Genomic DNA, 57,671 nt, shown 5'->3' with positions numbered 1-57,671 from the left:
TCCATCTATTTTTGGTTAGCCATGATAAAGCAATTAGCTTGCCAGCATGATCAAGAAAAAGTAAGGGTGTATTAATAATTGTTATTTGTAATGCTTTTGACGTAAAAATTTTTAATTGTAACGGGGGGGTTATTTATTTAGAATGAAACTGGACTTTAAAAATAATGTTGTTAACAAGTTGTTTCTTATCGATATTTTAAAATATCGAATAGCTAGGAGGTAGTTAGTTATGGCACATGACAATACAGTTCATTCGCACCAACATCAAACGGATATGCCTAAAGGTGAAACGATGATTTCACATGAGGTTCAGTTAAATCAAATTGGCGACTGGTTAAGAAAAGGGTGGCAAGATATAGCCCATGCGCCACTGGGTTCTCTTTTTTATGGCTTGTTGTCGATGCTTCTTATTATGCTAACGATGGCTTTTTTTGAAGGTTCCCCGCCTTTGATGCTAATTGCCGGCGCGGTTTTTATCTTTATTATGCCTTTTTTGGCGATGGGGTTATATTTCATTGCCTATCGTTTGGAAAAAGGGTTATCTCCTAGTGTGATTCGATCACTTTTCGCATGGCGAGGAAATGGTTCTAATATTGCCTTATTTGCTTTGACGTTGGGAGGGATTTTAAGTTTCTGGCTGATGATGGCGATTGTAATCGCTGGTGGAGCAAGGGCAGAGGCACTATTGATTGTTGATACCAGTGAAGGCGTTCTGGGGTTTTTGACTTCTGAGGCTGGCTTGGTGTTTTTAGGTGGTTTTTTCTTACAAGGCGTCGTTGTTTTGGCGTTAGTATTCACGATCAGCGTGGTTACGATGCCTTTAATGTTGCGTGATGAAAAAGTGTCCTTTATTCCTGCAATGATTATGAGTTATAAAGTTACGATGGAAAATAAAGCAGTGATGGCTGTATGGGCAATTGTGTTGGCTGTACTAGCATCGGTTGGGATTGCGACGATGGGGCTTGGCTTAGTAGTAATTATGCCGTTATTGGCTTATGCAAGCTGGCATGCTTTTAATGACTTAGTTGATATTCGACAAGAATCCTAATCAGTTTTCCTACGCTAAACCGTAAAAAAGCCCTTTTCAGTAAAGGGCTTTTTTATGCCTGTCATCATCAAAATGACCATTTGCGCCAATAAATTTTAAATGCTGCCAGCGTGAGTAGGGTCAGGCTGATCGCTTGTATCCAGATAGGAAGCGTCTCATGGTTCGCCTGCATATTATTGGCGAGATTCCATTGCCATTGCGTTAATAAAGCATCGAAAATCAATCCTGCTGCTAAGGCAGAAACAATCGTGCCGATGAGGTATAGCAACATGGTTCTTCGTCCTAGCAACTCAGCAATAATTCCCAAGGTGCCGATGTTGGTCGCTGGGCCAGATAATAGGAAAACCAAAGCTGTGCCTGGAGAGATACCCGCCAAAATTAACCCAACGGCAATAGGTGTAGAAGCGGTGGCGCAAACATACATTGGAATGCCGATTAATAACATGACAATCATTGCCAGTAGCCCTGAACCCCATTGAGTTAAAAAATCTGTCGGAATATAGGTTTGTACGATGGCGGCAAAAACTAACCCGACGGTTAGCCAGCCGACGATGTCTGCTAGCATGTCATCGAAGGCATAGCGAATGCCTTGCCAGGAACGTTTGAGCCAGTTCCTTTGAGGGATTACAGATTTTCCTCCACAGCAGCTTGTGGTCGTTTCTTCAGGGGGTGAATCACAACAAGAGGTGTTCGTTTGGCAGCAACTGGTCGAGACTTCTATTGGTTGTTCTTGAGATATGGAAGACCCTTCTTTGCCAAAAAGTAACACTAATAAGCCGGTGAAAAACGCTGAAAAAAGCGCACTAATCGTTCTAACGATTGCCATGACGGGGCCCATTAATGCATAGGTGACACTGATGGAGTCAACGCCCGTTTCAGGCGTGGAAATTAAAAAAGACACCGTAGCCGATTTAGAGGCACCTGCTTTTCTTAACCCAACAGCAGCAGGCACAACGCCACAAGAGCACAAAGGTAAAGGCGCGCCAAATAATGTGGCTTTGGTAATGGCGCCTAAACTATTGGCCTGTAAATGTTTATTGAGAAAATCGATGGGCAGTAATGTTTTGATGAGCCCGCCCAACACTAACCCCAGCACTAACCATGGTGCCGACTCTAGTGCTAGAGATAGAAAGTTCTGGAATAGGATCATTGGCTTCTCTCAAGTGAAATCTTTTAGCAAGCCTACCCAATTTGCTGTCAAAACTCAATTACATTGATTATTTAAACCGTGGGTATCACTTGTTATTTAGGAGAGAATGGTTTATTTTGGCGCTCCGATTTAAAACGGTTTTTAATCACACAGAGAGTTTATGTCCGATTCGAAAGATGCCAATGCCTTATCCCTTTTACAAACCGTTTTTGGGTATGATGCTTTTCGTTCTCATCAAGCCGAAATTATTGATGATTTGGTTGCCGGGTCAGATTGCTTTGTGCTGATGCCAACGGGCGGCGGAAAATCGCTCTGCTATCAGATTCCGGCTTTGATTCGCCCGGGAACCGCCATTGTGGTGTCTCCGTTAATTGCGTTGATGCAGGATCAAGTCAGTGCCTTGAAAGCCAATGGGGTGAAAGCGGCTTACTATAATTCCACGTTAGATTATGAATCGGCCGATCAAGTCTTGATGCAACTGCACACGGGGCAATTAGATTTATTATATGTGTCTCCAGAGCGCTTACTGAACCAAACGTTTTTTCAACAGTTACAACAGTTGCCGATTGCATTATTTGCGATTGATGAGGCACATTGTATTTCACAATGGGGGCATGACTTCCGACCCGAATACAGCAAAATTGGGCAACTGCGAGACTATTTTCCACAGGTACCTTTTATTGCCTTAACGGCGACGGCCGATGCCGCGACCCGTCAGGACATTTTACAACGCTTGAATTTGCATCAACCTCATGTGCATGTCAGCAGCTTTGATCGCCCAAATATTCGGTACACCGTGTTTGAAAAACGTCAGCCGATGAAGCAGTTGCTCAGTTTTTTGGACGCTCGGCCAGGCCATCAAGAAAGTGGTATTGTGTATTGTCTCAGCCGAAAGCGCGTCGAAGAGGTGGCATTGCAGTTGCAAGATAGGGGCTATCGTGCGAAAGCGTACCATGCAGGCTTGCCCGGTGACATTCGACAGACCGTGCATCAGCAGTTTATTCGAGATGAAGTCGATATTGTGGTGGCCACCGTGGCCTTCGGCATGGGGATTGATAAACCGAATGTGCGGTTCGTGGTGCATTATGATTTGCCGAAAAATATCGAAGGCTATTATCAGGAAACCGGGCGAGCCGGTCGTGATGGATTGGAATCGGAAGCGTTATTATTATATGGCGCACAAGATATTGTTACGGCACGTCATTTTGTCGAAAACAACCCGAATGAAGAGCAGCGGCGCATTGAAAACTTTAAACTAAGTTGTATGGTCGATTTTGCCGAAGCGCAATCTTGTCGCCGCAGTGTATTATTGAATTACTTTGATGAAAGAACCGATAATGCGTGCGGGAACTGCGATATTTGTTTGAATCCGCCACGGTTTTTCGATGCCACGGTTGCGGCGCAAAAAGCGCTGTCTTGCGTCTATCGGCTCGATCAAGGGTTCGGGGTGCGTCATGTTATTGATGTTTTGCGAGGGATGGAACATGAACGCATTCGCCAGTTGAATCACCAAAGCTTGAGCACCTATGGCATTGGCAAAGAATATTCGGCCGTGGAATGGGACAGTATTATTCGCCAGTTGATTCATTTAGGGTACTTGGTGCAGGACATTCAACATTATTCCGTGCTCAAACTGACCGAAAAAGCGGGTGACATTCTCAAGGGAAAAGTGGCGCTGCAATTGGCCTTGCCTCGTAACAAGGTGGGCAAATCGACTCGTGGCGGTCAGAAAAATAAAGCCGACTTAACGGCAGATGAACTGGAACGCTTTGAAACCTTACGCCGTTTGAGGAAAGACATTGCTGACAGCGAAGAGCGCCCGGCTTATCAAGTATTTGGCGATGCCGCTTTGATTGAGATGGCAAAAAAATGCCCTCAAAATGATTCAGAGCTGTTGGCGATCAACGGAGTAGGCGAAAGCAAATTGGCAAGATATGGCTTTGAATTCCTCAACCAACTGCGTCAGTTTGATTAATTATGGCCAGGCCTGGTCATTTTTATGAGATGATTTTAATAATTAGGTCAATATAAAGAAAAGAATCGATGCATATTTGGGTGGATGCGGACGCTTGTCCGGTCGTGATTAAAGAAATTTTATTTAAAGCTGCACAACGGGCCAAAGTCCAAATGACGTTGGTGGCCAATCATACGATGCGGATTCCAAAATCGTCTTATATTGATTTTTTACAGGTCACACAAGGCTTTGATATAGCGGATAATGAAATTGTGAAACGTCTGTCGGATAACGATCTGGTCATTACGGCCGACATTCCTCTGGCCGCAGAAGCGATTGAAAAGGGTGCCATTGCTCTCAACCCTCGTGGTGAACTCTATACCACGGAAAATATTCGTGCACGTCTCAATATGCGAGATTTTATGGACTCGTTACGCTCCAGCGGTGTCGATACCGGTGGCCCTCCACCACTGAATCAAAAAGATCGTCAAGCCTTTGCCAATAACTTGGATCGGCTGTTAACACGCTATGCGCGCCAGCGCTGATGCCCGTCGCAACTCTGGTTACTGATTTAACAAGCCTTGCTTAAACCTTTCTTCAGGTTTCCATACTCTTCTCAAGGTTACTCAATCGTTCTGAAATTCTTTATCCCTATAATTTGAATGGAAATTAAAGCCCATTTAATAGGGTTAAAAATAAAATTTTAGGACTGAGGACAAACTAAGTGAACTATTCAAAAATAGGGTTAGCCATTTTGGCGGTAATGTACGCTTCGGTCTCTTTTTCAGAGACCTCTTTAGACGCCATTACGGTCACAGCGACCAAAGAAGAACGTAAAGCGTTGGATGTGTCCCAAAGCGTGGACGTTGCCGACCGGCAAGCCATTGAAGATAAAAATGCCCGCAACATTAACGATGTGATTAAAACCATGCCTGGGGTGATTGCGGTGAGTAAGAACGGTGGTTACGATTCTCGTTTGATCATTCGAGGAGCTGGGTTGAAAGCGCGTTATGGTGTGCGTGAGATCATGGTGATGAGAGATGGGGTTCCAATGACGGACCCAGACAGCTTTACACGGTTCGATTTTATTGACATCGATGATATGGAGTCAGTAGAAGTCTTTAAAGGTCCCGGTTCCATTGAAGCCGCGAATGCCAGCGGAGGGGTTATTTCGGTCCGATCTATTTCTGTATTTGATGATTCGAAAGACTATTTTAAAGTGGGTGCCGGTTCTGAAACCAGCCGTAATGCGGCGATTCATAAAACCTGGCAGGCTGGCGATGATGACAATTTTTCCGTTCAGATGTCTCGTCGGCAAACAGATAATAACTGGCGCGAACATAATCAGTTTGACACCACGCAGTTTTCGGTGAAGCAAGGACACTTTTTTGCTGATGACAGCACCTTAGAAACGGAAATCAGTTACCAAGAATCCAATATGCAATTACCGAGCTCCTTGAATGAAGATGGGTTTGCCTATTATAAGGACACTGGAGAAACCTTAAATGATAAAGATAATACCGGGTCGGTTTGGTCGCAAAGCGCTCGCGACAGTAAGACATTGTTCTTCAACACCCGTTATAAAACCGATTTAGGCAATGGACTTAAGTTTAATCCCCAATTTTATGTAAATAAGTGGGAACATTTTCACCCGGTCACCGGTTTTATCAATGATTCAAAAAACAACTATGTGCTTGGAACGGATTTAATGTTCAGTCGTCAACACTTAGCATTTGGCAAGCCCTCAAGCCAAGTGTTCGGGGTGACGATGCGAGCCGATATTCGAGATAACAGTAAAAAGTATAAATATCAGGATATCACGAAAATTCCATCAGGGCGGATTACCCTTGTGTCGTCAGATGCAAAAGGTGACTTAGCACAGGTTGAGGATGCGAGTAGCCAATTGAGTGGGGCTTATTTCCAGCAAACGGTTTCTTTAACGCCAGACTGGACGGTGGAAGCCGGGCTGCGCTATGACCACTTGAATATGGATATTTCGGGTCAACAATATTATGCCTTCGATTATGCTTCAGGTGGCTATAAATCCGGTGATGGGGCTTATTCCTATAAAGCCAGTTATGACCTGTTTGCGCCTAAAGTGTCTGCCAATTATGCCTTAAATCAACAAAGTCGCCTTTATGGAACAGTCAGTGGTGCGCAACAGGCACCGACAGACAGTGAAGTCAGTGTCAATTACGCTTATGGTCAAGCTGAAAATCTTAAAGCCTCAACGGCACTTCAATATGAACTGGGGTATAAGCTGAATGCGACTCGACTGGCAACGACGGTTGCGGTGTATCAGATTGACTTAACCGATGAAATTGTCGGCGTGAAAGATGGTTGGACAACCTATTATGTCAATGCTGGAAAAACCCAAAAGCGGGGTGCGGAAGTGAGTGCTTCCTATCGCTTGACGCCTTCAGTAACCGTTGGAGGGAGTGCAGCCTGGCAGAATTATGAATATTTAGAGTATGCCGATAGTGGTAATGATTATTCTGGTAATAACGTGCGTTTTATTCCAGAACAACAATATAACGCTTTTGTCGGGTACCAATCGAATGGTTGGCAAGCGCGAATGGAAGCCTTAGGGTTTGGGAGTTATTACATTGATGATGCCAATACCGAGAAATATGATGGGTATCATATGGTGTCGAACATGATGCTGGGGTATGAGATGAAAAAGCATAAGTTGCAGTTAAACGTAAACAATGTCTTTGATATGCGTTATGCCGAAGAAGTCTCGAAAGATACGCGTGGAACTTATGCCTACACGCCTGGTGCCCCCAGAAACATTCAGCTAAATTATCGTTATCAGCTCTAAGAAAAAGGTCATGCAAATAAATAACTTATTAAATTGGCCTGTTTTGGGCACGATTTTCCGTTCTCCATTGTTATTGAACACTTTGCGTGTCGCGGTACTCGCTTTGTTTGCCAGTGCGGTTTATTTTGGCATCACGTATCCGACGGAGACGGAAAACCCCTATACAATTGCCATCTTTTGGTCTCTTTTTTGGCCGTTCTTTTTAGTGGTGTCCATGGTGACGTTTGGACCGCTTTTCTGTGCGGTTTGTCCGCATAGCTTTATTGGAAAGTACCTTAATAAAATCGGTCCGCAGAAGTTGATGCCGAATTGGCTACGGCATCGTGGTTGGGGACTTGGGCTGTTAGTGTTGAGCTACTGGGTGCCGGTCTATGTCTTTCCGGATTTCTTAAAAGTGCCTTATGTCAGTGCGATGTATTTTCTCGTGTTGACAGTCATCGCTTTATTAGGGTTTTATTTGTATCGTAATATGGACTATTGTCGCTACGGTTGTCCAATCGGGTCGGTAATTAAGTCTTATGGCAAGGTCAGTTTTGCCCGCTTGGAAACCCAGTCGTCCGACTGTCAAACGTGTCGAAGTTTTGATTGCGTGAAAGCCTGTCAGTGGAATCTTCGCCCTTATTTATTTGAAAAAAAGAATAATATGCAGGATTGCACCTTGTGTATGGATTGCGCGCAAGCGTGTGATTCGGTGCAGTGGAAGGTATCTTCTTTTGCCAAACAAGTGATTCAACCTGTGAAACAGTTGGATCGTATGACCATTTGGGTCTTTATTACGCTTTTGGCGGTCATTACGATGGCGATGCGGTTCCATCATGCATTAGGCCACAGCCCGATTAAAGAAAGCCTGCCTTGGTTCCAAGTGGGTAATTGGTTGGAAACGGTGATGCCCGTCATTCCGATGATGGATTGGGTCGGGTTAGTTGCGCTGTTGATGGCTGTGGGAATGACCTTTAGCTTAACGTTAGGTGGCATGTGGTTGACCAGCCGATTCACGCAAATTGATTTTTGGAAAGTGTTTGAAACGGCTGGATTAGCTTTTGGGTCCTTGATGTTGATTGGTGCGCTCAGTCATATAGGCAGCTTTTTCTTTATTCATTATGCGCCAGATTTAGGCAATGCTTATTATTGGTTAATCAATTCAGAGTCAGTGATGAAACCTTTAGCAAGTCATCGAGATGGCTGGATACATTTGTTTAACTTGTTCAATTTCTTGGCAGTGATTGTGAGCAGTGTGATTTTGTATCGGAAGCTGAAAAAACTCAACCTGTCTGGCTCTCGATACGGGGTGGCTTACCTTTCATCGGGTTTGATTATTTGGGTGTATTTAGGGTTGGTTGTTTTAACGCTCTGGGCCAGAGCGCAGTAACCATTAGAGTCACTCTTTATTTAAAAAAAGGCGCTATCAGGCGCCTTTTTTATTTTAAGATAGAGCAAGACCGATTGAGTAAAGGTGTGTTCGGGGAGGCTGATTTTATGATGGATGAAAAAACGATACAGTGTCCTTATTGTTGGGAATTCATTACAGTTTTGGTGGATACGAGTGTTTCGCAACAGGATTATATTGAAGATTGTAGTGTGTGTTGCCACCCGATCCATTTTCATGTCATAGTGAACGAAGATGAAACTATTGAGATAGATGCATTAAGCGAGGATGAAGTCTGATGACTTTGAATTTAGCAGATTTAAGGCAGCGTTATTTAAAAGATGGGTTGGATGAAAGCAATACCGATGACAACCCGTTCGTGCAGTTTGAAAAGTGGTTTCATCAGGCACAGAAGTCAGAGTTGTTAGAGCCAAATGCGATGGTGCTGTCTACCGTGAATGAGGATAGCCAGCCCTCGACTCGAACCGTTCTGCTCAAACAGTTCAGTGATGATGGATTTGTTTTCTTTACCAATTACCGAAGTCAGAAAGCAAAAGACATTCAATACAATCCTAAGGTGGCCTTACACTTTAACTGGTTGGAACTGGAGCGTCAGGTCAAAATTCAGGGGGTCGCGACAAAAATTTCATTAAAAGACTCCATGCGTTATTTTGCTTCCCGGCCGAAAGGGAGTCAGATCGGTGCCTGGGTAAGTCATCAAAGCCAAATCATTTCATCAAAACAGTTATTGCTATCGCAATTCGAAAAGATGAAACAGAAGTTTCAATCCGGAGAGATTCCTTTTCCAGATTTCTGGGGAGGGTATCTCGTGGTGCCCCACCAAATTGAATTTTGGCAAGGCGGGGATAATCGTCTGCATGACCGTATTTGTTATACCTTGGAAGAAAACCAATGGGTCAAACAACGCCTGGCGCCTTAAGAGGGGGTGGTTTTTTGACAAGATTGGATTTGAATCCATTGGTCTTGCTTAATGCCGAGCTGTTTTGCGGCCTTAAAATATAAATCACATTGCTTTTGGCTTGGGTGTTTTTGTCGTGACAGAATCCAGGCATAGTCTTTTGAGGGGCCGACAATCAATGCCATTTGGTAGTCCGAGTCCAGTTTGGCAATATGGTAACCGCCATAGAAAGGGCCGAAAAAAGAGACTTTCAAGCTGCCTACGTTTTCGGAATCGAGAAAATACGCTTTGCCGATAGCTTCTTTCCATTTATTTTTGTCACTATTCCAACCGCGATTAATGACTTTAACACCGCCGTCATCCCGACGAGAATAGGTTGCTGTCACTTCGGTTAACCCTGCTTCGAAAGAATGGTCCAGTCGGGCAATTTCATACCAGCGTCCTAAGTAAGACTCGAGTTCAAACGGGCTGACGGGGGTGATTCCTTCAGGTACTTGGGTGCATCCATTGAGTAGAAAAAGACCTAACACCCCTGTCGTTTTTGTCAACCAATCACGAAACCGCATGACCCACTCCAAATTTGAACTTAATTGAGACGTGTTAACAACATACCGTGCCCAAGAAAGGGATGCAAGTGTTAAAGTTTTCCAGCCGCCTTTAGCGCTTTGATGGCGTAAATGTCATAACGTGTATTCGGGCTTTGAATGGCAGCATTCGGTTGAATTCCCCCTAGAGTGGGCGCATTTTTAGGGCGCTTGACCACAACCCGTTTTTGCGCAATATGGAGTGCCGCATCGAGAAGGGTTTCACTGTCCATGTCAGGGCCAACCAAGTGTTGCAAGGCTTGCATTTCTTTTTTGGTGGCAGCGGTTTTTTTCTTTTCCGGGTACATAGGATCAAGATAGATAACATCGCAGGCGGGTTTTTGAGTTGTTAAATATTGGGCGGCATCTTCATTGATTAAGCTGAGCCGATTGACTATTTTATGAATTTCTTCCGGAGTCTCATTTTGTTGGGCACGTTTTAACGCATCCTGTAACAATGCGGCAATAATCGGCGAACGTTCAATCATGGTGACCTCGCACCCCAAGCTGGCAAAGACAAAGGCATCTCCTCCCATGCCTGCGGTGGCATCAACAATTTTAGGCTGTTCTGCGGCGAGCACGGCACGTGCTAGCGGTTGGCCTTTTCCACCACCGAATTGACGACGATGATTTTTCTTGCCGGTGACAAAGTCGATAGATACCGGACCGGTATTGGGTGGAAATAACGCCAGTTTATAGTTCGTTTCATCGATGTCATCGCCTGATTTTTTAACGTCTTGCCACCATCCCAGTTTCATTAATGGGGTGTTCTTTTCGATATCTGATGAAGAAATTAAAGGCAAGTTTAATTGCTGTGCTAAAGCGTGCGCTTTGTCCGGCAAAAGCTGGTCGTCAATCATGATGGGAAAAAAAGAGGTCTGCATCTGCTTATTATAAGAGGTTTTCATCGAAAGCAGGGAACTTGTTGACGGGGGGGATTGGATTAGACAAGGTGTGCTTGCCTAATCCGTTTTGCAGCAAGAAGATTACAAATCTTCACCGAAACCGAAGTTTTCGGTGACATAGTCGATGTCTTTATCGCCTCGGCCGGATAGGTTGATCAAAATGGTACTGCCTGGGTTTTCCTGTCCATGTTTCATTGCCCATGCAACCGCATGAGAGCTTTCAAGCGCAGGAATGATGCCTTCTTTGCTGGAGAGTTTGTAGAAGGCATCTAATGTTTCTTGGTCGGTCACGCCGTGATAATTCACTTTACCTTCCATTTTAAGGTGAGAATGTTCCGGGCCGACGCCTGGATAGTCTAAACCTGAGGCAATGGAATGAACGGGGGCGGGGTTTCCTTCCTCATCCGAAAGTAACATACACTTGAAACCGTGAATCATCCCAGGTTTACCATAGGTCATGGTGGCAGAGTGTTCGCCGAGTTTGGTGCCTTTTCCAAGCGGTTCAACACCGTTTAACGTTACGTTGTCATCGTCGATAAAGCCGGCAAACATGCCCATGGCATTGGAACCGCCTCCAACACAAGCGCCGACTTGATCGGGTAGCTCGCCAACCATTTCTAAAAACTGTTCGCGAGATTCATGTCCGACAACGGATTGGAAGTTACGTACCATCATTGGGAAGGGGTGTGGGCCAACGACCGATCCAATCGCGAATAACGCCGAGTCAGCTTGAGGCACATAAGACTGGAATGCTGAATCGACCGCTTCTTTTAGACTGCGGCCGCCAAACGAAACAGGGACAACATTCGCACCGAGTAATTTCATGCGAGTGACGTTTGGGGCTTCCTTCGCAATATCGATTTCACCCATATGGATTTCACATTCCATACCAAAGTATGCTGCTGCAGTGGCTAAAGCCACCCCGTGTTGTCCAGCACCTGTTTCGGCAATAAGTTTGGTTTTGCCCATATGTTTCGCCAAAAGCGCTTCTGCCATGCAGTGGTTTAGTTTGTGTGCGCCGGAATGGTTTAAGTCTTCACGTTTCATGTAAATATGCGCACCCACTTCTCGACTGAGGTTGTGAGCATAATAAACCGGCGTTGGACGGCCTTGGTAATGCTTGCGGATATACTTTAATTCATTCAAAAAATCGGCAGAACGTCCTAACGTTAAATAAGCTTGGTTGATTTCTTTGAAATGCGGTTCCAGTTCCGGGGGTAAAAACGCACCCCCAAATTCACCAAAATACCCTTCTTGATTGGGGAAGTTTTTAAGATAGGACATGCTTGCTCCTGTTTTTTTATTGTTCTAAGTGTGAAAATTAAATTAATTTGTAAAGCATACACTTTGCTTAAAACGATGCAAAGTATTTGCTTGTAAAAAGCCGCATTACTGAGGTGGGGTTGATTGTTGTTTTTGTTGTTGCTGATATTTTTTAATCACTTTTTGAGCGATTTGTTGTCCCCAGAGTTGACCCGCTACCATCGACTCTTTAGAGATCTGAGGCTGAACACGAATGAGTTTTTGTCCAACAGGACTTTGGTAAAAGGCATTGATGGCTTGCACATCCTGCTCGGTTAAATATTTTTGATAAATCGGAATAATCAGTTCATTGATCTGTTCGGCATTAATTTCTTTAAAGAAATCTTCCCAAAAACGATCAGGTGCTTCCGGCACGAGTTTTTTGAGCATTGGAATAATTTGTACAGCCATTTGCTTCGCCATGTTTTCGGCCCCAGTGGTTTGCATCAGCGTTTGAATGCTTTCTTTTGATGCGGGTTGAGGCGGTTCTGCGTTTGCATAGAGTGGCATGATGCTTAATAGAAATCCGATTGAAGCATGAGCGAGTTTGGAATAGGTCATAGGATTATCCTTATTAAATCTAGACAAAAGTTTAGCGGAAGCCAAGGCGGGATGACAACTTTTATCCCCCGTGCTCGTTTTAGTTTTTTCAGAAAGGACAGTAGATTCATACTCTAAGAGCGTTACAATAATAGTCTTCACATTGTTTGCAAAGTCTCTTTGTATCCTTGTTTTATTAATGCTTATGTTTTCTAAGGACTCTTCTTTTTTCTATGTTCGTTAAAGTTGCCGTGCCAGGTCCTTTTTTATCGCCTTTGGACTATCGAATTCACACTGAAGAAACTGACCGTCCGCTCGCAACATTGGCGTTGGATTTGGAGCCTGAAGAGCAGACAGCGTCTAAAGAGTCCTTTCTTCCTGTGGTGGGAGGGCGTGTCAAAGTCCCGTTTCGCAATAAATCTGTGATTGGGATTGTGATGGCATTGAGTGACGAAGTCGAAGTGGCGTCAGAAAAATTAAAAGCGCTGGAAACGGTCATTGATGAAACGCCTATTTTTTCAGAACAGGAAATGGCGTTATTACAATGGGCAAGCCATTACTACCATGAACCGATTGGCAATGTCGTGCAAACGGCTCTTCCCAAACGCTTGAAAGAAGGCGAAATGGTTGAAGTTGACGGTGTGCCTGCTTGGCAATTGACTGAAGCTGGGCAAGATGCGGCAAACAAGATATCGTCTCGGGCAACGCAACAGAAAGCGTTATGGCATGTACTGCAAGAACAAGATGAAGCGGTGACAGCGGAAAATTTAAATCGTTCCTTGAGTCAGTGGCGTCTGCCGATGAAACGATTTCAAGAGCAGGGCTGGGTAAATGAAACCGAAAAAAGCTGTTTACATGCGATGCCAGTGCGTGAAAAAACCGCCAGGCCTGGGCATATTTTAAATGCCGAACAGCAGATGGCAGTGGATGCGGTTTTAGCAACGTCCGGTTTTGAGGCGTTTTTATTGGAGGGTGTGACCGGCAGTGGCAAGACAGAAGTGTATCTTGGCATGATTGAGTCGGTCATTGCTCAAGGGAAGCAGGTGTTGGTGTTGGTACCCGAAATTGGGTTAACACCACAAACGGTCAAGCGGTTTGAAGCTTATTTGCAAGCACCCGTTGCGGTGATGCATTCTGGCCTCAACGATAAAGAACGTCATTGTGCCTGGTCGTTAGTGAAAACACATCAAGTGACTGTTTTGTTGGGAACACGTTCTGCCATTTTTACCCCTTTTGCGAATCTGGGGTTGTGCATTATGGATGAAGAACATGATTTGTCTTTTAAGCAGCAAGATGGCTTTCGATATTCCGCACGAGATTGTTTAGTTCGTCGAGCGCAATTGGAGAATGTTCCGGTGGTATTGGGTTCGGCAACCCCCTCTTTGGAAGCATTACATAATGCGTTGAGTGGGCGTTATCAGCATTTGCACCTGAAACAACGGGCAGGAGATGCCAAAATGCCGGAAGTGCAGTTGCTGGATGTTCGTGGGCAGGTTGAGGAAGAGGGGGTGTCACAGCCTTTGAAACAACAAGTTCAATCCCATTTGGAAGCGGGTGGACAGGTGTTACTTTTTTTGAATCGACGCGGCTTTGCACCGGTATTGATGTGTCATGACTGTGGCTGGCAGGCGGCCTGTCCGAGTTGCGATGCCAATATGACATTTCACCAGCAGGTGAATGAGTTACGCTGTCATCATTGCGGGTATCAAGCGAAAGCACCGCATGATTGTCCAAGCTGTGGCTCTGTTTCTTTTGTAAAGATAGGGCAAGGGACAGAGCGGTTGGAAGCGGTAGTGCGAGAGTGGTTTCCGGCGTATAAAGTGCTACGAGTAGATCGAGATACCACGCGCAATAAAGGCCAAATGATGGCGTTAACCGAACAAGCAAGTCAAGGGCAGGCAGATATTCTCATCGGCACTCAAATGCTGGCAAAAGGGCATCACTTTCCAAAAGTGACGTTGGTTGGGTTACTTGATATTGATCAAGGATTGTTCAGTTGTGACTTTCGTGCTGCCGAACGTATGGCACAATTAGTGGTTCAAGTCTCGGGTCGAGCCGGACGCGGCGAACGATCGGGACAGGTTGTGATTCAAACCCATCACCCAGAACATCCTTTGCTGAAAGTACTGGTACAGCAAGGGTATGAGGCTTTTGCGAAAGAGGCATTGAAAGAGCGCGATCAAGCGGATTTACCGCCTTTTCAGTATCAGGTATTACTCCGTGCCGAAGCGGTGGATGCGAATGCAGGCTGGACCTTTTTAAATGACGTTAAAAGTGCATTGAACTTTGCTAAAATGTCGATGTTGCGTTCGTATTTATCGGTAAGTGAACCCGACGATGTCAAGGCAGAAGCGTTACAGGGGTTAGAAGTTTTTGGCCCGGTAAGTGCTCCCATGCTTCGGCGTCAGGGCCGGTATCGTTATCAGCTGTTGATACAAGGTGTGCATCGTGGTTTTTTGCATCAATGGTTGGCTCAGGTTGAGACACACCTTTACACGTCAAATCAAGCTAAAAAAGTCCGTTGGTCGTTAGATGTTGATCCACAGGAAATGAGTTGAATTCCGCTAAAAAGTGGACTAGGAGAAAGCATGTCGTTGTTGATTAAACTGTTCAAAGCATTAAATGCAAATCAGTACCCCGGTCAAATTGCCCTGTCGTTTGTACTGGGAATGATTCTTGGGCTAACGCCGCTATTGTTCCCCCACAACCTGTTAACTTTGGCATTGCTCTTTATTTTAAGAGTCAATCTTTCAGCCGTCATCGTGTCGACGCTTTTCTTTAGTGGGTTAGCTTATTTATTGGATCCGGTCTTCAATCAAGTCGGTCTGTGGGTGTTGCAGCTGGAAAGCTTACAACCAGTGCTCACAGAGATGTATAACAATGCCTTCTGGCGTATTTTGCATTTCAATAATTCGATTGTGATGGGCAGTGTGTTGACGGCTTATCTTTTAAGTTTACCAGCTTTTTTCGTATTCTTAATGTTGGTCAAAGCTTACCGTGTAAGATTCTTAATATGGGTGAACAAATTTAAAATCGTTCGCGTTTTGAAAGGAGCCAAAGGCGCTAACTTCTTATCGGAGGTGATGAAATGAGTACCGAAAATCAAACAAAAGATTCAATTAAATCTCCGAAAGGCTGGATCAGATGGTCAGGCTTGGGCGTTTTTTTGGCCGTCATCGCTGGCATTGTCGCGCTTGGATATTTCAGTTTCACATTGGTTTTGAAGAATCAATTAGAGCATTATGCCTCTCAAGCCTGGGGCGCCAAAATCGAAATCGGAAGTTTAGATTTAGGATTGATGCCTTTGGAACTTGGCGTTCAGAATTTACAAATTACCGACCCTGATAAACCGATGGAAAATATTTTGGTGATTAAGCGCATTGGTGCGTCATTGAATTTTTATCATCTAGTCGTTGGCCGTACGGTGGTTGAGGATGTTTTTTTTAATGATTTGGCATTACATCAACCGCGAAAAACCTCTGGCGCTTTACCTAAAAAAGTAAAGAAAAAGGAAACAGGAAAGGCGGAGAATAAAGCCACCTCGAAAGGGATTGATTTGCCAAATATGGCGCTGCCGAATCCTGATGAGATTTTAAAACGTGAATCATTGCAGACCGTGGAAACCGCGAATGCCATTGAGCGTCAGTTAAAAGACGTCGACCAGGCCTGGGCAAAATTACAAGATAATTTGCCGGATGATAAAGCCCTGAAAGCTTATCAGAAACGATTGAGCGAGCTAACGCAGGGCGAGGTTAGCGATTATAAAAATTTTGCAGCGAAAAAAGAGGCTTTTGAACAGTTAAAATCTGAACTGGAAACCAAAAAACAATCAATCGAAAAAGCCAGTGATCTACTTAAAACGCAATTACCAAAGATTCAACAACAAGTCGTGGCGTTGAAATCGATGCCAAGCAAAGACTTTAATCGTCTGATGGATAAATATGCGATGAATCAAACTGGCTTGTCGAATGTAACGTATTTATTGTTTGGGCCACAGATTCAATCTTGGACCAATACCGGACTCAAGTGGTATCGCAAAGCGGAACCTTTTATTGCCAAGTTAAAAGAAATGCAAGCCGAAAGAGCTGCTGAAGAAGCTAAAGAGAAAGCGCTTGCACCCGTTCGGGCGTTAGGGACTGACGTGGCTTTTAAAGAATATGACCCTCAGCCCGATTTCATTGTGAAGCGGGTGAATGTGTCGGGTGATATGCAATGGGGGCGTATTGAAGGGAAAGCCTCCCAGGTGACATTTGATCATCCATCTTCTAGGTTGCCGATTCTGTTTAACATTAAGGCAATGCCTAAAGGTCAAACAACCGCATTGACAATCAATGGGCAAAGTAATTTTGTAAAACCGGATGCGCCCATCAATCAAGCAGATTTTTCATGGCAGGCTTATCAAGTCAAACAGTGGGATATTTTAAAAGACGATACATTACCGGTGACGATGAACCAAGCTGTGGTTGATGTGGCGGGTAACGTGTCTTTGGTCGGACTGGACAAGGTGGATGCGCTGATAAATTTAAACTATCAGAAAGTGGCTATGACCGTGTCTGGCTCAAAGTCTAAAGAGGTCAAGCGGTATATTGCGCCTATTTTTAAGGAAGTGAATCAATTTAACGTGAAGGCCGATATAGAGGGCAGCGTTACGGCACCGAATATTGGCGCAAAATCAAACTTAGATCAGTTGTTATCAAAAGCTTTTAATAAAGCGTTGAATAAAGAAGTTGCACAAGTAAAAACGCAATTGAGACAAGAGTTGAATGCACGACTTGAACAGGAATTAGGCCCGATTAACCAACAATTAAAAGGCTTATTAGGTGAGCAATTAGCACTCGAAAAAGACAGTCAGAATATTGAAAAAATGTTGAGTGCGAAACTCGAAGATCAAGTCAAAAAAGAAGCGGAAAAGGCCGTAGGTCAAGAGCTGAAAAAACTTTTTAAATTTTAACTACAGGTCTATCAACCAAGGATCGGTTTGTTAGAAAAATGATAATTAAATAATTTTCTTTAAAAAAGAAAGTTGCACTACAGGAAAAAAGGCACGTTGATGAGAAATAATTCTCCGGTTACACAAAAAGAGTATGACATCCCCAGTAATTACATCCTTGTTTCAGAAACCGATTTACAAGGCAATATTATTTTTGCAAACCAGGAGTTTATTGAAGTCAGCGGCTTTACTTGGGAGGAATTAAAAGGACAACCGCACAATCTTATTCGTCACCCAGACGTGCCTGAAAAAGTCTTTGAAGACTTGTGGTGTACTTTAAAGAAAGGTCGCCCGTGGCACCAATTGGTAAAAAATCGTTGTAAAAATGGTGACCATTATTGGGTTGAGGCGAATATTGCACCGGTTTTCCAGAATGGCAAGATTGTTGGTTATAAGTCGATTCGAAACCCGATCAGTCAAAAAGAAGTGGCCGCAGCAGAAAATGCTTATGGCTTAATTCGTAAAGGCAAGCGTTTGATTAAAAATGGTGTGGTGATGGCACCTTTCTCTCAAAAACTCGCACGCCTGAGTCCTTTACCGCAAAAAAGTATTTTAGGTAAAACGATTATTCCGTTGATTGTGATGGCAATCATCTTGAGTGCAGCGTTGCAGATATATTTACAGAATGTTGCCGATAATCTTTACTCTGGTGCGGTCAAGGATCGCCAAGAACTGCTGCTTAAAAATCTTGATTCGGAAATTGCAAGTCAAAGCCAAATTGCATTGACGAATGCGGTTGGGATTGCTGGGAACTCAGCGGTGATTTATGGGTTGTACGACCATCAGGATACTGTGCTGTGGCAGATCGTTAAAGTTAACTATGAACAGTATGTCAAGCGCGCCAATATGCCGGGCATAGGGCTCGCTATTTTTGATGCGAACTTAAAAAAAGTAGCCAACAGTGGGGTTAATGTGGATGTCGAATCCATTCCGGCAGAGACTCAAACCAAAGTTCATTTTCAAAAAGAGGGAGGCTATGTTCAAGCCCAGGTTCCCGTTCCTTATGGCGATAAAATAATTGGGTTAGTGGTGGTGAGTCTGCCGTTAACACAGGTTGCTAACTTAGAAAAAGAATCCAAACATGGCTACGCTGCTTTAACCTTTGAAAAAGGGCAGTTTGAATTGACAGAAAGTTTTAAAACATCCCCGATCAAGCAATTGTTAAAAGATACGAATAAACAGCGTTTGACCAGCCAAGGTTATACGGTTGTGGACAATACATTATTGGTGTTGGGAAAAATTAAACATGGTGACCAATTGGTCGGTGCGCATTTGATCTCAGAGCCGATGGTCATTCTGGATAAGCTATTAAGTGACACTTACTTTATGATTTATGTGTCGCAAATTGCCATGACGGGCGGCTTTATTCTTTTGTTGATTCAAGTGTACTGGCGTATGCGTAGTTTTGTATTAAAACCATTGCAATCATTGACGCAAAAGCTTTTAAGAGCTTCGAAAGAAGGAAGTTTGTCGGTTCGTGCCGATGTGGAGAACCAAGACGAAATAGGGCGTATGGCGACAAACTTTAATTTGTACGTGACCTCGGTTCAGCAATTAATGATTGGGGTTTCTGATATGGTGTCTGCCTTGTCGAAAGGGGATTTAGATCATCGTTATAACGACGATGCAAAAGGCGACCTGAATATCTTAAAAACCGACGTCAATATGTCAGCTGACAAGATTAAAGATGTCATCTCTGAGCTGGAACGTGCGATTCATTGTATTAAGGAAGCCACGTACGATTTTGAGTCACAAACCAAATTTGAGGGCGATTTTTCCGTAATGGTTTCTGATCTGCAAAATGCGATGCAGGTTACGCATGAAGCGGTCAGGGGAATTAATTCGACCATGAAAGATATTGCAGCTGGTGAGTTCTCGAGTCGTTTGAATGCAAATTTGATGGGAGAGCTAGATGCTTTGAAAATCAATATCAACCATTCATTAGATCAGTTAGAAGACGGTATCACCGAAACGGTCAATGTGATTGTTGCACAATCGAAAGGGGATTTGACCCAGCGCGTTGAAGGCGACTATCAAGGTAAATTAAATGTGATGAAAGACGCCTTGAATGCTTCTTTGGATAATGTCAGTGGCGCTGTGTCTGGTTTAATGTTGTCCTCTCAAACGGTGAGTGATGCCTCGAGTCAAATTGCATCAGGCAGTCAGGATTTATCGGATCGTATCCAACAACAAGCTTCAACTTTGCAAGAGACGGTTAATTCAATGGAATCGATTACGCATACGGTTCGCAAGAATGCCGAAAGTGCCAAAGAAGCCTCGGATTTAGCTTCTGAAGCAAAAAAACAGGCGGATAGTGGCGCAGAAGTGATGTCACAAACCATGAACTCGATGCAAGAACTCTCTGAGTCCAGTCAAAAAATTTCCGATATTATTGGGTTGATTGACTCCATTGCTTTCCAAACCAATTTGTTGGCATTGAATGCGGCTGTAGAGGCGGCAAGAGCGGGTGAGCAGGGGCGAGGGTTTGCTGTGGTGGCCGGTGAAGTGCGTACCTTGGCAGGTAAATCAGCAGAAGCTGCCAAAGAAATTCGTAGTTTGATTGAAACAAGTGTGGGCCAAGTCGGGCATAGTGAAAGTTTGGTTGAAAAATCAGAACAGGAATTCTCATCTATTCTGAATATGATTTTACAAATGGATCGTTTTATTTCAGATATTGCACAGGCAAACAACGAGCAAACGCAAAGTATCGAAGAAATTAATGAAGCGGTTGAAGACATGGATGGTGTGACTCAACAGAATGCTGCACTGGTTGAAGAAACCGCACATGCAGCAGATATGCTCAGAGGAGAATCTGAAGAAATGCGCAGTCAGGTGGCTTATTTCCAGGTCAAATCATTAACCAATAGTAATAGATTGGCCGCGCCCAAAAAAACAGCAGTGGCTGCGTTGCCCAATACGACTAATCAAAACAGGTAAATGAAGATGTCCTTTCTGACAAAAGGTGTATTTTCAAGCTTGGCTGTTTTGATAGCGCTAGCCGCGACGGGCTGCTCCAAAAATGTCAAAATTCAAGTGTTGGAGCCAGCGCAGATTGATCGTGCTGCCCAGACGAAGCAAATTGCCGTTTCAGATTTCAAAGAAGATACGGTTGGACTGTCTGGCAAAATAGAAGCGCTTTTGGCGAAGCAAACCTTGAATGGACAGACCTACTTTACAACGATCAGTCGTGATGAAATAACGCGTATTTTAGATGAACAAAAGCTGCAATACAGTGGCGTTGTAAATGACACCAAGCTAGTTGAGGCCGGAGAGATTCTAGGTGCGCAAGCGTTTATTTCTGGTGAAGTGGTTTCCGCATCCATCAAAGATAACCGCCATTATGAAAAGCGCACACAATGCGTGGATGATAAATGTAAAGAAATCAGATCCTATCGGGTGTTTTGTATTACCCGAACCATTGATTTAAGTGCCAATATTAAAATGACCGACGTAAGTAAGGCAGACATTATTTACGCAGATGCTTTCTCAAAAAGCCAACAGTGGAAACACTGTCAAGATGATCGTAACAGCTTACCTTCCAAGTCTGATGGCTTAGGCAGACTGGCGAATCAGGTTGCGAATGAATTTGTGTACCAACTGACCCCACATTATACAACGCTGAGCGTCTCGCTACTGGATGACCCTGATTTGGACTATACCGCTAAACAGGAAAAAACATTAGAGGTTGCGATTGAGTATATCGAAGCTGGGCGTTTGGATAAAGCAGAGCGTTTATTAGGCACGTTATTAACATCAACTCAAAACCAGTCTTATGTTGCCGCTTATAATCTAGGGGTGGTAAAAGAAGCACAAGGTGAACTGGAAGATGCCAAGCGACTTTATTTAATGGCCGATCAGCTTCAGCAAGAACCGGTTGATGAGATTAATCAAGCCGTGGTTCGTATTGATCAAGTTATGCTTAAACGCGAAAAAGCGTTATCACAAATTTCTCAATAAAGGGCGCAGGATGAAATACTGGAGTATGTTCTTGCTGGTGTTACTGTTAAGCGCCTGTAGCTCTCAAAGTACCAAACCATTGTCGACTGCTGAAAAGCCAGTGCCTGATTGGTTTTTAACCTTACCGAGTGATGATTCTGGCCGCGCACTATATGGGGCTGGAGAAGGTGATTCGCGAAAGGCAGCGATTCATGCTGCTTTGGTGGATATGGCCTCTCAACTGACTATTCATGTAGCCTCCAACTTTGAAACCCAATTGAACGTTAAAGAGTCGACTTATACTCTCGTTGACCGCACCACACAAAAACAGCTTCGTTCTCGGGTTTCAGAGATTGCAATCCAAGACTATCAGGTGATTGAAGTTGAACAACTGGCTTATGGTAAGTATGTGGCGCTGGTAGAAGTGAACCGGATGACGCTGTTTGATGATTTAAATGCTCAAGTACAACAGCAAATGTCTTTATTGCAGACCGCTGAACAGACTCACTCCGGCAGTAGTGTATTAATACAGTATCTGTTTTATAAAAAAAGTTTGGATTCATTAAAGAAATTTGAGCAGACGATTCGGCTTTTAGAAACCTTAAATCCGGCCTTTTCAACTCAGCCCTATCGTGAATTTTTAACACATTATCAGCGCCGGTCAGTTGAATTAAAATCTCAAATTCAATGGGTTATTGAAACGGATCGTCAGAGCCAGAAATGGGAAGCCTTAATTCAACATGCATTGAGTCAAGAAGGGTTTCAAGTGAGGCATTTAACAGAATCGAATCAGGCATCCGTTATCCGTTTAAGCACGAACCTAAATCAATCTAAAGCCTATGGGTTTTATATTGCACGAGTGGTCTTAGATATTGAAGTGTTGAGCCAGAGCGTATCTGTTGGTGGCAATCAAATTCATTTAAAAGGACAAGCGGTTAAAAGTTTAGATCAAGCGTTAAACCAGGTTGCCAGAAAGTTACAAAAACAGCTGGATCAACAAGGGTTGAACCAGCTAATCGGATTAAAGCTGCTTTAAACGTTAAAGTGATTTTGTTTGCTTCGCGAACTCATCTAGGCTGATTTCTACTAACCCATCGCGGTTTCGGCTTGGTCCTTTAACCACTTCAGGTGCTGCCCATGCATGACCGTGAATGACTTCATAGGTTGCGGGAATCAATCCATTTTGCCGTTGCCTATCATAGGCTTCCAGCATTTGAGTAAAGCGTTGTTTTCCCATTAGACCATGCTGTCGGTCTGTGCTGGCATTGGTTGCGCCAATCGCTTTTAAATCTTTCAGAACCCCGATGGGTTTTTGGTAAGTGAGTGTAAAGTGCTCCACATCCATCACCGGTTGACCAAATCCATTTCGAATCAAGGCATCGCCAATATCATGCATATCAATAAAGGTATTAACGTGTTCCTGCCCATCCACTTCTGACCAGGCCTGGCGCAACTCTTTCAAAGTGTCCGGCCCAAAAGTGGTCAGCATTAATAAACCTTCTGGTTTTAACACTCGACGGAATTCTTGAAATACGGCATCTAAATCATCGCACCATTGCAACATCAAATTAGTCACAATTAAGTCGACAGAGTCATCAGCGAGCGGAATATTATTCGCATCCGCGTTGATGAGCTGAGCTCGAGGGGTCGTCAAACCAAGTACCTTTGATAAAAATTGAGGGAGCCCTTTCCAGATAGTTGGACTCAGGTTTGAGTAAGCTTTTTCAAGCATATTATGAGACAGGTCGAGCCCAATCACCTTGGCTTTGGGGTAACGCTGTACCAGTTGACTGGTTAGGATGCCTGTACCTGCTCCGACATCTAAAATGGTTTTCGGTTCAATGATGACTAAATCTAACCGTTCATCCACATGTTCTGCGACTTGTTTCTGTAAAACGGCGGCTTCGTCGTAACTGACGGCCGCATGGTCGAAATGTTTTTGAATATGAGGTCGGCTAAATTTTTGCATATCTTAAGAGGTCGCTTTGTAAGGGTGCGCTTGAAGGAATTGGATCAGTTGTTGTGCTGTTTCAGTTGGATGTGAAAAAAATGGCATATGACTCGCACCAGAAACAATACTGGTTTGGCCATCAGGTTGAAGCTTAGCAAGGTCTTCTATTAATTGCTGAGGAATTAAAGGGTCATGTTCACCCAGTAACCATAAAGTCGGCTGTTGCAACTGTAGCAGTAAATCTCGGTTATCAATATCGCGCAGTAGATATAGACCTTGTAATAATCCTGAATAATGCGGCAAACTTCGGTGGCTCATGTGTTGCGTGAGTTTTTTCATTAAAGGACGCGCATTCTCGGATCCTTGTAATTGCAATCGCCAGAATTGTTTTAGTACCCCGCCATATTCAACGCCCATTGCTTTGATGAAATCCGCTAGCAATGGCGGACTGACAGCCCATTTCCACCCATCATTTTGCACAAACCGAGGGGTTGAGGCGAGACAGGTTAATGTTTTGATTTTTTCAGGAAATTGCTCGGCCAGTTGTTGAGCGAGCAACCCCCCTAATGACCAGCCTAACAAATGGGTTTGTGCAGGCAATTGAGCAGCTAAGGCATCAAGCCAAGCTGGATTGAGCGCTTCTTGGGTCAACTCTTCAAAGTGGGGGCTGCTGCCGAAGCCAGGTAACTCAATTAGAATGACTTCGTAATAAGGGCAAAGCGTTTCCTTTGCCCAATCATCCCAGATTGAATTTTCTGCCGCCCAGCCGTGAATCAGGGTCAAGTTTTCGACTTGTTCAGGTGGAAGGTTGCCTTGGTAAGACAAAATGTCAGTATGCAGGGTGATTTTTTTCATGGCGCTATTTTACGTGTTTGATGAAGGAAAATCATCTTGGCACCGAGCTAAAGCGTGTAATAATTTTTTTATGTGTGCGTCGGTATGGGCTGCGGACAGCGTGACACGAAGTCTGGCGGTGTTTTTCGGAACGGTTGGCGGGCGAATTGCAGTCACCCACAGGCCTTGTTTTTTTAAAAAGTCGGACCAGAGAACGGCTTGTTCGCTGCTACCTAACATAATCGGCTGGATGGCACTGTCTGACGGCCACAGGGTTAAGCCAAGCTGGGTTGCGCCCGTTTGAAATTGTTGGATATTACGTCTTAACTGTTCGCGTTCGGCATCGGCTTGTTGAACCTGTTTTAGAGCAGTCCGAGCGACTCTGGCATTGATAGGGGGCATGGCCGTGGTATAAATGTATGGACGTGCCATTTGAATCAAGGTTTCGATGAGAACCTCACTGCCTGCGACAAAAGCACCTGAGGCACCAAAGGCTTTGCCGAGCGTCCCCATGATAATGGTGTTTTCATCTGGCGTTAAGTTGAAGTGAGCGAGTGTCCCTTTACCTTGTTCTCCCAAAGGACCAAAACCATGGGCATCATCCAAAAACAGCCAGGCCTGGTAGGTTTTGGCTAATGCTTGAATGGTTTGTAAAGGGGCACAATCTCCATCCATACTGAACACGCCATCGGTCACAATCAAACATTGACGGTTTTCCTGTTGTGCTTTTTGTAAGCGTTTTTCCAATGCGGTCATGTCTAAATGTGGGTAGCGTTTAAGGTCGGCTTCAGAGTAGCGGGCGCCATCAACCAGAGAGGCGTGGTTCAGTTTGTCGGCAAGAATCCAGTCTCCCTTTTGCATAAGCGTTTGTTGGATCGCTAAATTGGCCATATAACCAGTTGAAAACAGTAACGCACGTTCACAACCTAACCAGTCGGCCAGTTCATCTTCCAGCAGGTGGTGCTCCAAATGGTGCCCAGTCACTAAATGCGCCGCCCCAGATCCATAACTGAGGTCTTGTATCGTCTCACAGCTGTGTTTGAGTGCTGGATGATTGGCTAAGCCCAGATAATCGTTAGAGGAAAAGTTAATGACCTGTAAGCCATTGATTTGCATTTCTGCAGTTTGCGGTGAGGTAACCAATGGTCGGCGGCGATAGAGGGATTCAGCTTCCCGCTTTGCTAAAATGGGGGCAAAACGGTTTTCGATAGACTCAATCGCCATATAAAAAGACTATACGCTCGATTAAGCGGTGAGTTCAGTGGTTTGTTCAGCGAGTTTCTTTGCAGCGGCTTCGACTTTAGCATTTTGCTGCATTTGAATCCCTAACTTAGCGAATAACTGCTCATCATGGTCTGCTTCAGGGTTCTCAGTGGTCAACAGCTTGTCACCATAGAAGATCGAGTTGGCACCTGCCAGAAAGCACAACGCTTGCGCTTCATCGGTCAATTCCATTCGTCCAGCAGACAAGCGGACATAGGTTTGTGGCATCACGATGCGTGCTGTCGCAATGACTCGGATAAACTCGAAAGAATCGGTTTTGTCTTTCATATGCGCTAAAGGCGTCCCTTCAACTGGCACCAATAAGTTAATCGGAACCGAGTTGGGATGATGGCGCATGGTTCCGAACGTGCGAATCAGTTCGGCACGGTCTTTGTGTTGTTCGCCCATGCCGATAATACCACCAGAACAGACGTTGATACCCGCTTCTTGCACTTTATCAATCGTATTCAGACGGTCTTGGTAGCTTCGAGTGGTAATGATTTTTGGGTAGAAAGCTTCTGACGTATCCAGGTTGTGGTTATAGTAATCTAGCCCCGCATCTTTCAATTGCTTGACCTGGTCGTCATTCAGCATGCCGAGGGTCAGGCAGGTTTCCAGCCCCAAATCTTTAACAACGCGTACCATTTCCAATACACGCGGAAAATCTTTTTTAGTTGGGTTTCGCCAAGCGGCCCCCATACACAGACGAGTGGCGCCTTTTTCTTTGGCTGCCATCGCTTGTTCGATGACTTCTTGCACTTCCATCATCTGTTCTTTTTCAATTTCTGTCTGGTTGCGAGCACTTTGAGAACAATAAGCGCAGTCTTCTGCACAGCCGCCGGATTTAATGTTAACCAAAGTGCTGGTTTGGACTTCATTGGGATTAAAATGTTGACGATGAACCGTTTGTGCTTGAAACATCAAGTCGTTAAACGGTTGATTCATAATGTCTTTAATCTCTTCGAGAGTCCAATCGTTGCGTACGTCACCCAGTGCCATATCTTCTTTCCATTATTGCATTTCGTTACGTTATTATAGCTTATTTAGCCAGTGAACTATCTTAAGAAATATGAACCGATTTGAAAAGTGGTTGTTTCCACCGGTCTGCACGTTAACCGACCAAAAAGGTCAATCGGTGGATTTGGCTCCGGAGTTGCTGCAAAAAATGACCCGGCCTGCCCAGTGCTGTCCTGTTTGTGCGGAAAAGATGCCGGTGGCACAAGTCTGCGGTAGTTGCTTGGTCAATCCACCGGCTTTTTACCGAACTCAGGCGGCATTTTATTATGAGAGTGTGGCGCAGGATTTAATCCATGCGCTAAAATTTCAACAACAACTTTATGTCAGTCGATTATTGGCTGAGTTGTGGGTCGATAACCTGGAGATTGATACGGTTGAGGCCATTATTCCCGTACCGTTACACGCCTCTCGTTTATTGGAGCGGGGGTTTAATCAGTCGTTGGAATTGGCCAAACAGGTTTCAAAAATGACAGGGATTCCGGTTTTACCGACCGTGGTACATCGACTGAAAGCAACGTCCTCCCAAGCGATGTTGAATGCGCAGGCGAGACAGCAAAATGTGAAGGGCGCTTTTTCATTGAACCAGCGTTCGTTTGATGAACTGGCAAAGGTTAAGGAAGTGGCTTTATTAGATGATGTGATGACCACTGGCGCGACACTTAATCAGCTGGCCTTAACTTTAAAACGAGCTTATCCACACTTGAAAATTCAAGCTTGGGTCGTTGCCAAAGCCACTAGTAAAATGATTTAACGGCCTTTAATGGCTCGAATCCATTTCCATAAATTAAACAAACTGGATAACGATGCTGCAACATAGGTCATGGCACAGGCTCGTAAAATTTTATGCGCTTTCTTAAGATCATTGTTCGAAAGATAATTGCCTTCTTTTAAAAGGGGGAGCGCACGCTTATAGCTGGCATCGAACTCAACGGGCAAGCTTGATAAATGAATCATGACGGGAACTCCCATCGCGATAAAACCTGCAGCAAAGGTCACCAATCCAATCATCGGGGTATGGAGTAAAGGGATTAAAACGGGCGTGATCATTAACGCAATTCCGCTGAATTTTTGCATCCATTGCGAGCGTTCGATCATAACGGTTCTTTGTCTTAAGGGGTCGTATCCTGTTTTATCTTGCAAGGCATGTCCAATTTCATGGGCAACGGTGGTGATGGCGGTCAAGGAGTTGGAGTGATAATTTTCAGCGGAAATACGCACCACCTTTTCAATGGGGTCGTAATGGTCGCCTGAAGGCGTTTCCTCCAAAGTAATCGGCAATTCATATTTGTTAATTAAATGTTCTGCAAATTGAGCACCTGTGCCAGGAATATCAGGGTGCGGACGACTGTATTTTTTGAGGATATGATTCGTCCATAAATTGGGTAAAGAGGTGATCGCAAATAAAACGATAAACCCAATGATTAATAACCCCATTATTCAATCGACCTTTTCTGTTGAATGAAAACAATCCCATGCAGCGGCATAGCTGGCATACGCTAAAGGATAGCGTTGCAATTCGTCTTGAGAGTGTGCCAGATGTGTTGAGTTTCCGCAATCTAAAATCGCTGTGGGGCTGGGAAGGGCATCGTCTTCCATGGCCCACATTCCCTGTTGCCCTGGCAATGTCGGTGCATCACTATAATGCCAGCCTTGCGGGCTTAAAAATTTGCTTTTCGCTTGTTGCTGCAGTCTCTGAATGTTTTTTTGCAAAGTCTTGTCTTTTGTCTGTTTCTGCCAGTCTTTCAGTCCTTGGATGACAAAAGCATAGTCTTGAATATTGGCTTCACCCATTGGCTGGTTATTAAGTGAAAAAGCACGAGGCGGGTTGGTTTGAAATGCGCTGATGAGCCGCTGCGACAACGATTGCGCTTTTCTTTGAATCTCTTTTAAGTGTGCCGGATCAAATTGATAAGCAGCTGCGTAGGCCGATAACATTAAGCCATTCCAGCCGAGAATGCTTTTGGTATCGGTTGGAATGGTGTCTGGACTGACTTTCAGCTTTGTTTGAATGCTCTGCCAAAATTGCTGAGTGGGCTTAGGATGCCAGCCCGCATCATAAGGCGCAGGTTTGTCGAGTTGCCATTCTTTTTTAACACCCTGATATTCTTTCGGGGCAAGCTGATCTTTGAGCGCTTTTTGTGTCCATAGATAGTCACCGCCCTCTATATGATTTTTATCAATGGCAGACTGGCTGCCCCTAAATAACTGTGTTTTTGGATTCCATAGATGGGTTTCAGCATATTTCAGGGTTTGTCTTGCCGTCTCGATATAATCATTTCTATGCCATTCATTACCCGCTTGATAGTACAACTTAGCCAATAAAGCTTGAGTGTAAAGCATTTTTTCAAAATGAGGGGTCTGCCATTCCGGATCTACGGTATAACGATAAAAGCCGCCATTTACATGGTCAAATAAATGTTCGGATTGCATTTGATCCAAGGTTAACAAAAGCCAGTCAGAGATAATCTCTGGACGGCTTGCTTGGTTAAGGGTGGTTTGTAGCATCGCGGTATTCGGAAATTTATTACTGGCTTTTAAGCCCCCACTGAGTTGGTCAGCCTGATAGGAAAGTTGCTGGTTGAACCGCTGAATAAAAGCGGTCTGTGTTAAATTGAATGGCTGTTTTTGCACAGGTTTAGGTAATGAAACTGCTTTTTTGGCTGCTTGTCTAATTTGCGCAGGTGACTGATTCCATAGCGCAACAATACGTTTTAAAGTGGTCAGAAGTTGAGCTTTAGGCTGGTAAACAAAAGCAAAAAAAGGATAGCCTTCCGGAGTCAAAATAACGTGTTGTGGCCAGCCGGCATGTCCGGCCGCTTTTTTTGCAAACTGAATGAGGTATTGATCAATATCAGGCGATAGTTCTCGGTCTATTTTGACAGAGATGAAATGTTGATTCAGGTAGGCAGCAATGGTTGGGTCTTGGTAATTTTCCTGTTGCATGACATGGCACCAATGACAGGAAAAATAGCCACTGGAAAGAAAGATTAACTGATTGGTTTGTTGGGCGGTTTTGAGTACAGAAGGTTGCCATAGCTGCCAATTTACAGGATCTTGACCATGCATTGCTAAATAAGGTGAGGGGTGTTGATTTAACGCATTTTTGGAAGAAAAATCAGGTTGGGCAGAGACGGTAAGCGGAAATAGGCAATAAAAAAAAGCAAATAAAATAGCGTTAAAAACCGCCAGGCCTGGCAGTTTTTGAATATTATTTATCCGATTTCGTAGAGGTGTCTGACGATTCGTTTTGAGTTGAGTCGGAAGGAGATTGGTCATCTTCTTTTTTCGCCTCTTCATTTTTAGCGTCTTTTTCAGCTTGTTCTGCTTCTTTACGCTTTTTATATTCCTGCTCTAAAATAGAAAATTCAGAATCAATTTCATCAAACGTTTTATCCCAGTCTTCATCATCTTCAAGCTGGTCGGCATAACGATTATCGAAATCTTCCTCTGCTATTGCATAAGGATCGGTTTCCTCTGACTTTGATGAAGTCGCCTGATTAGATTGACCGGAAGCTGTTGGCTTTTGTTTCGGGGCAGTTTCATCTTCTTCCTCCAATTCATCCTCTTCTTTTTGACGGCGCGCTTTTAAAACGGCTTTTCCCACAATAATGCCGGTTTCATACAGCAACCACATGGGAATGGCCAACAAGGTTTGAGAAACGATATCAGGCGGTGTTAACAGCATGCCGATGACAAAGGCCCCTACGACCACGTAAGGGCGGGCATGGGAGAGTTTTTGTGGGGAGGCCATGCGCGTTAAAATCAACAGCACCACGACAATGGGAACCTCAAAGGCAATCCCAAAGGCGAAGAACATTTTAATGACGAAATCTAAATATAGAGAGATGTCAGTCGCAACCGTAACGCCTTCCGGTGCAGCAGTGGATAAGAAGCCGAATACGAGTGGGAACACAACATAATAAGCAAAGGCCCCCCCGGCATAAAACAAGAAAGAACTGAAGAACAGTAAAGGGCCTACCAGTTGCTTTTCATGGTGATAGAGTGCGGGCGCGATGAAAGACCAGACTTGGAACAATAAAAATGGCATGGCCAAATAAATAGCCAACACCAAACTTAACTTGAAAGGCGTTAAGAAAGGCGATGCCACACCTGTCGCAATCATGCTGGTGCCTTCAGGCAGGAAGCGTGACAGAGGTTCCGAAATGTAAAGATATAGGTCGTTCGCAAAAGGGAATAAAATAACGAACAATATCAATATCGCCAGAATACCCTTAGTAACCGAGTTTCTAAACTCTAACAGGTGTTGAACCAGTGTCATTTCCTGGTCATTTGGCGGAATTGCACTCTGACTCATGGCTTGCTTGAACTTTCTGGTGTTGATTCAGAAGACATCGAAGCATCGGATTTGTCGGTTTTAGCCGGTGTTTTGTTGCTTTCTTCCGGTGTCGATGGTATTTCAGATTCTTCGTCTGTTGGAAGTTTAGGCTGTGCAGGGGCTTTATTAAATTGCGTGCCTGAGAATGCAGTCGGTTCTTCTGAGGTAAAAGGGCGGGAGATTTCCTGATCGATACCAAACTCATCTTGAATTTTAGAAAAGTCATCTTGCAGCGTTTCGCTGACGCTTTCAAGGTTTCTTTTCTCTTCTTCAATATTCATTGAATTTTGTAAATCCCGCACGGTCTCAGTGATTTCACTGTTTTCTTTCATGGAGTTGATAAACCGTTTGGTTTTTCCCATGAATTGCCCGATTTTTCGGGCCACTTCTGGCATACGCTCAGGGCCGATGACGATGAGTGCGATGACCAAAATGACGATGATTTCTAAAAAACCAATATCAAACATCTAGCGTATGCCTTTAATTTAAGTAGAAGTGAAGGGTGTGAAAGCGTTCTTACGCTTTATCTTTTGTTTCTGGTTTTTCTTCTGCTTTTTGCTCAGCCTTTACATCAAAAACGTTTTCATCGTCTTTTTGTTCCAGTTTTTGCTCGGCAGTTTTTTCTTCATCTTTTTTCTCTTCGTCTGAAACAGCTTTCTTGAAGCCTTTGATTGCACCACCTAAATCAGACCCAACGTTCTTTAATCTTTTTGCTCCAAACAATACTAAAACGATTGCAAGGATGATTAATAATTGCCAAATGCTAATGCCCATTTTTTTGTTTCTCCAGTAAAAAGGGTGATCCTTTTATAAAATGACCGCTAATAATAGCAGAATTTTAGTGTATTTTTCAAATAGCTTGAACGGTTTAAAAACCATTCGATTTCAAAAATTTGGTTTCTATTTAAATTAAATTAATTTCCGAGCAAGTGAATGTGGACATGAAAGACTTCTTGGCCTCCTGATTCACCCGTATTGATTTGTGTTTTAAAGCCATCTAACCCTTGTGATTGAGCCAGTTGCGGTAATAATAACATCATGTGTCCCATGACATCTTTATCTTCTGGGGCAAGGTCAAATAGGGTGGCAATCGGTTTTTTGGGAATCACCAATAGGTGCACTCTCGCTTTCGGGTTGATGTCATTAATGACGATACACTTTTCATCTTCGTAGACAATTTCTGACGGGATTTCACGATCGATGATTTTACTAAAAATGCTTTTCTCAGGTGTCATGGTATTTTCCTGTATTTTATTATTATGAATCGTTTTTTGAACGGTTCGCTTTTTCTTCATGGCCGGATAGACCAAATCGTTTTTGTAATTCATTGGTGATGTCGGTGCTGGACAACCCTTGGTGAGACAGTAGAATTAAAGTATGAAACCAAAGGTCGGTCACTTCATAAACCAGGTTGTCGTTGTTTTTAGTGTACTCAGCATCTTTTGCTGCCATCACGGTTTCGGTGGCTTCTTCACCCACTTTTTTTAAGATTTTATCCAAGCCTTTTTCATACAGGCTGGCAACATAAGAAGTTTCAGGGGAGTCTGCTTTCCGAGCATCTAGGATTTTGTCTAATTGTAATAAAATATCATTGCTCATAGTCGAACCTCAATTCCTTCTTTTTGCATGGCCTGTTTGGCCTCTTGTACGGTGTGCTGCCCAAAGTGGAAAATGCTAGCGGCTAAAACAGCTTCTGCATGACCTTGTGTGATGCCATCGCATAAGTCTGAAAGTTCGCCAACGCCTCCTGAGGCAATGACAGGAATTTTAACACTGTCAGCAATGGTGCGTGTTAACGCCAGATCAAACCCGCTTTTTGTTCCATCTTTGTCCATGCTGGTGACCAGCAGCTCTCCAGCGCCAAGCGTTTCCATTTTTTTGGCCCATTCAATGGCGTCAATTCCCGTTTCTTTACGGCCTCCGTGGGTGAATATTTCCCACTTATCAGGCTCATTTTCTATACTAACTTTTTTAGCATCAATGGCAACCACGATACACTGTGAGCCGAAAGTATCACAGGCTTCTTTGACAAAAGCTGGGTTGAAGATGGCTGCAGAGTTAATCGCTACTTTATCAGCGCCCGCATTCAGCATGGTACGAACATCTTCAACAGAGCGAATACCGCCACCAACAGTTAAGGGGATGAAAACTTGACTGGCCACTTCTTCTACCACATGGACAATGGTGCCACGGTCATGCGCGGTCGCCGTAATGTCAAGAAAAGTAATTTCGTCTGCCCCTTGTTCGTCATAGCGCTTTGCTACTTCGATAGGGTTGCCTGCATCACGGATGTCGACAAACTGAACGCCTTTAACAACTCGCCCATTATCGACATCTAAGCAGGGAATGATTCGTTTCGCTAAACTCATATTGAATTCTTATGCCTTTGATAGTTCATCAGAAAGCGCCTGGCCTTCTTTAAAATCTAAACTGCCTTCATAAATGGCGCGCCCTGTAATGGCTCCGTTTACGCCATCTTGCTCAATGGTCGCCAGCGCTCGAATATCGTCTAGGTTCGTGATGCCTCCCGAGGCGATAATCGGAATGTTAAGTGCTTTTGCTAGATGTTGAGTTGCTTCAATGTTAACGCCTTGCATCATGCCGTCACGGCCGATATCGGTATAAATAATGGCTTCCACGCCATCGTCTTCAAATTGCTTACCTAATTCAATCACATTGTGGTCAGTAACTTCTGCCCAACCATTAATGGCAATCATTCCTTCTTTGGCATCAAGGCCAACCATAATATGGTCAGGAAACGCTTTGCACGCTTCAGCAACAAACTCTGGATTGTGAACAGCTTTTGTGCCAATAATGCAGTAACTCACGCCGGCTTTTAAGTAAGCTTCAATCGTTTCTAAATCTCTGATGCCACCGCCGATTTGGATAGGCAGGTCTGGAAACGCTTCGCGCACTTGATAAACCGCATCGCCATTAACGGGTTTTCCTTCAAAAGCACCATTAAGGTCAACCATATGTAATCGACGGGCACCTTCATTGACCCAGCGTTCTGCCATCGCAACAATGTCGCCGGAGAAGACGGTTGCATCGTCCATTAAGCCTTGGCGAAGTCGAACGCATTCGCCATCTTTTAAGTCAATTGCAGGAATTAATAGCATGGTAAACCTTTCTGTTTATTGTCCGTTCCAATCTAGGAAATTTTTAAAGAGTTGTAAGCCAGCGTCAGCACTTTTTTCAGGGTGTGCTTGAATGGCAAATAAGTTGTCTTGTGCGATGGCCGATGTGAACTTGTTGCCATGCGTGGTTTCCCCGGCAATGATGTGTTTGTCATGAGGGGAGACAAAATAACTGTGTACAAAGTAAAATCGGCTGTCTTGTTCAATGTTGTGCCATAGAGGGTGGTCTGTTGTTTGATGAATTTGATTCCACCCCATATGAGGCATTTTAAGTTCTGGGTAGGTGCTGAGGTCAAACTGCTGAACATCGCCTTTTAAAATATCGAGGCAATCGACACCTTCATTTTCTTGGCTGTGCGTCATTAAGACTTGCAGACCCATACAAATACCTAAAAAAGGTTTTTCAGATGCAGCTTGCATGAGTGTGTGCGAGATATTGCTTTCATTTAATGCTTTCATGCATGCTTTGGCAGCCCCTTGCCCAGGAAAAATAATGGCGTCTGCCGCAGCGATATCGTCAGCTTTGCTGCTGATGCAGATTCTAGTATTGCTGCCGGCGACATGCTCTGCTGCTTTGGCAACAGAGCGTAAGTTACCCATTCCATAGTCTATAACGGTTACCAGTTTTTGATCAGCCATCGTTTATAAAGCACCTTTTGTTGATGGGAGTTGATCAGCCATTCTTTCATCCGTTACTAAGGCCATTCTGAGTGCACGGCCAAATGCTTTGAAAATAGTCTCTGCTTGATGGTGGGCGTTTTTACCACGAAGACAGTCAATGTGTAAGGTGGTTTGAGCGTGATTGGTGAAGCCTTGAAAAAATTCGGCAACAAGTTCTGTGTCAAAACCACCAATACTGGCACGAGTAAAGTCAGCGTTAAAAACTAAGCCAGGACGGCCAGACAAATCAATCACAACTCTAGATAGGGCTTCATCCAATGGTACATACGCATGCCCATAACGGTTAATACCTTTTTTGTTTCCCACGGCTTCTTTTAAAGCCATTCCCAAGCTGATTCCGATGTCTTCAACTGTATGGTGGTCGTCAATATGAGTGTCTCCATCAGCTTTGATGGTGAGGTCAATTAAGCCATGCCGTGCGATTTGATCTAACATGTGTTCAAGGAAGGGGACGCCTGTATTCAGGTCGGCTTTTCCCGTACCGTCTAGATTGACAGACAGTTCGATTTTCGTTTCTAAAGTGTTTCGCTGAATAGTCGCTTGACGCATGCTGTTGACTCCCTTTGAAGATATAGGGTATTAAAAGGCGATATTATAGCTATTTTCGATTGAATTTAATGGTTAAATTTTAGTTTAACTTTAGGAGCTTAGGAAAATTTAATGCGTGTTATAAAAAAAATTTGTAACAGAAAGCTAAAAATCGATCTGTTTTTTGAGATAATTGCGTCGATATTTTTTAGGTCGATTCTTTTATCAAGAGACTGACTAAAAGCGAGTTTGAATCAATTTGTTGATTTAGATTAAGTTTTTCGGAACTTTAGAGCTGGTTGCATTTGTTGGACATTCATATAATGCGCTTGAGGAACTCGCTCTATGCTTTGGAATTTGGTCTTCCATTGAAAGAGTTGATTAAATTTTGACTATAAGGGGGAATCCAACTGATGGATACTACAGCAAAACCACAATATGATGATGGTGTGGTTAAGTACTTAGCTGTTGGTGCGATTACGTTTTTGGTATTAGGGACCTTTTTGGGAACTTTTGCTGCAGCGCAATTAGCATGGCCAGTTTTAAACTTTGATATTGCAGAAATTACTTTTGCAAGATTACGTGTGATGCATACAAATACCGTTATTTTTGCTTTTGGTGGTATGACATTGATGGCAACGGCTTACTATACTGTTCAGCGTACCAATGGTGTGCGACTGTGGAGTAATGGGATGGCATGGACAAACGCTATTTTGTTTACGATTGGCTTGTTGGCAGTTGTTTTGACTATTTCTCTAGGGATGACAACAGGAAAAGAATATCATGAGCAAGAATGGCCTTTAGCCATTGCGATTGCATTGGTTTGGACGCTTTACACGTTAAACTTTATAATGACGATTGCATCTCGAAATAAAGAAACACACCCGAACGTTTATGTTTCGAACTGGTTCTTTATGGGGATGATGATTGCGATCACTTATCTTTATGTCGTGAATGGTCTTGCTATTCCGGTCTCTATGTTCCGTTCTTATTCACTGTTCGCAGGTGTTCAAGATGCCATGATTCAGTGGTGGTGGGGTCATAACGCGGTTGGTTTCTTCTTGACAGCTGGTTTCCTAGGGATTATGTATTATTTTGTTCCTAAGCAAGCTCAACGTCCTATTTATTCTTACCGCTTATCGGTTATCCATTTCTGGGCATTGATGTTCGGTTATGTTTGGTTAGGTGCTCACCATTTACAATATACAGCATTACCTGACTGGACAGGGTCATTGGGTGCGGTTATTTCTTTGGCGATGATCATTCCTTCTTGGGGTGGTGCCCTTAACGGGATGTTAACGCTTTCAGGTGCTTGGGATAGACTTCGTACAGATTATATTTTGCGATTCTTGATCATTGCGCTGGCTTTCTACGCGATGTCGACATTCGAAGGCCCGGTTATGGCAGCGAAAACAGTTAATGCACTTTCACACTATACGGATTGGACGATTGGTCACGTTCACTCTGGTGCATTAGGTTGGGTTGCTATGATTTCTATCGGTGCGCTTTACCATATGGTTATGAAGTTATGGAATACTGATATGTATTCAATGAAGTTAATTAACTTCCATTTCTGGTTAGCGACAATTGGTACAGTATTCTATATCGTAGCGATGTGGGTATCAGGTATCATGCAAGGCTTAATGTGGCGTGCTTATGATGAGTACGGTACGCTTGCATATACATTTGCTGAGTCTGTTGCGGCGATGCACCCATATTATGTCATGCGTACTGTAGGGGGGCTATTGTTCTTCTCTGGTGCGGTAGTTATGTTATATAACGTTATTATGACAATCCGTATGGCGAATGCGAAGGAAACAGCAGCGGCAACCGCTAACGCTTAATCCAGTATCAATCGAATTGCGACAGGTCATACTGTCGCAAATTTTGAAATTATGAGTTTGAGGAGCAATAGACTCATGTCAGATAATCAAGAACCTAAAAATTTACAGGAACGTCTGGAGAGAAATATCTTCGGGTTGTTCATGGCAACTGCATTGGCCGTTTCAATCGCGGGTATTGTAGAAATCGTCCCATTGTTTTATCTCAAAGATACTGTGGACTATACTGAAAAAACCGATAAATACGGTAACGTAAAGAATGAAAAATTCCCTGAGTTAGTTTGGGAGCGTACCTTTACACAAGATACTGATGGTAAGTTGGTATCAGATAAAGCACTTTATAAGCAAGATCGTAATGGAAATTGGGTAATTGCAGACTGGAAAGCGGGTGATGGTGTGCGTCCATATACACCACTTGAACTAGCCGGTAGAGACCTTTATTTGCGTGAAGGTTGTTATATTTGCCATTCTCAAATGATTCGTCCGTTCCGTGATGAGCGCGAGCGTTATGGTCATTTCTCTTTGGCAACAGAGTCAATGTATGACCACCCTATGCAGTGGGGGTCAAAGCGTACAGGGCCTGACCTAGCTCGTTTGGGTGGTAAGTACTCAGATGAATGGCATGTTATGCATTTATTACGTCCTCAGGATATGGTTCCGGAATCGGTAATGCCTGCTTACCCATGGTTAGCTGAAAATCCGGTTAGTGAAGACTTCTTTGGTACAGAGCGTGATATGACAGAGCGTCTTTCTGTGATGCGTACGTTAGGTGTGCCATATACGGATGAAGAAATTGAAAATGCCAATAAAGCGATTGAAGGCTACACAGAGATGGATGCGATGGTTGCATACCTTCAGGTGTTAGGCACCATGGTTAAACTAGACGATAGTAAGTCATACCGTGAGTAATCTTGAAGCCTACCTTGATACCGATTGGTCAGCAATGACAGGCTCGGATTGGGCTGGCCTTATTATTACGGTGGTCGTGTTTTTTGGCATGCTCTATACCTTTGCTAGGACATTACGTCCTAGTAAAAAGAAAGAATTAGAGCAGGAAAAATTCAAAATACTAGATGAAGATTAAATTATTCTGAGGAGAATAAATATGGCACATAATAATCCTTGGCCAGATGAAGGGAATACTGGTCACATTTGGGATGAAGATATTCGTGAATTAGATAACCCGCCTCCATTATGGTGGATGTTGTCTTTATATGCTGGTTTTGTAATGATGATTTTTTACGCATTGTATTACCCGACAATTCCGTTAAAAGATTCTCATTTTGAAGGTCTGGCTGGTTGGACTCAGATTGAAGAGTACAAAGAAGACAAAGCGGTTCTTGAAAATTGGCGTAAAGCAAAATTTGCAGACCAAGAAGAACAGTTGGCTGCCTTATCAGTTGATGAGATTCTTAAAAATGATGAGCTGAAAACCTATGCAGTAAAAACGTCAAAAGTACTTTTTGGTGACTACTGTGCAGCATGTCATGGTGCAGGTGGACAAGGTAATCCTAATTTTCCAGTACTTGCCGATGATGATTGGTTGTGGGGGGGTAAACCTTCTCAAATTAAAGCATCGATTTCAAACGGACGTGTTGGTAACATGCCTGCTAGAGGGATGATGGGGAACTTAACAGATAAAGAAATTGTACAAGTTGCTGATTATGTTATCGCTTTAAGTGAAGGTAAAGCAGATCAATCAAAATATGCACCTGGTAAAGCTGCTTATACAAAAGGTATGTGTTTAGCTTGTCATGGTCCGGCTGGTAAGCCATTAGCACCTGCTGGGGCGACAAACCTAACCGATGGTGTATGGCGCTTCAGTGGCGATCGAGATGAAGTCATCAAAACCATTACTTATGGTGTGAATGTTAAGAAAGGTGGCGAGTTAACTGAAAATACTCGTAAAGCAGTGATGCCTGCCTTTAAAGAGCGTTTACCCGATCCAGAAGTTAACATTAAGCGCCTAGCAGTTTATGTTTATTCGCTTGGCGGCGGTCAGTAAAATATAAAGAGAGAGCAACTGCTCTCTTTATCCTTAAGTAGATTGATTGATGTCAATAAGGAGACAGAAATGAATGATTTAAATAGTGACTGGGTTCTATGGGGTTCTATTGCCGCTTTGGTTTTTTCAATCGTTGCCTTAATTGGTTTTGCTTGGAAAGCAACACGTGCTATGGAAGGATTGGAAAAAGATGAAAAAGATTCTTAACCAAAAGTGTTAAGTTAATCAGTTAAATAAAGGCCTAATAAAATTAGGCCTTTTTTCGTTTATCAGTATGTATAAAAAATATTATTTATGCCTAGAGTAATATTTTTTATAGAATCTATCCAACGCATAAATGACGATTAAGGATTAAATATGTCAGAAGAACACAATACGGAATATACCAACAGTTCACAAACTAAGTCTTTGTTGGATGACTTGGATACTTCAAATAAAAATTTGCAGCATATCGGTGTGGAGCTTTTAACAGTGCATACTGAAGGAACTGTCCATGCCAAGCGGATGGGAGGAACTTTCCGAACAATAAAGTGGATTGTAGCTGCAATGTGGTTGTCTCTTTTTATTGGTCCTTATCTGCGTTGGGATGACCGTCAGGCAATTTTATTTGATTTAGCAAACAGACAGTTTCACTTTTTTGGTATTACCGTGCTGCCACAGGATATTTGGATCTTAGCCATGATTTTGCTTTTCTTCGCGCTATTATTAGCCGCCACCACGGCTGTCGCTGGTCGAATGTGGTGTGGATATGCTTGTTTCCATACCGTCTGGGTAGATGTGTTTACTTGGTTGGAAGAAAAATTTGAAGGTTTGCCTAACAAACGTGTAAAACTTGATCAATCTCCTGTTAGTTTTAATAAGCTTAGCAAGAAAATCCCAAAATGGATTGCATGGGGTGTTATTGCTTTTATGACGGGATTTAGTTTTGTTGCATATTTTGATCCTGCTTTAGGGTTATGGGAACGATTATTTACCCTGGATTGGACTGCCACAGAAACCACTATCATTTTAGGGCTAGCTGCAGCGACCTTTTTCTTTGCAGGTTTTATGCGTGAACAAGTTTGCATTGGTTTCTGTCCTTATGCGCGTATTCAAGGCGCAATGATTGATACGGAAACGGTCGTGCCAACTTATGATATTGACCGAGGTGAACCTCGAGGCCGAATAAAACGAGTTAAGCCGGGAGAAGAAGCGCCTAAACTTGGAGATTGTATTGACTGTAACTTATGTGTGGCAGTGTGCCCAACAGGCGTTGATATTCGTAAAGGTCAGCAGTTTGGTTGCATAACCTGTGGCCTTTGTATTGATGCATGTGACTCGGTCATGGAAAAAATTAAAAAACCGAAAGGATTGATTCGTTACGCATCCTTAGCAGAGTTTGCAGGGAAGCCATTTATTCCTTTCTACAAACGCCCTCGAGTATTGGTTTATACCTCAATTATGACCTTCGCAGCAGCGGCCATGATATGGGGCTTAACAACAATGTCCCCTATTGATGTCAAAGTGCTTCATGAAAGAGCGCCTTTATTTGTTCAGATGAGTGATCGTACGATTCAAAATAAATACTACGTCAAGGTTGTAGATAAAAGTAATGAACCAATTGCCGCAAAAATAACAGTCACAGGACCAGATAGTTTGATCTATATTGTCGATAAAGTGATGCACGTATCACCTGGAAATGTGGGTACCGCTACACTCTTGGTTAAAATTCCTAAGAAAGATTTGACCAGTGCGAATACCCCAATCCAAATCACAGTGCAAGATATGAATAATCCTAATATCAGGGAAACCTATGAAAGTATGTTTATTGGTCCGCGAATGCGTTAAGAGTATTTCAATAAACTAGCGATGTTGTCATTCCTGAAATTCAGGTATAATTTGGCCCTTAATCAGGGCCTTTTTTATGGAGGAAAATCCTTGGAAAATATTAAAGATAAAGCAGACTCTTCTGCTAAAAAAGATAAGCGTGATTGGAGTGTTGCTTGGAAGAATCCATTTGTGATTGGGTGGCTTCTAATTCTAGTAGTTGTCCTAACCGTAAACTTTTTCATGGTGAGTATGGCAATTGTAACGGCTCCTGGCTTAACCATTCCTGACTTTTACGAGAAGGGAAAAAATATGGGTGCTATTATTGCAAAAAGAAAGCACATGGAAGATCTCGGCTGGCAATTTAATATTGACCTTCCGCTCTTAAAGGCAGGAGAGGACCAAGTCGTCACAGTAAAAGTGTTGGATAAAAAAGGACAACCATTTGATGTTGATACCGCTGTACTGTATTACTATCGCCCTTCCAATAAAAAATATGATGGTCACTTACCTTTTCAATCAACGGGTCAAACAGGTATTTATAGCGCGACTGTAAACTTACCTTTAAAAGGTAAATATGATTTAGTCATGGAAGTGACTAAAGGGGAAGAAGTTTTTAATTTAGGCCGCTCAATCATGGTTCAAGACGCCTCTTAGGCAAGTTTTTATGAACCAATCATGCTACCACTGCGGACAAGGCATTAACCAGGGAGCCCTGATCCTTCGTAAAATCAATCAAGCCGAAAAAGAATTTTGTTGTCATGGCTGTGCTGGGGTTTGCGAAGCCATTCATGAAGCCGGGTTAGAGAGTTTTTATCGAAGAACACCAGATGGTGAGCTTTTTTCACCTCCGCCGCCGCCGAATAAAGATGTTGAGTTTTTCGATTATGATGAAGTTCAATCTCAATATGTGAGTGAACTGGATCAAAAGCGTGAAATTACACTCATTTCAGAAGCTATTCATTGTGCCGCTTGTATTTGGCTGATTGAGCATACGCTAGCTAAGTTGGATGGCGTGCAAATGGCAAAAGTCAATTTCACCAACAAGCAAATTAAGTTGCGCTGGAATAACGACAAAATTAAGCTTTCGGAAATTATTCAAGAGTTGAATAGAGTGGGGTATGATGCAACCCCTTATGATGCTTCCAGTAGTGAGGAAGCTTTCCGCAAAGCAAATCGGGATTTACTTTATCGACTCGGGTTTGCCGGTTTTGCAATGATGAATGTCATGTGGTTTTCAGTGGCGCTTTATGCCGGTGCAGATCAGGACACAGAGTTCAGACCCTACTTTCATTGGATTGAGTTTATCATTGCGACGATTACACTCGCCTATTCAGGTAAACCCTTCTTATCAGGTGCAATCACTTCATTAAAATCTCGTTCCATTGGCATGGATGTTTCCATTTCGTTGGGTATTTTAACGACGTATTTCTATTCCTTCTGGGTCACAGTTGACCCGTTACACCCTGGCAATGTCTATTATGACACGATGATCGACTTTATGTTTTTACTGTTAATAGGACGTTATCTAGAAGCCATCTCAAAAAATAAAGCCATTGATTCGACACGACGACTCATGGATCTACAGCCTAAAGTCGCTCGGCTTAAAACGGCAGAAGGAATTGAAGTGATGCCCGTCAGAAAGCTTAAGGTTGATGACGTGGTGCTCGTCAAGCCTGGAGATCAAATACCAGTTGATGGCGAGGTTATCGAAGGCTCAGGAAATGTGAATGAGTCCATGTTGAGTGGTGAGTCACGGGAAGTCTTTAAAGCAGTGGCTTCCAATGTTTCGGCTGGAACGATTAATTTGGATGGTGCATTATCCATAAAAGTGAAGTCTATTTTACAAAATACCCTATTGGGTAGAATCGTCCATATGGTTGAGGATGCGCAAGGCTCAAAAGCCCCTATTCAGTGTACAGCCGAAAAAATTATGCCTTGGTTCGTTTCCGTCGTCATCGCGTTAGCAACATTAAGTTTTGTTTATTGGATTGTCAGTGCTGATTTAGAAACTGCTATGATCGCAGCTACGTCTGTTTTAATTATTACTTGCCCTTGTGCGTTCGGGTTAGCGACTCCTATGGCAACGGCGGTAGCTTCAGGTGTTTCAGCACAAAACGGTATATTGATTAAAAATGGTGCCGTACTGGAAATTCTAAATCACATTGATCATTTTGTATTTGACAAGACGGGCACCTTAACGAAAGGGCAGATGCAGCTCAAGGATTACACATTACATGAAGTTGAGAACGAAGAGGAGCTATTGAAAGACTTAGTTCGAGTCGAGTTTCATTCGGAACACTCTTTAGGTAAAGCTATTGTACAGGGGCTGCAGGCTCAGTCTCCCGAACTCAAAACGTTAGATATGACGACGACCTATTTTCAAGCACATCCTGGAAAAGGGGTAGAGGCGAAGCTTCAAGATCGACATTATCAGATCGGAACAGCTCAGTGGTTAGAAGGCTATAATTTACGAATTCCTGATACCCTGCGTACGCTTGAAGCGGATAAAGCTCAGCAAGGTCAAACCAGTGTGTGGGTTGCGCAAAATAATCGGATTGTGGCGATTTTATTCTTAGAAGATGAGATTCGTGACGATGCGGCTGAAATGATTCAGCGCCTTAAGCAACGTGGTAAAAAAGTGACGTTGTTAAGTGGGGATCGCCAGCTGGTTGCCGAAACAGTTGCTGAAAGACTGGGCGGAATGGAATTGCAGGCTGAAGTGTTACCTGAACAAAAACACCTTGCAATTCAGAGCTTCCAAAGCAATGGCGAAATGGTTGCCATGGTTGGGGATGGTATTAATGATGCGCCCGCCATGGCTCGTGCAAACGTCAGTATTGCGCTGGGATCTGGAACCGATGTTTCCATGGATTGTGCAGACATAGTCTTGTTAAATAATGAGTTGTTGTCTGTCGATACAGCGATTGATTTGTCGGAACGAACCCTGAAAACGATTAAAGAAAATATTGCCAGTTCAATTATTTATAATATTACCTTAGTGCCTTTGGCGATGGCAGCCATGTTAACTCCGTTGATTGCTGCTATCACAATGCCATTAAGTAGTTTGGTGGTTATTGGGAATGCTGCTCGTATTCGATCGTTTTATAGTAAAAAAGCCATTGCGAAGCGTCGTCAAAAATTTTTACAATCACAATCTAAATAAGAGAAGGAAAAGTATATGGATGTTGTATTTGGATTAATTCCCATGATGCTCTTCTTTGGTTTTTTAGTGGTCGTGGTGTTTATTTGGATGGCGAAATCGGGTCAGTTTGACGATTTAGATGGTGCTGCAAATAGTATATTTATGGATGATGAGTTTGATGAAGAGCTAAAGAAGAAAGATGCGGAAGTAAATTCAGCTGACGCTTCAGAGCATCCAAAAGAGTTAAAAGAAGATAAACCTTCCTGAGTCACTAAAAAATAGCCAGGCCTGGTCAGAATTAATAAAATCAGGTAATAAAAAAGGCAGCTAAAAGCTGCCTTTTTTGTGCCGTTCGATAACAATCCGAATGATTAAACGTCCAGATAATCTAAAATCCCTTCGGCCGCTTTTCGACCTTCAGCGATTGCGTGAACAACCAAGCTTGAACCGCGTACCATATCGCCTCCAGCAAAAACTTTTGCGTTGGAAGTCTGGAAAGGGAACTCTGATTCTTCTTCTGCAACCACAGTGCTCCAATCGGTTAAGCTGATATCGAAGTCTTTAAACCATGCTGGTGGGTTTGGCTGGAAACCAAAAGCCACGATGACGGCATCACAATCAATGATTGTTTCAGAGCCTTCTACCATTTCAGCACGACGGCGACCGTTTTCATCAGGTTCACCCATTCGAGTTTGGATGACCTTAATGCCGGCAACTTGTCCATCTTTTTCAATAACTTCTACTGGCGCAAGGTTGAATTTGAATTGAACCCCTTCTTCTTTAGCGTTCTTAACTTCCGCACGAGAACCCGGCATGTTTTCTTCATCACGACGATACACACAGTAAACTTCAGATGCGCCCTGACGAATTGAAGTACGTGTACAGTCCATTGTCGTATCCCCACCTCCTAATACGACAACACGCTTGCCTTTCAATGAGATAAAGGGTTCTGGACTTTGTCTCATTTTCAATTCGTTTTTAACGTTTCCGATTAAGAAATCTAACGCTTTGTACACTTGCGGTAGATCTTCACCTGGGAAGCGTCCTGCCATAGGTTTGTAAGTTCCCATACCAAGGAAAACCGCATCATAGTCAGAAAGCAGTGTGTCAAAAGCGATGTCTTTTCCAATTTCAGTATTGCATTGGAATTCGACGCCCATTCCTTCTAGAATTTTACGGCGCTTGACTACAATGTCTTTATCCAGTTTAAACTGAGGAATTCCGAAGGTAAGTAAACCACCGATTTCTTGTTCTTTTTCGAACACAACGGGCTTAACACCATTACGAATTAAGATGTCTGCACACCCAATACCGGCTGGACCCGATCCGATAATAGCCACTTTTTTATCCGTCATCGTGATATTTTCAAGTGAGGGGGTCCAACCCATATCGGTTGCGGTATCGGTAATGTATTTTTCGACGGCACCAATGGTGACAGCACCGAAGTTCGTATCTTCTAATGTACAAGCTTCTTCACACAAACGGTCTTGTGGACAGATACGCCCACACATCTCAGGTAAGGAGTTTGTTTGATGCGATAATTCCGCTGCTTCAATGATATTGCCTTCCGACACCAGTTTTAACCAGTTAGGGATATAGTTGTGAACAGGACAGGCCCATTCACAATAAGGGTTCCCACAGTGAAGGCAACGATCAGCTTGTGCCATGGCACGTTGAGGATCAAACTCTGTATAAATCTCTTCAAAGTTGTCCTTACGTTCCATCGCATCTTTTTTAGATGGAAGCTGTCGATCTAGTTCTAAAAATTGTCTTACATTTCCCATGATTAGCTCCCTTTATTCCCCGCCACCGCCGTGAGCGAATAAATCCAATAATTTTTCAACGTTAATGGCGCGTGATTTCACTAACCAGAAGTTATGCAAGTAGCGACTGAAATTATCAATAACTTCTTGCCCAAATTGACTACCGGTTTTTTCAACATATTCTGTAATGAGTTCTAATAAGTAGACGCGATAAGGCTCCGTTGACTCAGTGTCAATGCGAATGGCTTCAACCATTTCCGTATTTAGACGATCCGGTAACGTTCTGTCTAGATCAAGAATGAAAGCCATCCCGCCTGACATACCCGCACCGAAGTTGACGCCAACTTGCCCTAAGCTGACAACACAACCACCTGTCATATACTCACAACCATGGTCACCTAAGCCTTCAACCACGGCTGTGGCACCAGAGTTACGAACGGCAAAACGTTCCCCACCGGTTCCATTAGCAAAAAGCTTCCCGCCAGTTGCGCCGTAAAGACATGTATTCCCTACGATAGGGGTTGTGTGAGGGTCGAAGCCATGTTCTTTAACAGGACGAACTACAATTTCACCACCAGACATTCCTTTACCAACGTAATCGTTCGCATCCCCTTCAAGATGAAGGTTTAGGCCGTCGACGTTGAATACCCCAAACGATTGACCGGCAATCCCTGTCAGAGATAACGTAATCGGGCTGTCTTTCATCCCATTGTTTCCATAACGCTGGGCAATCTCACCTGAAATACGTGCGCCAATTGAGCGTCCTGTATTAACAAGGTGGAAGCCGAATTCTCCACCGGTTTTATTTTCAATTGCCGGTAAAACGGTTTTAACCATTTCTTCTGCGATATGCCCATCATCCCAAGGATTGTTACGAGTGACTTGCACCGTTTGAGGTTTGTCTTTCGGTACTCCGCCATCCGTGATGAACGGTGTCAAATCAATACTGGTTTGTTTATCTGTCAAAGGCTTATCAATCATTTTGAGCAGATCAACACGTCCAACAAGGTCTTCCAGCTTGGCTACCCCTAACTTGGCAAGCCACTCACGGGTTTCTTCGGCCACAAAGCGGAAGTAGTTAATAACCATTTCTGGCATACCGATAAAGTGTTCTTTACGAAGTCTTTCGTCTTGTGTTGCAACGCCTACTGCACATGTATTCAAGTGACAGATACGCAAGTATTTACATCCAAGTGCTACCATCGGCGCGGTACCGAATCCAAAGGATTCCGCCCCTAAAATAGCTGCTTTAATAACATCCAATCCAGTTTTTAACCCACCGTCTGCTTGAAGAATGACTTGTCCACGCAAATCATTCGCTCGCAAGACTTGGTGCGCTTCAGCAAGCCCCATTTCAAATGGGTTACCTGCATATTTTACCGAAGTAAGTGGGCTTGCCCCTGTACCACCATCGTACCCTGAAATAGTGATTAAATCAGCATACGCTTTTGCAACACCTGCCGCAATTGTCCCAACGCCTGGTTCAGCAACCAGTTTCACTGAAACCAAAGCATTCGGGTTAACTTGTTTCAAGTCAAAGATAAGCTGTGCCAGATCTTCGATAGAATAAATATCATGATGCGGTGGTGGTGAAATCAACGTGACGCCTTCAACAGAGTGACGTAGTTTCGCAATGGTTGCATCCACTTTGTGACCTGGAAGCTGTCCACCTTCACCTGGCTTAGCACCTTGCGCCACTTTAATCTGTAGCACTTCAGCATTGCGTAAATAATGTGCCGTCACGCCAAATCGACCAGAAGCAATCTGCTTAATTTTCGACATTTTTTCCGTGCCGTAGCGTGCAGGGTCTTCAGCCCCTTCACCCGAGTTTGAGCGAGCGCCAATGCGGTTCATTGCAATTGCCAAGGCCTCATGCGCTTCAGGTGAAAGTGCGCCTAAAGAAATCCCTGCGGAGTCAAAGCGCTTGTAGATTGATTCGACCGGTTCAACTTCAGAAAGCTCAATTGGATTAAGCTGGTCTTTAAAAGTAATAAGGTCACGTACCGTCATTGCAGGACGTTCATTGACTAGCTTGGCAAATTTGTTGTAGGCGATTTGATCGCCTTTTTGCACTGCCTCGCGTAAATAATTGACCACGTCTGGGTTGTATGCATGATATTCACCACCATGAATATACTTTAACAACCCACCCGGTTTTAAGAATTTACGAGGGTTGAAGGCATATTTTGAAAGCTTGATTAAATCGGCTTCCAAATGTTTAAAGCGCGTTCCTTCAATTCGAGTGGGTGTGCCTTTGAAACATAGGTCAACAATCTCTTTGCTTAAACCAACGGCTTCAAACAACTGTGAGCCACGGTAAGACGTAATGGTTGAAATCCCCATTTTGGACAGGATTTTAAACAGTCCTTTGTTAATTCCTTTACGATAATTCTTGATGTACTCTGAAATCCCAACTTTTTCGTCGAGCTCTTTGGTACGAATCATGTCTTGCAAGCTTTCATACGCCAGGTAAGGGTAGACGGCTGTCGCACCGTAACCAAATAATACTGCATAGTGATGCGGGTCACGCGCGGTTCCTGTTTCAACAATAATGTTTGCTTCAGGGCGTAGACCTTCTGAGATTAAACGGTGATGTACCGCCCCTGTTGCCATTGCTGCAGGTACCGTAATCAGGCCTTTCTCGATGTTAAGGTCACTTAAAATAAGCAGTGTAACCCCGTTTTTAACCGCTTCAACTGCTTGGTCACAAACCGCAATGGTGGCTGACTTCAGGTCGCTCGTTTCAGGGGTGTAATGTAATGAAATACGTTGGTTACGATAATTATCATCCACGATGCTGGTTAAGTGCTTCATCATAGAAGGCGATAAAATCGGTGATTGTGATTCTAAACGACGCGCATGGTCTTCACCTTCGTCAAACATGTTTAATTCACGCCCGAAACAGGTGTTCAAAGACATGACGATGTTTTCACGTAAAGGATCAATTGGCGGGTTGGTTACCTGCGCAAACATTTGGCGGAAGTAATCAAACACGGAGCGTTCTTTATGAGAAAAGACCGGTAGCGGGGCATCATCCCCCATTGAACCAGTCGCTTCTTGTCCAGCTTCTGCTAATACACGGATGACTTGATCACGCTCTTCAAAGGTAACTTGGTAATACTTCTGATAAATGTCGGCCTGATTGCTGTCCCAGTTGAAGGTATGATCTTCAGTGTCTAGGCGCTCTTCAAGGTGCATGTACCCTTTATCCATCCATTCGCGATACGGTTTAGCTGCTTTTAAGCCTGCATCAATGTCTTCAGGCATCAGTAATTTACCTGCTTCAAGATCAACGGCAATCACTTGGCCTGGTTTTAGGCGTCCTTTTTCAACGACATCTTCCGGTGCATAGTTATACACCCCGATTTCAGAAGCAAAGGTAATATGGCGGTCTTTGGTAATGACATAACGTGTTGGGCGTAGCCCATTTCGGTCAACACCACAGATAGCATATTTACCGGTATTGATAACCATCCCAGCTGGACCATCCCAAGGCTCCATGTGCATGGAGTTGTACTCTAGGAATGCTTTTAGGTCCGGATCCATGTGAGGCATGTTTTGCCAGGCGGGTGGAATCAACAAACGCAATGCTTGGAAAACCGGCATATCCCCCATCATCAATACTTCTAGCATGTTATCGAGAGAATTAGAGTCAGACCCTTCTTGCGCCACAAGTGGTTTCAAATCAGGTAACTCTGGAATTAATGGTGTGTCAAATTTACTCTGACGCGCCAAAGCCCAATTACGGTTTCCTTTAATGGTATTCAATTCACCATTGTGAGCTAAGAAGCGGAAAGGCTGAGCCAATCGCCATTGTGGAAGTGTGTTGGTTGAAAAACGCTGGTGGTAAGAAACCAATGATGATTCAAAGCGTTCATCCTTTAGATCCAAATAGAACTCAGGAAGTTCTTTTGGCATCACCAACCCTTTATAAGAAATTAATTGGCTATGCAAGGACGCGATGTAAAAGGTTTCATCGTTTGGCTCAACCGCCATTTCCGTTTTACGACGGGCAACAAACAATGCACGGTTAAAGTCAGCATCACTCATTTCAACAGGCGCGTTGATATAGACCTGTTCAATTAACGGTTCCATGCCTGCCGCCTGTGCTCCCAGTACTTCTGAGGCAACAGGGACTTTTCGCCAACCTGCAATGCTAAGCCCTTTAGATTCAAGTGCTTTTTCTAATTCTGCTCTTGCAAAAGCGGCTTTGTCTGCGTCTTGGTTTAAGAAAATCATGCCGCTGGCATAGTTTTCAGACAGGGTGAATCCAAGGTCTTTGGCTTCTTGGCGAAGGAAGGCGTTTGGTTTTTTGATCAATAAACCACAGCCATCTCCTGTGCAGCAGTCTGCGGCGACACCACCACGGTGGGTCATGTTGGCCAAAGACTCGATCGCTGTTTGAACCGCCCAATGACTAGGCTTGTCGTCCATTTGGGCGATCATGCCGAAACCACAGTTCTCTCTTTCAAATTCAGGAGAATATAGACCTTGTAAGCTGTTGAGTGAATTCATAATTCAGTTTCCTGTCTGTAAACATTTATAACATGTTGTTATAAAGGCACTTTTTAGGGTACGTTTGGGTATCTGAGTGCGAAAAAATTAAAATGGTGCGAAATTATACTTTTTTAGCGGTTTGAAAGCAATGTTTAGCACGCCTTCGCTAATAAAATATTGGGAATGAAGGAAAGAAATGAGGTTTGTTCTGTTTAGAAAGGTATCACCCAAAAACAACCAGGCCTGGCTGATTTTGGATGCGCTTTCTTGGCACTAAGCGTTGTCGATTAAAGAGACGCCGGTCATTTCTTCTGGTTTTTTAATTCCCATCATGTCTAGTAAGGTCGGAATAACATCACATAAAGCCCCATTGTCCTTTAATGGGTAACCTTTCTTACCAAAGTAAACGAAAGGCACCGGGAAAGTGGTGTGTGATGTTAACGGCTTGCCTGTTTCTTCATTGAATAACATTTCCATATTACCATGGTCCGCAGTGACAATGGCTTCACCATCGACTGCTTTGAGGGTGGCTAAGATTTCGCCCAATGCTTCATCAACCGCTTCAGCCGCCTGAATGCAGGCGTTAAAGTCTCCAGTATGCCCAACCATATCAGGGTTAGCAATGTTACAGATAAAGGTATCATATTCACCCGAGTTAATGGCATCAATGAGTTTCTCTTTTAGTTCCGGTAAACTCATTTCTGGTTGAAGGTCATACGTTGCAACTTGCGGCGAATTAATCAATACACGTACTTCATTGTTATTCGGTTCTTCAACGCCACCGTTGAAAAAGAACGTTACATGTGCATATTTTTCAGTTTCAGCAATACGGAGTTGTTTTAATCCTTTTTTAGAGACATATTCACCAAAGGTGTTCCGTAGTCTGGTTGGGCGGTAGGCCACCAAGGCACCAAATTTTTCGAAATTCTTTTTGTATTCTGTGAGCGTAACGAATTCTGATAAAATGGGCGTTTTGCAACGATGAAAATCTGCAAAATCATCCATAATGAAAGCTTCAGTCAATTGTCTGGCGCGATCAGAACGGAAGTTCATAAAGATCACAGAGTCGCCATCTTTGACGCGAGCTGGCTTGCCATTGTTGCGAGTAATGACGGTGGCTTGAATGAACTCGTCGTTTTCACCTCGAGCATAAGCCATTTCAACAGCTTCTTTTGCACTTTTAGCTTCAAACTCGGCTGAACCGCAGGTAATAACATCATGCGCTTTTTTAACACGTTCCCAGCGGTTGTCTCGATCCAGTGCGAAGTAGCGTCCTGTTACGGATGCGATACGACCGCCGCCGAGTTCTTTCATGAAATCTTCTAATTCTTCAATGTATTGAAGCGCGCTTTGCGGAGCAGTATCGCGGCCATCGGTAAAGATGTGGACGTAGATTTTAGCGCCACGGTCGTGGGCCATTTTGATACTGGCTTTGATGTGGTCAATGTGTGAATGTACGCCACCATCCGACAAAAGGCCCAAAATATGGACTTTATGACCTCGATTGCTGGCAGCATCAATCGCTTTGACAAGTGCATTGTTTTCAAAAAAACGACCTTCATCGATGTCTTTCTGGATACGAGTTAACTCTTGATATACTACGCGGCCGGCGCCCAGGTTCATGTGTCCTACTTCAGAGTTCCCCATTTGACCTTCAGGTAATCCAACAGCCATTCCAGAGGTGTTGATTAACGTATGGTGGTAGTCTTTTAGCAGGTTGTCCCAGTTTGGCGTATGGGCTTGTGCAATGGCATTGTGTTGTGTTGCTTCACGATGTCCCCAGCCATCCAAGATGATCAATCCAGTTGGTCGGTTTTTAATTTGCACGGGTTTTGTCATATCATTTCCTTTTGAGAAGATGTTTTGATGAGTAGGGTGACATTCTCAGCAAAACGCATAAAAATTTCAAAATGTCATTTATTGTAACCAGTTTCACTGTTAAAATCATTAGCTTTGAATTTTGATTCATATGTTATTTTAAGGGAAAACGAATGTTTATTGAATTTGTGGAAGAGCAAATTTTTCTGTTTATCGCATTAGGCGTGATCGTGATGATGCTGGTTTTCAGTTATTTTGGGGACAGAGTCTCAGGGTATCGTTCTGTGAATGCGGGCGAAGCAGTGCGTCTTTATAATTCTGGTGCTTGGGTCTTAGATGTGCGTACCGATGCCGAGTATAAAACCGGTTATATTGGTGAAGCTGAAAATATTTCATCGACGGAAATTGCAAAACAGCCGGATACTGTGACGAAGCATAAAGAAGAAGATGTATTGGTGTATTGCCAGTCTGGCATGCGTTCAGCATCGGTGGCTAAAGCGTTAGTTAAACAAGGGTTTACGAACGTCCATAATTTAAGTGGTGGGGTCATGTCTTGGAAAAATGCGGGATTACCTTTGAATAAGCCGGTTTCAAAAAAAAAGCTAAGAAAGGAAAAAAAGTGAGCTCAACACAACCAGAAATCATTGTTTATGCGACAAAGACTTGTCCTTTTTGTACTATGGCGAAGAGTTTGCTGGATGGTAAAGGGCTTAAATACGACTTGATTAATGTCGGAACGGATCGTTCAATGTGGCAAGCGATGCAAGAAAAGAGTGGACGTAATACCGTACCGCAAGTTTTTGTTGGCGATCACCATGTTGGTGGGTTTGACGAATTATCAGCCGCTGATCGTTCTGGTGAGCTGGATCAAATTTTAGCAAAATAATTTTAAGGATTAAAAGCAAGATGTCTGAAGAAAATCAAGAAAAGCAGTTTGCGATTCAAAAAGTCTATACGCGTAATGTTTCATTTGAAGCACCTAATTCACCAGAAGTATTCACGCAAGACTTTCAACCGCAACTAGACGTCGATTTAAATGTCGAAAGCCGTTCTTTAGAAGAGGGCGTGTTTCATGTGGTTGTGCGCGTTACGGCGACGACTAAAATGGATGATAAAACTGCCTTCCTTTGTGAAGTCGAGCAAGCGGGTATTTTCACTCTAACGGGATTTGACGAAGGTGAAACCAACTATTTACTAGGGGTTCAATGTCCAAATACTTTATTCCCTTATGCGCGTGAAACAGTTTCAGACTTAGTGACGCGTGGAGGATTTCCACAATTGTTGCTGGAGCCTGTGAACTTTGAAGGCATTTATGCAGACCATTTGCAACAGCAAGCTGAAGCACCGAAACAATAAACTGGTAGAGACTGAGTGACGTTAGCCAAAAAGCCTTTAAAGATTGCCGTATTGGGCGCAGGAGCCTGGGGGTCGGCGTTGGCAATTCATTTGTCACGAATTGGCCACCAGGTCAAACTCTGGGATCATAATCCTGAGAATGCGGCGGCGTTAGAGTCAGCAAGAGAGAATGTCCGTTATCTCAAAGGTGTGCCGTTTCCGGAATCTTTAAGTGTACAAAGTGATTTGACGGTAACGTTGACGGGAGTCGATGCCGTTTTAATGGTTATCCCCAGTCATGCTTTTCGTGACGTGTTGCAAAAAATGCACCAGATCATGATGGGGTCTAAAGATCATTATCATTTGGCCTGGGCCACCAAGGGGTTTGAGCCGGAAACCAGTTTAATGCTGCATGAGATTGTGCAGCAAGAACTAGGTGAAGCCATTTCTTATGCGGTGTTATCAGGCCCTACTTTTGCCGCAGAAGTGGCCAGAGGGCTACCGACGGCAATGGTGAGTGCTTCATGTGATCACAGCGAAGCGCAATTTTGGGCGGATGCATTTCACTGCGACACCTTTAGAATGTATACCCAATCCGATGTAGTCGGCGTGGAAGTGGGTGGTGCTTATAAAAATATCATGGCCATTGCAACGGGCTTATCGGATGGGTTGCGACTAGGGGCGAATGCTCGCGCAGCTTTGATTGGCCGGGGAATGGTTGAGATGATGCGGTTTGGAGATGCACTGGGCGCAAAGAATGAAACCATGATGGGATTATCTGGTTTGGGTGACTTGGTGCTGACCTGTACTGATGACTTATCGCGTAATCGTCGATTTGGATTGATGCTGGCACAGTCGCAGCGACCTGCTGATGAAGTGATTGAAGAAATTGGTCAAGTCGTTGAGGGTGTCAAAGCGGTTAAAGCTGTTAAGTTGATTGCGGATAAATATCAGCTAGATTTGCCGATTATGGAACAGGTTTACAATATTATTGTTGGGCAAAGTACTGCGGAACAAGCAGTCAAAGAATTGATGCGCCGCCATGGCCGGTCTGAGTTAGAGCTTGGTTAAAAAAGAGTAAGTTATTTCAGAGGGCGTAAATCGTTAAAAACCACCAGGCCTGGTGGTTTTTGCCGTTTGGGAGTCTGAGCGGAGATGCTATAAATTCATGTCAAAGCTGAGTTGGCGCCATGCTTCATACGCCATAACGGAAACGGCATTGGCTAAGTTTAAGCTTCGACCGCCAGGAATCATTGGGATGGTGAGTCGTTGGCTTTCAGGTAAACTTTCGATGACATCTTTAGGAAGGCCGCGGGTTTCAGGGCCGAATAAAAAAGCATCTCCGTTTTCAAAAGCAGGTTCGGTATAATAGCGCTCAGTTTTTGTGGTCAGCGCAAAGACCCGATTCGGCTTGATCGCACTTAAGCAAGCGTCCAGTGAAGAGTGTTCTTTCAAGTTGGCGAGTTCGGCATAATCCAGTCCGGCGCGACGCACTTTCTTTTCACTTAAGTCAAACGCATAAGGTTGAATTAAGTGTAAATGTGCGCCCATGTTGGCGCTGAGACGTATTAAAGCACCGGTGTTCTGTGGAATTTCGGGCTCATATAAGATGATGTGTATCATTTTGTTATAACTTTTAAGTGGTGAAAAATTTTGGTCGATTTATCTGTTAATTTGTGTGGTCTTAACTTCCGAAACCCTGTTGCAATGGCGTCAGGGAATGCGGGGTATGGCATAGAGTACCAAGCTGTTTCGGGGTTTTCCAATCGCGATGTCGGCGCGGTGTTTTTAAAAGGCACCACGTTAGAACCAAAGCTTGGTAATAAGCCCGAAAGAGTCATGGAAACGGCCAGTGGATTATTGAATTCCATTGGATTACAAAACCCTGGCGCTCATGCTGTGATAAAAGATTATCTACCAAAGTTAGACTTAAGCCAATCACAATTTATTATTAATGTGTCCGGTTCTTCTATTGAGGAGTATGCCGAAGTGGTCCGTCTGTTCGATCAAACCGACTTACCTGCCATTGAAGTGAATATTTCATGCCCGAATGTTAAGAAAGGCGGGGCGGCGTTTGGAAATGATCCCGATATGGCTGCGAAAGTGGTCGAAGCGTGTCGTGCCAATACCTCCAAGCCATTGATTGTAAAATTATCGCCGAATCAAACGGATATTGCGGAAGGCGCGCGCCGTGTTATCGATGCCGGTGCGGATATGTTGTCAGCTGTTAATACATTAATGGGGATGCAGATCGACATTCATTCTGCGCGACCGACCTTAGGCAATAACCAGGGTGGTTTATCCGGCCCAGCGATTAAACCGGTGGCACTTTTAAAAGTACACCAGGTTTATCAAGTCGCAAAACAATACAATGTGCCGATTATTGGGTTAGGCGGAATCGCCTCTGCAGAAGATGCGATTGAGTTTTTATTGGCTGGCGCATCAATGGTGGCCGTTGGGACAGCAATGGCGAAAGACCCATTGTTGGTCAAAAAAATAAATAAAGACATTAAGAAATATATGGCCCGTTATGGCTATCAATCCGTTTCAGAAATGACGGGTAAACTCATATTAAATACAGATACCGTTTTGTGCGGTCAGTGAGATAAGTAGAACAATGATGAAGACAGTAGAAGAACAGATGGCAGTGATTCAGCGTGGTGCTGAAGAAATTTTAGTAGAAAAAGAGCTTATTGAGAAATTAAAAAAAGGTAAGCCGCTGAAAATTAAAGCTGGCTTTGATCCAACAGCGCCTGATTTGCATTTAGGGCATACCGTATTAATTAATAAGCTGCGTCAGTTTCAAGACCTAGGGCATGAAATTTTGTTCTTGATTGGCGATTTTACCGCGATGATCGGTGATCCAACCGGGAAAAGCGCGACGCGTCCACCCTTGTCGGAAGAAGATGTGTTGAATAATGCTGAGACCTATAAAGAACAGGTGTTTAAAATTTTAGACCCTGCTAAAACCAAGGTCGTGTTCAATTCAGAGTGGATGTCTAAGTTGAGTGCAGCCGATATGATTAAGCTGGCAGGAACGACCACCGTTGCTAGAATGTTAGAGCGTAATGATTTCGGAGAGCGTTACCAGTCGAATACGCCAATTGCGATTCATGAGTTTTTATATCCATTGGTGCAGGGTTATGACTCAGTCGCCTTAGAGGCAGATATCGAACTGGGTGGAACCGACCAGAAGTTTAACTTGTTGATGGGGCGTACCTTGCAGCAACACTATGGTAAAGAAGCGCAATGTACTTTAACCATGCCGATTCTTGAAGGGTTGGATGGTGTTCAAAAAATGTCGAAGTCTTTAAATAACTATATTGGGATCAAAGATGCACCGAATGATATGTTCGGAAAAGTCATGTCAGTTTCTGATGAGTTGATGTGGCGTTACTTTGAATTGCTCTCATTTGAATCTTTAGAAACCATTGCTGGATATCAAGACGCGGTTGAGAATGGAGAAAATCCACGTAATATTAAAATCAAGTTAGCGTTGGAGTTGATTGAGCGTTTCCATAATAAAGAATCGGCTGAAGGTGCTTTAAAAGATTTTGAAACCCGTTTTTCAAAAAATGCCATTCCAGATGAGATGCCTGAGTTTACCTTTAGTGAAATCATGCCATTGGCAAACCTTTTGAAAGAAGCGGAGCTAGTGTCTTCAACGTCTGATGGTCATAGAATGGTCAAGCAAGGCGCAGTTAAGTTGAATGGAGAAAAGGTGACGGATAGTCGGGCACCTGTTGAGAGTTGTGAAAAACAAGTTTACCAAGTTGGTAAGCGAAAATTTGCACGCATTACCGTCAACACCTAATATTCTTTCTTTACGTTATATATAAGACCCAAAAAACCGCCAGGCCTGGCGGTTTTTTGGTTTTAAAGGATTGTCTCAAGAGTGAGGTTAAATTAATTTAATGGCTATAAAAAGGCTAAGTGCTTTAAATTAAAAGGTATTTGGTTACGGGTGTCATACCGCTGTCAAAAAACTTTAAAAAAAGAAGCAAAAAAGGGTTGCAAAAAAACGGGTGGCGGTTAGAATACGCATCTCTTTCAAACAGAGCCTAAACAAAGCAGCCAAGGCCGCGGAGTTTGGAGACGTTTAAAAGGGTTTTTCAGGTTGTAATTTGAGATGAAAATCGAGAATAAAAACTTCGAAAAAAAAGCGTAAAAAAAGCTTGACGTTGATTAGATGTTAAGCC

The 57,671-nt window shown here is 43.6% G+C and carries 53 protein-coding genes; 29 read left to right on the top strand and 24 right to left on the bottom strand.

The genetic code is table 11. From position 1 onward, the window contains the following. Positions 1 to 229 precede the first annotated feature (229 nt). Entirely contained in the window at positions 230 to 1,048 is an 819-nt protein-coding gene (locus P8629_RS00265) for a DUF2189 domain-containing protein (protein ID WP_278163368.1), read from the top strand. 67 nt (positions 1,049 to 1,115) lie between these two features. Here P8629_RS00265 and P8629_RS00260 read toward each other — a convergent pair whose 3' ends face one another. Then, positions 1,116 to 2,198, bottom strand: coding sequence for an SO_0444 family Cu/Zn efflux transporter (locus P8629_RS00260; RefSeq protein ID WP_278163366.1), 1,083 nt, complete (start codon positions 2,196 to 2,198; stop codon positions 1,116 to 1,118). Between the two features lie 160 nt (positions 2,199 to 2,358). Here P8629_RS00260 and recQ point away from each other — a divergent pair, with 160 nt between their 5' ends. The 6 genes from recQ (at position 2,359) to pdxH (ending at position 9,279) form a co-directional block, all read left to right on the top strand. Further along, positions 2,359 to 4,173 (top strand): DNA helicase RecQ, encoded by a 1,815-nt coding sequence (recQ, locus tag P8629_RS00255; protein ID WP_278163364.1) that lies wholly within the window; start codon positions 2,359 to 2,361, stop codon positions 4,171 to 4,173. 68 nt (positions 4,174 to 4,241) lie between these two features. Continuing rightward, positions 4,242 to 4,697, top strand: a complete 456-nt coding sequence (locus tag P8629_RS00250) for a YaiI/YqxD family protein (RefSeq protein WP_278163362.1) — start codon at positions 4,242 to 4,244, stop codon at positions 4,695 to 4,697. A gap of 179 nt (positions 4,698 to 4,876) precedes the next feature. Then, positions 4,877 to 6,973 (top strand): TonB-dependent receptor, encoded by a 2,097-nt coding sequence (locus P8629_RS00245; RefSeq protein ID WP_278163360.1) that lies wholly within the window; start codon positions 4,877 to 4,879, stop codon positions 6,971 to 6,973. Positions 6,974 to 6,983: 10 nt separating this feature from the next. Then, positions 6,984 to 8,342: a 4Fe-4S binding protein gene (locus P8629_RS00240; protein ID WP_278163358.1), complete on the top strand. Its 1,359-nt coding sequence runs from the start codon at positions 6,984 to 6,986 to the stop codon at positions 8,340 to 8,342. A gap of 107 nt (positions 8,343 to 8,449) precedes the next feature. Then, entirely contained in the window at positions 8,450 to 8,638 is a 189-nt protein-coding gene (locus tag P8629_RS00235; protein ID WP_336618908.1) for a CPXCG motif-containing cysteine-rich protein, read from the top strand. After that, positions 8,638 to 9,279 (top strand): pyridoxamine 5'-phosphate oxidase, encoded by a 642-nt coding sequence (pdxH, locus tag P8629_RS00230; protein WP_278163355.1) that lies wholly within the window; start codon positions 8,638 to 8,640, stop codon positions 9,277 to 9,279. The genes P8629_RS00235 and pdxH overlap by 1 nt, the downstream gene beginning before the upstream one ends. Here pdxH and P8629_RS00225 read toward each other — a convergent pair. From P8629_RS00225 to P8629_RS00210, 4 genes are all read right to left on the bottom strand, one after another. After that, the gene (locus P8629_RS00225; RefSeq protein ID WP_278163354.1) at positions 9,276 to 9,824 is read right to left on the bottom strand and encodes a lipocalin family protein; all 549 of its coding nucleotides are present in this window, start codon (positions 9,822 to 9,824) and stop codon (positions 9,276 to 9,278) included. The two genes, pdxH and P8629_RS00225, sit on opposite strands and share 4 nt — an antisense overlap. Before the next feature lie 71 nt (positions 9,825 to 9,895). Next, positions 9,896 to 10,750 (bottom strand): class I SAM-dependent methyltransferase, encoded by an 855-nt coding sequence (locus P8629_RS00220; protein WP_278163352.1) that lies wholly within the window; start codon positions 10,748 to 10,750, stop codon positions 9,896 to 9,898. Between the two features lie 78 nt (positions 10,751 to 10,828). Continuing rightward, entirely contained in the window at positions 10,829 to 12,031 is a 1,203-nt protein-coding gene (gene trpB / locus P8629_RS00215; protein ID WP_278163350.1) for a tryptophan synthase subunit beta, read from the bottom strand. A 105-nt stretch (positions 12,032 to 12,136) separates the two neighbouring features. Next, positions 12,137 to 12,610: a DUF2059 domain-containing protein gene (locus tag P8629_RS00210; protein WP_278163348.1), complete on the bottom strand. Its 474-nt coding sequence runs from the start codon at positions 12,608 to 12,610 to the stop codon at positions 12,137 to 12,139. A 212-nt stretch (positions 12,611 to 12,822) separates the two neighbouring features. Here P8629_RS00210 and P8629_RS00205 point away from each other — a divergent pair, with 212 nt between their 5' ends. The 6 genes from P8629_RS00205 (at position 12,823) to P8629_RS00180 (ending at position 22,551) form a co-directional block, all read left to right on the top strand. Continuing rightward, entirely contained in the window at positions 12,823 to 15,147 is a 2,325-nt protein-coding gene (locus tag P8629_RS00205; RefSeq protein ID WP_278163346.1) for a primosomal protein N', read from the top strand. A 30-nt stretch (positions 15,148 to 15,177) separates the two neighbouring features. Continuing rightward, the gene (locus tag P8629_RS00200; protein ID WP_278163344.1) at positions 15,178 to 15,681 is read left to right on the top strand and encodes a DUF2062 domain-containing protein; all 504 of its coding nucleotides are present in this window, start codon (positions 15,178 to 15,180) and stop codon (positions 15,679 to 15,681) included. After that, entirely contained in the window at positions 15,678 to 17,540 is a 1,863-nt protein-coding gene (locus P8629_RS00195; RefSeq protein WP_278163342.1) for a TIGR03545 family protein, read from the top strand. The genes P8629_RS00200 and P8629_RS00195 overlap by 4 nt, the downstream gene beginning before the upstream one ends. Positions 17,541 to 17,639: 99 nt before the next feature. Further along, positions 17,640 to 20,516 (top strand): methyl-accepting chemotaxis protein, encoded by a 2,877-nt coding sequence (locus P8629_RS00190; RefSeq protein WP_278163340.1) that lies wholly within the window; start codon positions 17,640 to 17,642, stop codon positions 20,514 to 20,516. A gap of 6 nt (positions 20,517 to 20,522) precedes the next feature. Beyond that, positions 20,523 to 21,536: a CsgG/HfaB family protein gene (locus tag P8629_RS00185; RefSeq protein ID WP_278163337.1), complete on the top strand. Its 1,014-nt coding sequence runs from the start codon at positions 20,523 to 20,525 to the stop codon at positions 21,534 to 21,536. A 10-nt stretch (positions 21,537 to 21,546) separates the two neighbouring features. Then, on the top strand, positions 21,547 to 22,551 hold the full coding sequence (locus P8629_RS00180) for an LPP20 family lipoprotein (RefSeq protein WP_278163335.1): 1,005 nt from the start codon (positions 21,547 to 21,549) through the stop codon (positions 22,549 to 22,551). Between the two features lie 3 nt (positions 22,552 to 22,554). Here the strand turns inward: P8629_RS00180 and bioC are convergent, their stop codons facing one another. The 4 genes from bioC to bioB are packed head-to-tail and all read right to left on the bottom strand — an operon-like array spanning position 22,555 to position 26,562. Then, positions 22,555 to 23,484, bottom strand: a complete 930-nt coding sequence (gene bioC, locus P8629_RS00175) for a malonyl-ACP O-methyltransferase BioC (protein ID WP_278163333.1) — start codon at positions 23,482 to 23,484, stop codon at positions 22,555 to 22,557. Positions 23,485 to 23,487: 3 nt separating this feature from the next. Further along, positions 23,488 to 24,321, bottom strand: a complete 834-nt coding sequence (gene bioH, locus P8629_RS00170) for a pimeloyl-ACP methyl ester esterase BioH (protein ID WP_278163331.1) — start codon at positions 24,319 to 24,321, stop codon at positions 23,488 to 23,490. Between the two features lie 9 nt (positions 24,322 to 24,330). Beyond that, a complete protein-coding gene (gene bioF / locus P8629_RS00165) occupies positions 24,331 to 25,524 on the bottom strand; it encodes an 8-amino-7-oxononanoate synthase (protein WP_278163329.1) in 1,194 nt (397 codons plus the stop codon). A gap of 21 nt (positions 25,525 to 25,545) precedes the next feature. Beyond that, a complete protein-coding gene (bioB, locus tag P8629_RS00160; protein ID WP_278163327.1) occupies positions 25,546 to 26,562 on the bottom strand; it encodes a biotin synthase BioB in 1,017 nt (338 codons plus the stop codon). A gap of 70 nt (positions 26,563 to 26,632) precedes the next feature. Here bioB and P8629_RS00155 point away from each other — a divergent pair, with 70 nt between their 5' ends. Continuing rightward, entirely contained in the window at positions 26,633 to 27,331 is a 699-nt protein-coding gene (locus tag P8629_RS00155) for a ComF family protein (protein ID WP_278163325.1), read from the top strand. Here P8629_RS00155 and P8629_RS00150 read toward each other — a convergent pair. The 11 genes from P8629_RS00150 to hisB form a co-directional block, all read right to left on the bottom strand. Further along, entirely contained in the window at positions 27,328 to 28,014 is a 687-nt protein-coding gene (locus P8629_RS00150; protein ID WP_278163324.1) for a zinc metallopeptidase, read from the bottom strand. The two genes, P8629_RS00155 and P8629_RS00150, sit on opposite strands and share 4 nt — an antisense overlap. 3 nt (positions 28,015 to 28,017) lie before the next feature. After that, the gene (locus P8629_RS00145) at positions 28,018 to 29,856 is read right to left on the bottom strand and encodes a thioredoxin domain-containing protein (RefSeq protein WP_278163322.1); all 1,839 of its coding nucleotides are present in this window, start codon (positions 29,854 to 29,856) and stop codon (positions 28,018 to 28,020) included. Continuing rightward, complete coding sequence (gene tatC, locus P8629_RS00140) at positions 29,789 to 30,895, bottom strand: twin-arginine translocase subunit TatC (RefSeq protein ID WP_278163320.1); 1,107 nt, start codon at positions 30,893 to 30,895, stop codon at positions 29,789 to 29,791. Before tatC ends, P8629_RS00145 begins: the two co-directional genes overlap by 68 nt. Continuing rightward, a complete protein-coding gene (gene tatB / locus P8629_RS00135) occupies positions 30,892 to 31,383 on the bottom strand; it encodes a Sec-independent protein translocase protein TatB (protein ID WP_278163318.1) in 492 nt (163 codons plus the stop codon). Before tatB ends, tatC begins: the two co-directional genes overlap by 4 nt. A gap of 49 nt (positions 31,384 to 31,432) precedes the next feature. Beyond that, on the bottom strand, positions 31,433 to 31,690 hold the full coding sequence (locus P8629_RS00130) for a Sec-independent protein translocase subunit TatA (RefSeq protein ID WP_278163316.1): 258 nt from the start codon (positions 31,688 to 31,690) through the stop codon (positions 31,433 to 31,435). Positions 31,691 to 31,830: 140 nt separating this feature from the next. After that, positions 31,831 to 32,151 carry a histidine triad nucleotide-binding protein gene (locus P8629_RS00125; RefSeq protein ID WP_278163315.1) on the bottom strand — a complete coding sequence of 107 codons (321 nt, stop codon included), beginning with the start codon at positions 32,149 to 32,151 and terminating at the stop codon, positions 31,831 to 31,833. Positions 32,152 to 32,173: 22 nt separating this feature from the next. After that, positions 32,174 to 32,515: a phosphoribosyl-ATP diphosphatase gene (locus tag P8629_RS00120; protein ID WP_278163312.1), complete on the bottom strand. Its 342-nt coding sequence runs from the start codon at positions 32,513 to 32,515 to the stop codon at positions 32,174 to 32,176. Further along, on the bottom strand, positions 32,512 to 33,285 hold the full coding sequence (gene hisF / locus P8629_RS00115) for an imidazole glycerol phosphate synthase subunit HisF (RefSeq protein WP_278163310.1): 774 nt from the start codon (positions 33,283 to 33,285) through the stop codon (positions 32,512 to 32,514). Before hisF ends, P8629_RS00120 begins: the two co-directional genes overlap by 4 nt. Before the next feature lie 9 nt (positions 33,286 to 33,294). Then, complete coding sequence (gene hisA, locus P8629_RS00110; protein WP_278163308.1) at positions 33,295 to 34,035, bottom strand: 1-(5-phosphoribosyl)-5-[(5-phosphoribosylamino)methylideneamino]imidazole-4-carboxamide isomerase; 741 nt, start codon at positions 34,033 to 34,035, stop codon at positions 33,295 to 33,297. Between the two features lie 15 nt (positions 34,036 to 34,050). Continuing rightward, positions 34,051 to 34,692 carry an imidazole glycerol phosphate synthase subunit HisH gene (gene hisH / locus P8629_RS00105; RefSeq protein WP_278163306.1) on the bottom strand — a complete coding sequence of 214 codons (642 nt, stop codon included), beginning with the start codon at positions 34,690 to 34,692 and terminating at the stop codon, positions 34,051 to 34,053. A gap of 3 nt (positions 34,693 to 34,695) precedes the next feature. Beyond that, a complete protein-coding gene (gene hisB, locus P8629_RS00100) occupies positions 34,696 to 35,283 on the bottom strand; it encodes an imidazoleglycerol-phosphate dehydratase HisB (protein ID WP_278163304.1) in 588 nt (195 codons plus the stop codon). Positions 35,284 to 35,675: 392 nt separating this feature from the next. Here hisB and ccoN point away from each other — a divergent pair, with 392 nt between their 5' ends. From ccoN to ccoS, 9 genes are all read left to right on the top strand, one after another. Further along, on the top strand, positions 35,676 to 37,106 hold the full coding sequence (gene ccoN / locus P8629_RS00095; RefSeq protein ID WP_278163302.1) for a cytochrome-c oxidase, cbb3-type subunit I: 1,431 nt from the start codon (positions 35,676 to 35,678) through the stop codon (positions 37,104 to 37,106). 75 nt (positions 37,107 to 37,181) lie between these two features. Beyond that, complete coding sequence (ccoO, locus tag P8629_RS00090) at positions 37,182 to 38,012, top strand: cytochrome-c oxidase, cbb3-type subunit II (RefSeq protein WP_278163300.1); 831 nt, start codon at positions 37,182 to 37,184, stop codon at positions 38,010 to 38,012. After that, complete coding sequence (locus tag P8629_RS00085; RefSeq protein WP_048810712.1) at positions 38,005 to 38,187, top strand: cbb3-type cytochrome c oxidase subunit 3; 183 nt, start codon at positions 38,005 to 38,007, stop codon at positions 38,185 to 38,187. The genes ccoO and P8629_RS00085 overlap by 8 nt, the downstream gene beginning before the upstream one ends. 21 nt (positions 38,188 to 38,208) lie before the next feature. Then, entirely contained in the window at positions 38,209 to 39,108 is a 900-nt protein-coding gene (gene ccoP / locus P8629_RS00080; protein ID WP_278163297.1) for a cytochrome-c oxidase, cbb3-type subunit III, read from the top strand. A gap of 69 nt (positions 39,109 to 39,177) precedes the next feature. Then, entirely contained in the window at positions 39,178 to 39,315 is a 138-nt protein-coding gene (locus tag P8629_RS00075) for a hypothetical protein (protein ID WP_278163295.1), read from the top strand. A 150-nt stretch (positions 39,316 to 39,465) separates the two neighbouring features. After that, positions 39,466 to 40,935 (top strand): cytochrome c oxidase accessory protein CcoG, encoded by a 1,470-nt coding sequence (gene ccoG, locus P8629_RS00070; protein ID WP_278163293.1) that lies wholly within the window; start codon positions 39,466 to 39,468, stop codon positions 40,933 to 40,935. Positions 40,936 to 41,025: 90 nt separating this feature from the next. After that, positions 41,026 to 41,571 carry a FixH family protein gene (locus tag P8629_RS00065; protein WP_278163290.1) on the top strand — a complete coding sequence of 182 codons (546 nt, stop codon included), beginning with the start codon at positions 41,026 to 41,028 and terminating at the stop codon, positions 41,569 to 41,571. Positions 41,572 to 41,581: 10 nt separating this feature from the next. Beyond that, positions 41,582 to 44,080, top strand: a complete 2,499-nt coding sequence (locus P8629_RS00060; RefSeq protein WP_278163288.1) for a heavy metal translocating P-type ATPase — start codon at positions 41,582 to 41,584, stop codon at positions 44,078 to 44,080. 15 nt (positions 44,081 to 44,095) lie between these two features. Next, on the top strand, positions 44,096 to 44,326 hold the full coding sequence (ccoS, locus tag P8629_RS00055) for a cbb3-type cytochrome oxidase assembly protein CcoS (RefSeq protein ID WP_278163286.1): 231 nt from the start codon (positions 44,096 to 44,098) through the stop codon (positions 44,324 to 44,326). Positions 44,327 to 44,430: 104 nt separating this feature from the next. On the opposite strand, the gene P8629_RS00050 is transcribed toward ccoS, so the two are convergent. The 3 genes from P8629_RS00050 to gpmI all read right to left on the bottom strand — a co-directional run bounded on the left by P8629_RS00050 (position 44,431) and on the right by gpmI (position 52,158). Beyond that, complete coding sequence (locus P8629_RS00050; RefSeq protein WP_278163284.1) at positions 44,431 to 45,843, bottom strand: FAD-dependent oxidoreductase; 1,413 nt, start codon at positions 45,841 to 45,843, stop codon at positions 44,431 to 44,433. A 12-nt stretch (positions 45,844 to 45,855) separates the two neighbouring features. Continuing rightward, positions 45,856 to 50,337, bottom strand: a complete 4,482-nt coding sequence (gene gltB / locus P8629_RS00045; protein ID WP_278163281.1) for a glutamate synthase large subunit — start codon at positions 50,335 to 50,337, stop codon at positions 45,856 to 45,858. Between the two features lie 255 nt (positions 50,338 to 50,592). Continuing rightward, on the bottom strand, positions 50,593 to 52,158 hold the full coding sequence (gpmI, locus tag P8629_RS00040) for a 2,3-bisphosphoglycerate-independent phosphoglycerate mutase (protein ID WP_278163279.1): 1,566 nt from the start codon (positions 52,156 to 52,158) through the stop codon (positions 50,593 to 50,595). 152 nt (positions 52,159 to 52,310) lie between these two features. On the opposite strand from gpmI, the gene P8629_RS00035 reads away from it, so the two are divergent. From P8629_RS00035 to P8629_RS00020, 4 genes are read left to right on the top strand one after another with little or no spacing between them, the layout of a single operon-like run. Beyond that, the gene (locus P8629_RS00035) at positions 52,311 to 52,760 is read left to right on the top strand and encodes a rhodanese-like domain-containing protein (protein ID WP_278163277.1); all 450 of its coding nucleotides are present in this window, start codon (positions 52,311 to 52,313) and stop codon (positions 52,758 to 52,760) included. Next, positions 52,757 to 53,023 (top strand): glutaredoxin 3, encoded by a 267-nt coding sequence (gene grxC / locus P8629_RS00030; protein WP_278163275.1) that lies wholly within the window; start codon positions 52,757 to 52,759, stop codon positions 53,021 to 53,023. The genes P8629_RS00035 and grxC overlap by 4 nt, the downstream gene beginning before the upstream one ends. Before the next feature lie 20 nt (positions 53,024 to 53,043). Then, a complete protein-coding gene (gene secB / locus P8629_RS00025; protein WP_278163273.1) occupies positions 53,044 to 53,493 on the top strand; it encodes a protein-export chaperone SecB in 450 nt (149 codons plus the stop codon). Positions 53,494 to 53,508: 15 nt separating this feature from the next. Further along, the gene (locus P8629_RS00020) at positions 53,509 to 54,543 is read left to right on the top strand and encodes an NAD(P)H-dependent glycerol-3-phosphate dehydrogenase (protein WP_278163272.1); all 1,035 of its coding nucleotides are present in this window, start codon (positions 53,509 to 53,511) and stop codon (positions 54,541 to 54,543) included. 87 nt (positions 54,544 to 54,630) lie between these two features. Here the strand turns inward: P8629_RS00020 and P8629_RS00015 are convergent, their stop codons facing one another. Then, the gene (locus tag P8629_RS00015) at positions 54,631 to 55,095 is read right to left on the bottom strand and encodes a tRNA (cytidine(34)-2'-O)-methyltransferase (RefSeq protein ID WP_278163271.1); all 465 of its coding nucleotides are present in this window, start codon (positions 55,093 to 55,095) and stop codon (positions 54,631 to 54,633) included. A 30-nt stretch (positions 55,096 to 55,125) separates the two neighbouring features. Between P8629_RS00015 and P8629_RS00010 the strand changes: the two genes are divergently transcribed. Further along, positions 55,126 to 56,076 (top strand): dihydroorotate dehydrogenase, encoded by a 951-nt coding sequence (locus tag P8629_RS00010; protein WP_278163270.1) that lies wholly within the window; start codon positions 55,126 to 55,128, stop codon positions 56,074 to 56,076. Between the two features lie 16 nt (positions 56,077 to 56,092). Beyond that, positions 56,093 to 57,286, top strand: a complete 1,194-nt coding sequence (gene tyrS / locus P8629_RS00005; protein WP_278163741.1) for a tyrosine--tRNA ligase — start codon at positions 56,093 to 56,095, stop codon at positions 57,284 to 57,286. Positions 57,287 to 57,671: the final 385 nt, after the last annotated feature.

The organism is Hydrogenovibrio sp. 3SP14C1 (assembly GCF_029625905.1).
In the GTDB taxonomy this organism is placed as follows: domain Bacteria; phylum Pseudomonadota; class Gammaproteobacteria; order Thiomicrospirales; family Thiomicrospiraceae; genus Hydrogenovibrio.
This window is presented reverse-complemented; position numbering and strand designations above follow the sequence as displayed.

Excerpts from the sequence above, each read along its gene's own strand:
- tatB (WP_278163318.1), bottom strand. The coding sequence starts at position 31,383 with ATGTTTGATATTGGTTTTTTAGAAATCATCGTCATTTTGGTCATCGCA.
- hisH (WP_278163306.1), bottom strand. The coding sequence starts at position 34,692 with ATGGCTGATCAAAAACTGGTAACCGTTATAGACTATGGAATGGGTAAC.
- P8629_RS00180 (WP_278163335.1), top strand. The coding sequence starts at position 21,547 with ATGAAATACTGGAGTATGTTCTTGCTGGTGTTACTGTTAAGCGCCTGT.
- P8629_RS00205 (WP_278163346.1), top strand. The coding sequence starts at position 12,823 with ATGTTCGTTAAAGTTGCCGTGCCAGGTCCTTTTTTATCGCCTTTGGAC.
- P8629_RS00060 (WP_278163288.1), top strand. The coding sequence starts at position 41,582 with ATGAACCAATCATGCTACCACTGCGGACAAGGCATTAACCAGGGAGCC.
- bioH (WP_278163331.1), bottom strand. The coding sequence starts at position 24,321 with ATGAAAAAAATCACCCTGCATACTGACATTTTGTCTTACCAAGGCAAC.
- P8629_RS00200 (WP_278163344.1), top strand. The coding sequence starts at position 15,178 with ATGTCGTTGTTGATTAAACTGTTCAAAGCATTAAATGCAAATCAGTAC.
- ccoS (WP_278163286.1), top strand. The coding sequence starts at position 44,096 with ATGGATGTTGTATTTGGATTAATTCCCATGATGCTCTTCTTTGGTTTT.
- hisB (WP_278163304.1), bottom strand. The coding sequence starts at position 35,283 with ATGCGTCAAGCGACTATTCAGCGAAACACTTTAGAAACGAAAATCGAA.
- P8629_RS00050 (WP_278163284.1), bottom strand. The coding sequence starts at position 45,843 with ATGGGAAATGTAAGACAATTTTTAGAACTAGATCGACAGCTTCCATCT.
- P8629_RS00145 (WP_278163322.1), bottom strand. The coding sequence starts at position 29,856 with ATGACCAATCTCCTTCCGACTCAACTCAAAACGAATCGTCAGACACCT.
- tatC (WP_278163320.1), bottom strand. The coding sequence starts at position 30,895 with ATGAGTCAGAGTGCAATTCCGCCAAATGACCAGGAAATGACACTGGTT.
- hisF (WP_278163310.1), bottom strand. The coding sequence starts at position 33,285 with ATGAGTTTAGCGAAACGAATCATTCCCTGCTTAGATGTCGATAATGGG.
- ccoN (WP_278163302.1), top strand. The coding sequence starts at position 35,676 with ATGGATACTACAGCAAAACCACAATATGATGATGGTGTGGTTAAGTAC.
- P8629_RS00260 (WP_278163366.1), bottom strand. The coding sequence starts at position 2,198 with ATGATCCTATTCCAGAACTTTCTATCTCTAGCACTAGAGTCGGCACCA.
- P8629_RS00155 (WP_278163325.1), top strand. The coding sequence starts at position 26,633 with ATGAACCGATTTGAAAAGTGGTTGTTTCCACCGGTCTGCACGTTAACC.
- bioF (WP_278163329.1), bottom strand. The coding sequence starts at position 25,524 with ATGGCGATTGAGTCTATCGAAAACCGTTTTGCCCCCATTTTAGCAAAG.
- P8629_RS00240 (WP_278163358.1), top strand. The coding sequence starts at position 6,984 with ATGCAAATAAATAACTTATTAAATTGGCCTGTTTTGGGCACGATTTTC.
- P8629_RS00125 (WP_278163315.1), bottom strand. The coding sequence starts at position 32,151 with ATGACACCTGAGAAAAGCATTTTTAGTAAAATCATCGATCGTGAAATC.
- gpmI (WP_278163279.1), bottom strand. The coding sequence starts at position 52,158 with ATGACAAAACCCGTGCAAATTAAAAACCGACCAACTGGATTGATCATC.
- P8629_RS00130 (WP_278163316.1), bottom strand. The coding sequence starts at position 31,690 with ATGGGCATTAGCATTTGGCAATTATTAATCATCCTTGCAATCGTTTTA.
- P8629_RS00015 (WP_278163271.1), bottom strand. The coding sequence starts at position 55,095 with ATGATACACATCATCTTATATGAGCCCGAAATTCCACAGAACACCGGT.
- P8629_RS00190 (WP_278163340.1), top strand. The coding sequence starts at position 17,640 with ATGAGAAATAATTCTCCGGTTACACAAAAAGAGTATGACATCCCCAGT.
- P8629_RS00235 (WP_336618908.1), top strand. The coding sequence starts at position 8,450 with ATGATGGATGAAAAAACGATACAGTGTCCTTATTGTTGGGAATTCATT.
- P8629_RS00120 (WP_278163312.1), bottom strand. The coding sequence starts at position 32,515 with ATGAGCAATGATATTTTATTACAATTAGACAAAATCCTAGATGCTCGG.
- P8629_RS00035 (WP_278163277.1), top strand. The coding sequence starts at position 52,311 with ATGTTTATTGAATTTGTGGAAGAGCAAATTTTTCTGTTTATCGCATTA.
- P8629_RS00225 (WP_278163354.1), bottom strand. The coding sequence starts at position 9,824 with ATGCGGTTTCGTGATTGGTTGACAAAAACGACAGGGGTGTTAGGTCTT.
- P8629_RS00195 (WP_278163342.1), top strand. The coding sequence starts at position 15,678 with ATGAGTACCGAAAATCAAACAAAAGATTCAATTAAATCTCCGAAAGGC.
- P8629_RS00250 (WP_278163362.1), top strand. The coding sequence starts at position 4,242 with ATGCATATTTGGGTGGATGCGGACGCTTGTCCGGTCGTGATTAAAGAA.
- ccoO (WP_278163300.1), top strand. The coding sequence starts at position 37,182 with ATGTCAGATAATCAAGAACCTAAAAATTTACAGGAACGTCTGGAGAGA.
- ccoP (WP_278163297.1), top strand. The coding sequence starts at position 38,209 with ATGGCACATAATAATCCTTGGCCAGATGAAGGGAATACTGGTCACATT.
- P8629_RS00185 (WP_278163337.1), top strand. The coding sequence starts at position 20,523 with ATGTCCTTTCTGACAAAAGGTGTATTTTCAAGCTTGGCTGTTTTGATA.
- gltB (WP_278163281.1), bottom strand. The coding sequence starts at position 50,337 with ATGAATTCACTCAACAGCTTACAAGGTCTATATTCTCCTGAATTTGAA.
- P8629_RS00210 (WP_278163348.1), bottom strand. The coding sequence starts at position 12,610 with ATGACCTATTCCAAACTCGCTCATGCTTCAATCGGATTTCTATTAAGC.
- P8629_RS00150 (WP_278163324.1), bottom strand. The coding sequence starts at position 28,014 with ATGGGGTTATTAATCATTGGGTTTATCGTTTTATTTGCGATCACCTCT.
- recQ (WP_278163364.1), top strand. The coding sequence starts at position 2,359 with ATGTCCGATTCGAAAGATGCCAATGCCTTATCCCTTTTACAAACCGTT.
- pdxH (WP_278163355.1), top strand. The coding sequence starts at position 8,638 with ATGACTTTGAATTTAGCAGATTTAAGGCAGCGTTATTTAAAAGATGGG.
- secB (WP_278163273.1), top strand. The coding sequence starts at position 53,044 with ATGTCTGAAGAAAATCAAGAAAAGCAGTTTGCGATTCAAAAAGTCTAT.
- hisA (WP_278163308.1), bottom strand. The coding sequence starts at position 34,035 with ATGCTATTAATTCCTGCAATTGACTTAAAAGATGGCGAATGCGTTCGA.
- tyrS (WP_278163741.1), top strand. The coding sequence starts at position 56,093 with ATGAAGACAGTAGAAGAACAGATGGCAGTGATTCAGCGTGGTGCTGAA.
- P8629_RS00265 (WP_278163368.1), top strand. The coding sequence starts at position 230 with ATGGCACATGACAATACAGTTCATTCGCACCAACATCAAACGGATATG.
- trpB (WP_278163350.1), bottom strand. The coding sequence starts at position 12,031 with ATGTCCTATCTTAAAAACTTCCCCAATCAAGAAGGGTATTTTGGTGAA.
- bioC (WP_278163333.1), bottom strand. The coding sequence starts at position 23,484 with ATGCAAAAATTTAGCCGACCTCATATTCAAAAACATTTCGACCATGCG.
- P8629_RS00220 (WP_278163352.1), bottom strand. The coding sequence starts at position 10,750 with ATGAAAACCTCTTATAATAAGCAGATGCAGACCTCTTTTTTTCCCATC.
- P8629_RS00075 (WP_278163295.1), top strand. The coding sequence starts at position 39,178 with ATGAATGATTTAAATAGTGACTGGGTTCTATGGGGTTCTATTGCCGCT.
- ccoG (WP_278163293.1), top strand. The coding sequence starts at position 39,466 with ATGTCAGAAGAACACAATACGGAATATACCAACAGTTCACAAACTAAG.
- bioB (WP_278163327.1), bottom strand. The coding sequence starts at position 26,562 with ATGGCACTGGGTGACGTACGCAACGATTGGACTCTCGAAGAGATTAAA.